The organism is Phyllobacterium sp. YR531, assembly GCF_000282595.1.
Taxonomy (GTDB): Bacteria; Pseudomonadota; Alphaproteobacteria; order Rhizobiales; family Rhizobiaceae; genus Phyllobacterium.
In genome coordinates this window covers 1-57671 of record NZ_AKIZ01000004.1, presented here as the reverse complement: position 1 = coordinate 57671, position 57671 = coordinate 1, and the positions used below count along the sequence as shown (strand labels likewise).

Annotated in this window: 57 protein-coding genes (1 of these 57 running past the window's edge); 37 read left to right on the top strand and 20 right to left on the bottom strand. The window is 53.6% G+C overall.

Going from position 1 to position 57671, the window contains the following annotated elements; all coding sequences use genetic code 11:
- Positions 1-197, bottom strand: partial view of a trans-aconitate 2-methyltransferase gene (gene tam, locus PMI41_RS02510; protein WP_008121435.1) — the 5' end (the start) only. Its footprint begins 640 nt before the window's first position; only the first 197 of its 837 coding nucleotides appear in the window; the start codon lies at positions 195-197; its stop codon lies off the left edge, out of view.
- 36 nt (positions 198-233) lie between these two features.
- On the opposite strand from tam, the gene PMI41_RS02505 reads away from it, so the two are divergent.
- The 4 genes from PMI41_RS02505 (at position 234) to PMI41_RS02490 (ending at position 2876) form a co-directional block, all read left to right on the top strand.
- Complete coding sequence (locus tag PMI41_RS02505) at positions 234-608, top strand: YciI family protein (protein ID WP_008121434.1); 375 nt, start codon at positions 234-236, stop codon at positions 606-608.
- Positions 605-1846, top strand: coding sequence for an RNA polymerase sigma factor (locus PMI41_RS02500; protein WP_008121432.1), 1242 nt, complete (start codon positions 605-607; stop codon positions 1844-1846). The genes PMI41_RS02505 and PMI41_RS02500 overlap by 4 nt, the downstream gene beginning before the upstream one ends.
- A gap of 84 nt (positions 1847-1930) precedes the next feature.
- A complete protein-coding gene (locus PMI41_RS02495) occupies positions 1931-2401 on the top strand; it encodes an SRPBCC family protein (protein WP_008121431.1) in 471 nt (156 codons plus the stop codon).
- A gap of 43 nt (positions 2402-2444) precedes the next feature.
- Positions 2445-2876, top strand: a complete 432-nt coding sequence (locus PMI41_RS02490) for a nuclear transport factor 2 family protein (RefSeq protein ID WP_008121429.1) — start codon at positions 2445-2447, stop codon at positions 2874-2876.
- A 3-nt stretch (positions 2877-2879) separates the two neighbouring features.
- On the opposite strand, the gene PMI41_RS02485 is transcribed toward PMI41_RS02490, so the two are convergent.
- A complete protein-coding gene (locus tag PMI41_RS02485; protein ID WP_040853495.1) occupies positions 2880-4508 on the bottom strand; it encodes an MFS transporter in 1629 nt (542 codons plus the stop codon).
- Positions 4509-4610: 102 nt separating this feature from the next.
- On the opposite strand from PMI41_RS02485, the gene PMI41_RS24920 reads away from it, so the two are divergent.
- Positions 4611-4865 (top strand): hypothetical protein, encoded by a 255-nt coding sequence (locus tag PMI41_RS24920; RefSeq protein ID WP_157179284.1) that lies wholly within the window; start codon positions 4611-4613, stop codon positions 4863-4865.
- On the opposite strand, the gene PMI41_RS02480 is transcribed toward PMI41_RS24920, so the two are convergent.
- The 3 genes from PMI41_RS02480 to PMI41_RS02470 form a co-directional block, all read right to left on the bottom strand.
- Entirely contained in the window at positions 4858-5394 is a 537-nt protein-coding gene (locus PMI41_RS02480; protein WP_008121426.1) for a GNAT family N-acetyltransferase, read from the bottom strand. The genes PMI41_RS24920 and PMI41_RS02480 overlap by 8 nt on opposite strands.
- A gap of 17 nt (positions 5395-5411) precedes the next feature.
- Positions 5412-5792: a 4a-hydroxytetrahydrobiopterin dehydratase gene (locus tag PMI41_RS02475; protein WP_008121423.1), complete on the bottom strand. Its 381-nt coding sequence runs from the start codon at positions 5790-5792 to the stop codon at positions 5412-5414.
- 288 nt (positions 5793-6080) lie between these two features.
- Positions 6081-7181, bottom strand: coding sequence for a (5-formylfuran-3-yl)methyl phosphate synthase (locus PMI41_RS02470; protein ID WP_008121418.1), 1101 nt, complete (start codon positions 7179-7181; stop codon positions 6081-6083).
- 225 nt (positions 7182-7406) lie between these two features.
- Between PMI41_RS02470 and PMI41_RS02465 the strand changes: the two genes are divergently transcribed.
- From PMI41_RS02465 to PMI41_RS02455, 3 genes are all read left to right on the top strand, one after another.
- Complete coding sequence (locus PMI41_RS02465) at positions 7407-7760, top strand: DUF1428 family protein (protein ID WP_008121413.1); 354 nt, start codon at positions 7407-7409, stop codon at positions 7758-7760.
- A gap of 129 nt (positions 7761-7889) precedes the next feature.
- Positions 7890-8222, top strand: a complete 333-nt coding sequence (locus PMI41_RS02460; protein ID WP_040853527.1) for a metalloregulator ArsR/SmtB family transcription factor — start codon at positions 7890-7892, stop codon at positions 8220-8222.
- Positions 8215-8640, top strand: coding sequence for an SRPBCC domain-containing protein (locus PMI41_RS02455; protein WP_008121409.1), 426 nt, complete (start codon positions 8215-8217; stop codon positions 8638-8640). The genes PMI41_RS02460 and PMI41_RS02455 overlap by 8 nt, the downstream gene beginning before the upstream one ends.
- 336 nt (positions 8641-8976) lie before the next feature.
- Here PMI41_RS02455 and PMI41_RS02450 read toward each other — a convergent pair whose 3' ends face one another.
- Positions 8977-9570 carry a transglycosylase SLT domain-containing protein gene (locus PMI41_RS02450; protein WP_081497092.1) on the bottom strand — a complete coding sequence of 198 codons (594 nt, stop codon included), beginning with the start codon at positions 9568-9570 and terminating at the stop codon, positions 8977-8979.
- A 517-nt stretch (positions 9571-10087) separates the two neighbouring features.
- Here PMI41_RS02450 and PMI41_RS02445 point away from each other — a divergent pair.
- Entirely contained in the window at positions 10088-10642 is a 555-nt protein-coding gene (locus PMI41_RS02445) for a winged helix DNA-binding protein (protein WP_008121404.1), read from the top strand.
- A gap of 3 nt (positions 10643-10645) precedes the next feature.
- Here PMI41_RS02445 and PMI41_RS02440 read toward each other — a convergent pair whose 3' ends face one another.
- The 4 genes from PMI41_RS02440 to PMI41_RS02425 form a co-directional block, all read right to left on the bottom strand.
- A complete protein-coding gene (locus PMI41_RS02440; RefSeq protein ID WP_008121401.1) occupies positions 10646-11101 on the bottom strand; it encodes a GFA family protein in 456 nt (151 codons plus the stop codon).
- Positions 11102-11213: 112 nt separating this feature from the next.
- Positions 11214-11930, bottom strand: a complete 717-nt coding sequence (locus PMI41_RS02435) for a Bax inhibitor-1/YccA family protein (RefSeq protein ID WP_008121400.1) — start codon at positions 11928-11930, stop codon at positions 11214-11216.
- 24 nt (positions 11931-11954) lie between these two features.
- Complete coding sequence (locus tag PMI41_RS02430; protein WP_008121398.1) at positions 11955-12728, bottom strand: anti-sigma factor; 774 nt, start codon at positions 12726-12728, stop codon at positions 11955-11957.
- The gene (locus PMI41_RS02425; RefSeq protein ID WP_008121396.1) at positions 12721-13254 is read right to left on the bottom strand and encodes a sigma-70 family RNA polymerase sigma factor; all 534 of its coding nucleotides are present in this window, start codon (positions 13252-13254) and stop codon (positions 12721-12723) included. Before PMI41_RS02425 ends, PMI41_RS02430 begins: the two co-directional genes overlap by 8 nt.
- A 151-nt stretch (positions 13255-13405) precedes the next feature.
- On the opposite strand from PMI41_RS02425, the gene PMI41_RS02420 reads away from it, so the two are divergent.
- From PMI41_RS02420 to PMI41_RS02410, 3 genes are read left to right on the top strand one after another with little or no spacing between them, the layout of a single operon-like run.
- A complete protein-coding gene (locus tag PMI41_RS02420; protein WP_008121393.1) occupies positions 13406-14119 on the top strand; it encodes a TetR/AcrR family transcriptional regulator in 714 nt (237 codons plus the stop codon).
- Positions 14120-14140: 21 nt separating this feature from the next.
- Positions 14141-15358, top strand: coding sequence for an efflux RND transporter periplasmic adaptor subunit (locus tag PMI41_RS02415; protein ID WP_008121391.1), 1218 nt, complete (start codon positions 14141-14143; stop codon positions 15356-15358).
- Positions 15355-18504: an efflux RND transporter permease subunit gene (locus tag PMI41_RS02410; protein ID WP_008121389.1), complete on the top strand. Its 3150-nt coding sequence runs from the start codon at positions 15355-15357 to the stop codon at positions 18502-18504. The genes PMI41_RS02415 and PMI41_RS02410 overlap by 4 nt, the downstream gene beginning before the upstream one ends.
- 50 nt (positions 18505-18554) lie before the next feature.
- On the opposite strand, the gene PMI41_RS02405 is transcribed toward PMI41_RS02410, so the two are convergent.
- Complete coding sequence (locus PMI41_RS02405) at positions 18555-19151, bottom strand: general stress protein (RefSeq protein WP_008121388.1); 597 nt, start codon at positions 19149-19151, stop codon at positions 18555-18557.
- Between the two features lie 30 nt (positions 19152-19181).
- On the bottom strand, positions 19182-19502 hold the full coding sequence (locus PMI41_RS02400) for a hypothetical protein (protein WP_008121386.1): 321 nt from the start codon (positions 19500-19502) through the stop codon (positions 19182-19184).
- A gap of 235 nt (positions 19503-19737) precedes the next feature.
- Here PMI41_RS02400 and PMI41_RS02395 point away from each other — a divergent pair, with 235 nt between their 5' ends.
- Genes PMI41_RS02395 through PMI41_RS02365 form a run of 7 tightly spaced genes read left to right on the top strand, consistent with a single transcriptional unit; the run spans position 19738 to position 26599 of the window.
- Positions 19738-20217 carry a GNAT family N-acetyltransferase gene (locus PMI41_RS02395; protein ID WP_008121384.1) on the top strand — a complete coding sequence of 160 codons (480 nt, stop codon included), beginning with the start codon at positions 19738-19740 and terminating at the stop codon, positions 20215-20217.
- 35 nt (positions 20218-20252) lie between these two features.
- Positions 20253-21278: a glycoside hydrolase family 3 N-terminal domain-containing protein gene (locus tag PMI41_RS02390; RefSeq protein ID WP_008121382.1), complete on the top strand. Its 1026-nt coding sequence runs from the start codon at positions 20253-20255 to the stop codon at positions 21276-21278.
- 22 nt (positions 21279-21300) lie between these two features.
- Positions 21301-22953 (top strand): ABC transporter substrate-binding protein, encoded by a 1653-nt coding sequence (locus tag PMI41_RS02385; protein ID WP_008121380.1) that lies wholly within the window; start codon positions 21301-21303, stop codon positions 22951-22953.
- A gap of 52 nt (positions 22954-23005) precedes the next feature.
- Positions 23006-23986, top strand: a complete 981-nt coding sequence (locus PMI41_RS02380) for an ABC transporter permease (protein ID WP_008121378.1) — start codon at positions 23006-23008, stop codon at positions 23984-23986.
- Positions 23983-24876 carry an ABC transporter permease gene (locus PMI41_RS02375; protein ID WP_008121377.1) on the top strand — a complete coding sequence of 298 codons (894 nt, stop codon included), beginning with the start codon at positions 23983-23985 and terminating at the stop codon, positions 24874-24876. The genes PMI41_RS02380 and PMI41_RS02375 overlap by 4 nt, the downstream gene beginning before the upstream one ends.
- Positions 24873-25688 carry an ABC transporter ATP-binding protein gene (locus tag PMI41_RS02370; RefSeq protein WP_008121376.1) on the top strand — a complete coding sequence of 272 codons (816 nt, stop codon included), beginning with the start codon at positions 24873-24875 and terminating at the stop codon, positions 25686-25688. The genes PMI41_RS02375 and PMI41_RS02370 overlap by 4 nt, the downstream gene beginning before the upstream one ends.
- A complete protein-coding gene (locus tag PMI41_RS02365) occupies positions 25685-26599 on the top strand; it encodes an ATP-binding cassette domain-containing protein (protein WP_008121375.1) in 915 nt (304 codons plus the stop codon). Before PMI41_RS02370 ends, PMI41_RS02365 begins: the two co-directional genes overlap by 4 nt.
- 3 nt (positions 26600-26602) lie before the next feature.
- On the opposite strand, the gene PMI41_RS02360 is transcribed toward PMI41_RS02365, so the two are convergent.
- Entirely contained in the window at positions 26603-27379 is a 777-nt protein-coding gene (locus PMI41_RS02360; RefSeq protein WP_008121374.1) for a hypothetical protein, read from the bottom strand.
- 256 nt (positions 27380-27635) lie between these two features.
- Here PMI41_RS02360 and PMI41_RS02355 point away from each other — a divergent pair, with 256 nt between their 5' ends.
- The gene (locus PMI41_RS02355) at positions 27636-28733 is read left to right on the top strand and encodes an HPP family protein (protein ID WP_008121373.1); all 1098 of its coding nucleotides are present in this window, start codon (positions 27636-27638) and stop codon (positions 28731-28733) included.
- A gap of 116 nt (positions 28734-28849) precedes the next feature.
- Positions 28850-29200 carry a DMT family protein gene (locus tag PMI41_RS02350; protein WP_008121372.1) on the top strand — a complete coding sequence of 117 codons (351 nt, stop codon included), beginning with the start codon at positions 28850-28852 and terminating at the stop codon, positions 29198-29200.
- 208 nt (positions 29201-29408) lie between these two features.
- Here the strand turns inward: PMI41_RS02350 and PMI41_RS24915 are convergent, their stop codons facing one another.
- A complete protein-coding gene (locus PMI41_RS24915) occupies positions 29409-29579 on the bottom strand; it encodes a hypothetical protein (protein WP_008121370.1) in 171 nt (56 codons plus the stop codon).
- A gap of 253 nt (positions 29580-29832) precedes the next feature.
- Here PMI41_RS24915 and PMI41_RS02345 point away from each other — a divergent pair, with 253 nt between their 5' ends.
- The 11 genes from PMI41_RS02345 (at position 29833) to PMI41_RS02295 (ending at position 42623) form a co-directional block, all read left to right on the top strand.
- Positions 29833-30105 (top strand): hypothetical protein, encoded by a 273-nt coding sequence (locus tag PMI41_RS02345; RefSeq protein WP_008121368.1) that lies wholly within the window; start codon positions 29833-29835, stop codon positions 30103-30105.
- Positions 30106-30569: 464 nt separating this feature from the next.
- The gene (locus PMI41_RS02340) at positions 30570-31559 is read left to right on the top strand and encodes a helix-turn-helix transcriptional regulator (protein WP_008121366.1); all 990 of its coding nucleotides are present in this window, start codon (positions 30570-30572) and stop codon (positions 31557-31559) included.
- A 60-nt stretch (positions 31560-31619) separates the two neighbouring features.
- Entirely contained in the window at positions 31620-32792 is a 1173-nt protein-coding gene (locus PMI41_RS02335) for a polysaccharide biosynthesis/export family protein (RefSeq protein ID WP_052025815.1), read from the top strand.
- Between the two features lie 43 nt (positions 32793-32835).
- Positions 32836-33702, top strand: coding sequence for an FkbM family methyltransferase (locus tag PMI41_RS02330; RefSeq protein ID WP_008121361.1), 867 nt, complete (start codon positions 32836-32838; stop codon positions 33700-33702).
- Between the two features lie 40 nt (positions 33703-33742).
- Positions 33743-35065 (top strand): glycosyltransferase family 1 protein, encoded by a 1323-nt coding sequence (locus PMI41_RS02325; protein WP_008121359.1) that lies wholly within the window; start codon positions 33743-33745, stop codon positions 35063-35065.
- A 15-nt stretch (positions 35066-35080) separates the two neighbouring features.
- The gene (locus tag PMI41_RS02320) at positions 35081-36250 is read left to right on the top strand and encodes a hypothetical protein (RefSeq protein ID WP_008121356.1); all 1170 of its coding nucleotides are present in this window, start codon (positions 35081-35083) and stop codon (positions 36248-36250) included.
- Positions 36251-36395: 145 nt separating this feature from the next.
- Positions 36396-37097 (top strand): outer membrane protein, encoded by a 702-nt coding sequence (locus tag PMI41_RS02315; protein WP_008121355.1) that lies wholly within the window; start codon positions 36396-36398, stop codon positions 37095-37097.
- Positions 37098-37150: 53 nt separating this feature from the next.
- Positions 37151-38332 (top strand): Hint domain-containing protein, encoded by a 1182-nt coding sequence (locus PMI41_RS02310; RefSeq protein WP_008121354.1) that lies wholly within the window; start codon positions 37151-37153, stop codon positions 38330-38332.
- 154 nt (positions 38333-38486) lie between these two features.
- Positions 38487-40805: a glycosyltransferase gene (locus tag PMI41_RS02305; RefSeq protein ID WP_008121353.1), complete on the top strand. Its 2319-nt coding sequence runs from the start codon at positions 38487-38489 to the stop codon at positions 40803-40805.
- Positions 40783-41781 (top strand): hypothetical protein, encoded by a 999-nt coding sequence (locus PMI41_RS02300; RefSeq protein WP_008121352.1) that lies wholly within the window; start codon positions 40783-40785, stop codon positions 41779-41781. Before PMI41_RS02305 ends, PMI41_RS02300 begins: the two co-directional genes overlap by 23 nt.
- A complete protein-coding gene (locus PMI41_RS02295; protein WP_008121351.1) occupies positions 41778-42623 on the top strand; it encodes a tetratricopeptide repeat protein in 846 nt (281 codons plus the stop codon). The genes PMI41_RS02300 and PMI41_RS02295 overlap by 4 nt, the downstream gene beginning before the upstream one ends.
- Positions 42624-42632: 9 nt before the next feature.
- Here the strand turns inward: PMI41_RS02295 and PMI41_RS02290 are convergent, their stop codons facing one another.
- Positions 42633-43793, bottom strand: coding sequence for a capsule biosynthesis protein (locus PMI41_RS02290; RefSeq protein ID WP_157179281.1), 1161 nt, complete (start codon positions 43791-43793; stop codon positions 42633-42635).
- A 168-nt stretch (positions 43794-43961) separates the two neighbouring features.
- Between PMI41_RS02290 and PMI41_RS02285 the strand changes: the two genes are divergently transcribed.
- Entirely contained in the window at positions 43962-44771 is an 810-nt protein-coding gene (locus tag PMI41_RS02285; protein ID WP_008121349.1) for an ABC transporter permease, read from the top strand.
- Between the two features lie 45 nt (positions 44772-44816).
- Here the strand turns inward: PMI41_RS02285 and PMI41_RS02280 are convergent, their stop codons facing one another.
- Positions 44817-45551: an ABC transporter ATP-binding protein gene (locus PMI41_RS02280; protein WP_008121348.1), complete on the bottom strand. Its 735-nt coding sequence runs from the start codon at positions 45549-45551 to the stop codon at positions 44817-44819.
- The gene (locus tag PMI41_RS02275) at positions 45548-46747 is read right to left on the bottom strand and encodes a capsule polysaccharide transporter (RefSeq protein ID WP_008121347.1); all 1200 of its coding nucleotides are present in this window, start codon (positions 46745-46747) and stop codon (positions 45548-45550) included. Before PMI41_RS02275 ends, PMI41_RS02280 begins: the two co-directional genes overlap by 4 nt.
- 371 nt (positions 46748-47118) lie before the next feature.
- Here PMI41_RS02275 and PMI41_RS02270 point away from each other — a divergent pair, with 371 nt between their 5' ends.
- From PMI41_RS02270 to PMI41_RS02255, 4 genes are read left to right on the top strand one after another with little or no spacing between them, the layout of a single operon-like run.
- Positions 47119-48555, top strand: coding sequence for a capsular biosynthesis protein (locus PMI41_RS02270; protein WP_008121346.1), 1437 nt, complete (start codon positions 47119-47121; stop codon positions 48553-48555).
- 4 nt (positions 48556-48559) lie between these two features.
- Complete coding sequence (locus tag PMI41_RS02265) at positions 48560-50674, top strand: capsular polysaccharide biosynthesis protein (RefSeq protein WP_008121345.1); 2115 nt, start codon at positions 48560-48562, stop codon at positions 50672-50674.
- Complete coding sequence (locus PMI41_RS02260) at positions 50671-51969, top strand: glycosyltransferase family 1 protein (protein WP_008121344.1); 1299 nt, start codon at positions 50671-50673, stop codon at positions 51967-51969. The genes PMI41_RS02265 and PMI41_RS02260 overlap by 4 nt, the downstream gene beginning before the upstream one ends.
- A 17-nt stretch (positions 51970-51986) precedes the next feature.
- Positions 51987-52994, top strand: a complete 1008-nt coding sequence (locus PMI41_RS02255; protein ID WP_008121342.1) for an FkbM family methyltransferase — start codon at positions 51987-51989, stop codon at positions 52992-52994.
- 48 nt (positions 52995-53042) lie between these two features.
- On the opposite strand, the gene PMI41_RS02250 is transcribed toward PMI41_RS02255, so the two are convergent.
- The 3 genes from PMI41_RS02250 to PMI41_RS02240 all read right to left on the bottom strand — a co-directional run.
- On the bottom strand, positions 53043-56576 hold the full coding sequence (locus PMI41_RS02250; protein ID WP_008121341.1) for a hypothetical protein: 3534 nt from the start codon (positions 56574-56576) through the stop codon (positions 53043-53045).
- A 53-nt stretch (positions 56577-56629) separates the two neighbouring features.
- Positions 56630-57448 (bottom strand): hypothetical protein, encoded by an 819-nt coding sequence (locus PMI41_RS02245; RefSeq protein WP_008121339.1) that lies wholly within the window; start codon positions 57446-57448, stop codon positions 56630-56632.
- Positions 57449-57460: 12 nt separating this feature from the next.
- The coding region (locus PMI41_RS02240; protein WP_008121337.1) for a L,D-transpeptidase at positions 57461-57671 on the bottom strand (211 nt) is incomplete at its 5' end.

Genomic DNA, 57671 nt, shown 5'->3' with positions numbered 1-57671 from the left:
TTTCCCGGTCCGCACCCCAGATCTACTGCAAATTCTACTTGGTTTGTTGGCACGGCGGCCAAAAGGTCGTTTGCCGGGCGCGTACGTTCATCCTCGAACTTCAGATATTGCTCTGGTGACCAGCCTGTTTTTCTCACAATGACGCCTTTCAAATACCGAATCGCAATATATTTTGACCGGTTGTCGGGATTAGTCATACTGGTTCGTCATCCTATCAAGAAGAGGAAATTGAAATGCTCTACGCCATTCTTTGCTACAATGATGAAGACGTTGTCGGCGCTTGGACAAAAGAAGAAGATGACGAGGTAATGACACGGCTGGCAGCCGTTCAGGAAAAGCTCACCAAGCAGGGCCGTCTTGGACCCGTTGCGCGCCTTATGCCGACAACGGCGGCAACCACATTGCGCAAGAGCGGCAATGAGCCAATCGTAATCGATGGTCCCTTCGCTGAGACCAAGGAACAGTTCCTCGGGTTCTATGTCGTCGATTGCGCTTCTCTTGATGAAGCGCTTGATATTTCCCGTGAACTGTCAATCGCAAACCCCGGTACGGGCTCATATGAGATCCGGCCAATTTCAATATTCAGACCTGGACAAACCACATCATGACAGATGCTAATTGGATCGACGCGGCATTGACAGCAGCCCGCCCACAAGCAGTGGGTGCTCTTCTTCGCTATTTTCGCAACCTTGATGTAGCGGAAGAGGCCTTTCAGGAGGCGTGCGTAAAGGCGCTGAAAAATTGGACCAAAAATGGCCCGCCGCGCGATCCTACAGCATGGCTGATTTTTGTCGGCCGCAACAGCGCAATAGACGTGGTTCGCCGTCAGGCAAAGCAACAGCCCCTGCCGCCGGAAGAAGTCCTGTCTGATCTGGAGGACAATGAAACGGCAATCGCCGAAAAAATTGACGGTGCCGATTATCGTGACGATATCCTGCGGCTCTTGTTCATTTGCTGCCACCCGGACCTTCCGGCAACGCAACAGATTCCACTCGCACTGAGAATCGTTTCAGGCCTTTCAGTCAAGCAGATTGCCAAAGCGTTTCTGGTTGGCGAAAGCGCCATGGAACAGCGGATAACCCGTGCGAAAGGCCGCATTGCAGCGGGCGAAATTCCTTTTGAAACGCCTGATCCAATAGAGCGTGCGGAACGGCTGGCGGCTGTGGCAGCCATGGTTTATCTGATTTTCAACGAGGGTTATTCCGCAGCGGCCAACGAACAGCAGGCCCGTATTCCACTGTGCGAGGAAGCGATCCGCCTGATACGGCTCTTGCTGCGAATGTACCCGACGGAACCTGAAATAATGGGCCTTGCCGCACTGCTATTGCTGCAAAATGCACGTTCAGCTGCACGCTTTGATGCAAAGGGCGAAGTCGTGCTCCTTGAGGATCAGGACCGCAAGCTCTGGAATCGCGAAATGATCAATGAGGGCCTCGCCCTGATTGATAAGGCAATGCGCCACAGGCAGCCGGGCCCCTACCAAATTCAGTCGGCAATTGCTGCACTTCATGCCCGGGCCCAAACAGCCGATGCCACTGACTGGATCGAAATAGATTTGCTCTATGGCGCGCTGGAACGCATGATGCCATCGCCAGTTATTACGCTCAATCGCGCGGTTGCCGTTGCCAAGGTGCGTGGCCCCGCGGCGGCGCTAACGCTCATAGAGCCGCTGGAAGAGCGCCTCTCCGGTTACTTTCATTATTTCGGCGTCAAGGGTGGCCTGTTGATGAAAATCGGACGGAATGGCGAAGCACGCGAAGCGTTCAACCGCGCCATCGCCCTTGCCAATACAGCCGCGGAAGCTGCTCACATCCGCATGCATCTCGACAGTCTCTCCAAAAAATAAATTTCATTTTTTTTAAGGGCCGTTGTCGGATTGACTATTGGCCATTCGTCCTTGGTTCAGAACACCGAAACAAGGAGAACTGTAATGAACACACCAGCAACTACTGATCGCGATCTCGTTCTGACACGTCTCATCAATGCGCCACGGGAAAAGGTTTACAGAGCCTGGACCGATGCGGAAGTGCTGAAGCAATGGTTTGCACCCCTGCCCTATACGACACCTCATGCCGAACTGGATGTCCGCGTCGGCGGCTCAAACTACATCACCATGCGGGGGCCTGACGGCAATGAATTTCCGAACAGGGGCGTCTATCTGGAGGTCGTCAAAAACGAGCGCATTGTTGTAACAGATGCTTACACAACTGCTTGGGTACCCTCAGAAAAACCTTTCATGACAATCATTCTTACTTTCGAAGAGCAGGACGGGAAAACGAAATACACAGCCCTCGTCCGGCATTGGTCAGTAGCTGATCGCGAAGCACATGAGAAGATGGGATTCCACGAAGGTTGGGGTCAATGCACCGATCAACTTGAAGCGTTAGTCGCTAAACTTTGAACGATGTAATGCACCCTGAAAGAATATTCGGAAGGAAGTAACCGTGGTAAATATTAGTGAAGACGCTGCAATAGAAGCCGTTATCAATGATTGGTCACAAGCTATTACCAGCAAAGATGCGCGGCGCACCCTTTCCTGCCTGACTGATGACATTGTCGAGTTTAGCCTCGCCCCGCCTTTGCAATATAGCGGCAAGGATGCTGACGGCATTCAAGGCTGGTTCGATACATGGATTGGAAATATTGGCAATGAAGCGCGTGACGTACATATCACTTCAAGCGGCGATGTGGCCTTCGTGCGATGCCTGGTACGAATGACAGGCACGAAGACCAGTGGCGAAAAAGCCGATCTCTGGTTTCGACAAACATTAGGTCTGATCAAGCGGGACGATATCTGGAAAATTGCTCATACCCACGCCTCCGTACCATTCTATATGGATGGAAGTTTCAAGGCTGCCATTGATCTAACACCCTGATAATCAAGACATATCTATCGGCATTTTGTGAGCGGCAATATCGTGCGGCAGGGTCGTCTGCCGCTCGATCATGCGGTGCACACGCGGCTCGGCATCCCCTTTGTGCAGGGCTCTAATTCTTGTTCCGACGATAGCATCAGCCTTGGTGCGCCGCTGATTATGCCTGACATATTCCACCCAGGTCGGCGTATGGTAGCTTTCCGTCCAGACTTCGGGATTTTCCAGATCGCGCATCAATGCCCAATGTCCCGCTCCATCGCGAATCCGGATGCGCCGCCGGGTTGCCATCACCTGAAGAAACTCATTCATGTCTTCTTCTTTGATAATGTAATCAATCATGATGACAATGGGGCCGCTGCGCGGCTTCAGATCAAGCGCCAGTAGCGGTTCGCTGAAAAGATTAAGTGGATCGAGATTGAGTGTCTTGAACTCAGGCAAAGCATAACGAAGTCCAATAGCGCCACCAATAAGCATTACCACACTCGACGCAAGCAACGCCATTTCAGCACCGTTTTCCGCCGCTGCCTGACCCCATATCCAGCTTCCCCCGGCAATGCCGCCAAAGGTGGTCGTCTGATAGAGAGAGAGCGCACGACCCACAACCCAGCGTGGTGTCGACAGCTGTACGGTAACGTTGAAGAGCGATAATGCCAGAACCCAGCACGCGCCGGAAACGAGCAATGCGGCGCTGGTCAACCATGTATTGGTGCTGACGGCGGTCAAAATAGCACTAAGCGCAAAGCCGATAAAAGCTGACTTTACAATGGCTTCACTCGACATGAACTCTCGCAGACGCGCGCTCAGCAGCGCTCCTCCTATTGCCCCGATGCCAAAGGCACCGAGAAGAACACCGTAAACCAGCGGCCCTCCGCCAACGAGATCGCGTGCAACCAGCGGAAGCAATGCCAGGACGGCACTCGCAGAAAGGCCGAACACAAAGCTGCGGAAGATGACTTTTGCAATGTTCGGAGACATCGCAACATAGCGCAGACCAGCAGAAATTGCCCGACCCATAGTTTCGCGAGGCAATGGATTAGTGTCGTATTTTGGCTGCCAGCGAAACAACGCCAAAATCAAAGGCAAGTAACTTAATGTATTAACAGCAAATGCTGCCGCAGCACCCGCAAAAGCGACTATCGCACCACCAATTGCCGGGCCCACGCTGCGGGTAATATTAAAACCCATACTATTGAGAGCTACAGCACCGGGAAGATCATCACGCGGAACCATATCACCAACAGATGCCTGCCAGGAGGGATTATTCAGCGCTGTTCCGCAACCAAGCATGAAAGTAAAAGTAAGAAGCAACCAAGGTGTAATGAGCCCGAAATAAGCAAAAGCAGACAGGGAAACCGAGACCGCCAGCATGAAACTTTGGGCGACAAGCATGACTCTGCGGCGATTGAAATTATCGGCCAACGCACCAGAAACCAATGAAAACAACATGATAGGTAGCGCTGTAGACGCCTGAACCAAGGCAACCATCCCCACGGAATTCGATATTGTCGTCATCATCCAGGCCGCACCAACAGACTGGATCAACGATCCAAAATTTGAGGATAGACTTGCAATCCAGATGTTGCGGAAAGTATCGTTTTTGAACGGCGCCAAGGGCGATTTTCGGTCTGTCACCGCGTCAACTTTCTTGTTCGGGCAAGGTCGCTTCGGGTCTTATATATTACAGGCAATAATTCCCGTAGCGCCAGTCATGGACTGGAATAAGGCTCATGAAATTTGCGCTTAGCACAACTTTGGACAACTAAATTTCGCCTGTTGGTTGCTATTTTGCTCCCAAATTCGGCGATTTTGCTCCCCCAAATGACGAATTTCCTCGCAGATCAGAGCCATTTTGCCGCAACGCTGCTCGAAACCTCGTTTTTCATGGCAAAACAGGTCGATTCGGCCTGTTTTGCCAAAAAAGTTAATCGAACGGTCGTTTCTTTAATCTCGAATCGCCACTTCCAGTTTTTTTCCGGAGCGATTATTTGACCTTGGAATACATGAGACAGTCGCGCGGAGCATCCGAAACATTCGGATGACGGGTCCAGCGTCGTAATACGCCTTCATAGGTCATGCCGACTTTTTCCATGACCCGGGCAGAGCTGATATTCTCGACATCGCAATAGGCCTCTGCCCGCCAGATATCCGGCTGGGCCAAAGCAAGATCAATCAATGTGGAAAGCGCTTCCGGCACATAACCCTTACCCCAATAATTTCGGCCCATGGCATAACCAAAGGTTGCACGCTCATCTCTAACCCGCATCATCACCATTCCGATCAGCGGCGAATCCTTTTCCAGGCAAATGGCATAGGTGTAGCTTTTGCCCTGATCCCAGTCTTCCTTGACCTGACGAAGATAATCACGCGTATCTTTGATCGATTGATGCGAATGCCATGACAGATAGCGGATCACTTCAGCATCATGTCCGTAACCATCAAAAATAGCTGATGCATCGCGCAGCTGTGCACGCCGGAGAAACAGCCTGCTACTTTCAATCTTGGCTGGTGGAAACGACACTTGCGCAACCCTACCGTTTAGACATCATATTTGAGATAGGCATAACGAGGATCGTCCTGTGGCGTTCCCTCTAGTGCACCATCTTCCTTGCCCGGCTGCCACTGCACGACTTTTTCAATCATTGCCGCGAGCGTGAAATCCTTGTCGCTGATGCCTTTGGCCTCATGATCGGAAAGCGTAATCTTTACGGACGAATAGGAGAGATTGAGATCCGGATGATGCCACGCGGCCTCTGCAAGATGGGCAATCGCACCGGCAACCATCAATGTCGATTTCCAGCCATGGGTTTTGTAAGTGCGGCAGATCAAACCGTCTTCATATGTCCAATGTGGTAGCTCGCTTTTCAGGCGAGTTACGATCTCGGACTCCGAATAGGTTTTCGATTTCGGTCGGCTCATCGTGCTCTCTCCCATTGTCCGGACAATTATCCCGCGACAACAAGGCGATTATTTAGCACACGGTCAAACTATCCCGAGCAGACCCTGAATAAATTTGCAAGAACTTGGTAAATATAGACAATTTTAATTATGGTTGTTTTGGTCGTGGTTCGACTAGCTCACCATGAGGAAGGTTGTAGGTTTCAGGGCGTCATAACTTTCAAAGCTGGCATTATTCAAGTTCAAGACTTTCTTCATGGTGAGCTTGTCGAACCACGCACTGCGAAGAAACATTCCACCAATCACGCCTCAGTGAAAACCGCCCCAACCGGTTTCACCGCGGCGGCGCTCAATCTCAACTCCCACGCCACCGGGTCCCAGTTCCAGTTTTTCTGCACGGACCACAACTCTCAGCACGCGGGGATTTTCAAGAATGAAAGCCGCAATCTGTTCGGCCAGCGTTTCCGATAGTTCAACATGGCCTCTGGCGATAATGGCTCTGATGCCATCCATAATCAGATCGTAGGAAACGACGTGCCGCAACTGTTCTGCATTGCGGGCAACACGCACCACATCGGCAGTGACATCGAAGCGCATTTTCTGTGTCTTGCCATGCTCGAAACTATAAGCACCGATCTGAACCGGCAGCACAAAATCACGCACGAAAATCTTGTCGGTGCCAAGACCAGTCTCCTGATGCTCGGTTGGGGTCGGCGCGGCCCGTATCACACCGCGCGGAATGAGGCCCCTTATCTTGGCTGCCGCTGGCGCATCTATCGGCGCAGCCCAATAAAGATCCGTCCGCAATGCAGCGCAGAAGCCGAGAAAATCCGGCTTGTAGGAAAGCAGTCGGGGAATATCGGGGGCTTCCAGCGAACCCGCAGCGCCGGTCAACAACCCCTTGGACTGAACCAGTTTGAAAAACTGCCCGATCTGGTCAGGCGTCATGTGATTGAGCAGCCGTTCGCCAAGCGTACTTTCCGTATCGATCATCACACCATGAAAACCGGCCTCGACGAGATCATCGAGAAACGACTGCGGATACTGGCTTTGCTCTTCAGCAAACATGACCGCAAGCAGTTTCACCTTCGAGGCAAAGGTCCTGGTGATCTCGATGACAGCTTGCAGCTCCGCGCTTGGACGAAGGCCGATCCGGATATACTCCACACCGGCAGCGACAAACTCGCCAACCTTGCGTTGTGCCAGTTCCGGTTGCATTGGCAGGTGGCTGGCATCCGCACAGACGGGTCTGCGCCCGGCAACGAAGTTGATGATTTCCGGCAAGGGACCCGATTCGACTGAGCCTGCCATGCCGATCGCCTCACCGCCCACATCGATAATATCCGCGCCATTATCAAAGACGGTTTCCGCCTCATGCAGGTTCTGTACGCTGGCTAGCAGTTTTGTCATTCCTGAGCGGACCCATGTTGGATGAAGCAGCAAATGCGGATGGTATAGCTCCGAACAATCCGTTGCCCAACACCCTCGCACAGATATTCCGATATTTCTGCTCAGCCGGCGACACGCATGAGCAGATATCCCCGCGGCACGTTGCTGAAAAAAACACAATGACAATGTAGCAACCCGCGCACCTCAAACGTTCCTCTGGTGTCGAAACAATGAGAGGAAACGAAAATGACCTATGTTGACGGCTTTGTACTCGCAGTTCCGAAAGACAAGATCGACGCCTACAAGGCTCTCGCTCAACTGGCGGGCGAGGTCTGGATGGAACACGGTGCCCTTTCCTACGTGGAGTGTACCGGCGATGATGTGCCCTACGGCGAACTAACGTCATTTCCTCGCGCCGTGCAGGCAAAGGACGATGAAGTCGTCATTTTTTCATGGATCACCTACGAATCGCGCGAGCAGCGCGACAAGATCAATGAGAAGGTCATGGCCGATACCCGCATCGAAAAACAGATGAGCGAAATGCCGTTTGACGGCAAACGCATGATTTATGGCGGGTTCAACCTGCTTTTGCAGATGTAGCCCACCAATGACCTGTGCCTCCCCGGTTTTCTGTGTGAAACCGGTCTTCGCGATTGCATGAAAATAATATTCACCCATATGGTTGACTATCAAGCGCAGATGCGATATTCAACCACTTGGGTGAATGAAATGAATGAAGATGCACTGTCACGAATTCTGAAAGCTGCCGGCGATACAACCCGGCGACAGATTCTGACGCTCCTGGTTCAGGAGGGTTCAATGAGGGTGACATCGCTGGCTTCGCATTTCGACATGTCCCTGAATTCCGTTTCCAAGCATATCAAGGTGCTGGAGGAAGCAGGACTTGTCACTCGCCAGACTTCAGGCCGCGAGCACTATATCGCTGCCGAACTTGAGCCGCTGAGGTTGACCGAAGATTGGTTCGTGCAACTGAAGTCCATTTGGGAATTGCGCCTTACAGCGCTGGAAAACATACTTTTAGAGGATGAAGAAAATGAGTGAGCTTGAACTGACCATAAACCGCACAATCTCCGCATCCCGTGAGAAAGTGTTCAACGCCTGGATCAATCCTGCCGCAATGGCAAAATTCATGCGCCCGCCAACAATCGATACGGAATCCCGCGTGAAGAACGATCCCGTGAAAGGCGGAAAATTCGAGATCATCATGATCACACCTGATCGCGAAGTACCGCATTACGGAACCTATCTCGAGATAGATCCCCATGCCCGGCTTTCCTTCACTTGGAGTTCGCCGCATTCCATTGATGACAGCGTGGTTACCATCGATTTCGTTGAAGTCGATCCCGGTAAAACCAATGTCACCTTGCGGCATGTGAAATTCCGCGACGAAAGCTCGCGTGATGGCCACAAGGGCGGCTGGACCGCAATTATCTCAAATCTTGAAGATATTATTGCCTGAACCTGCATTGGACCGGAATGGGGGTTGCCCATTTCGGTCCAATTGATGCACAAGCGATCATCTGTTTTCGCAGCGCCTTCGAATGTTGAGCTTATGTCTGCCCTTGGCAATACCTATTGTGCGTGGTTCGACGGGGCTCACCATGAGGAATGTCGGGGCTTGCAACGACAATCTCCATCGTTTTCGCGTTCTGGCTTTCTGCCAAACTCCACCTTCCTCATGGTGAGCCCCGTCGAACCACGCACATGATCAGTGCAATTCTCTCAGCAGAAAGAATTTGGAGTCGGCAGTGACAGCACTCTGCAGAAGGGCGCAATTGCCACAACGGTCTTCAATCTACTGATTGCAGTTGCGCAGCTGCGCAGCATAGTCCTGCGCCATTTTCGTTGTATCACGGGCTACTTTCTGCATGCTGGCATTGCTTTTCCAGTCACCACGCGAAAAGGCAGTGTGGCCAAAATAGTAGGCGAGATAGAGATGATATGCGTCATTCAACTCGATGCCATTTATCTTGTTGCTCGTTGAGTGATACCAGCCGACAAAATTAACCGCGTCACTGAACTTGTTGCGACTTGCACCATAATGTCCAGTCTCGCGCTTGTATCGCTGCCATGTTCCATCCAGGGCCTGCGAAAAGCCGTAAGCTGAGGAAGGCCGCTTCCACGGAATGAAGCCGAGGAGCTTTGTACGTGGAGGCCTGACGCGCGGGCTGAAACCCGATTCCTTGCGGATCGTTGCCATAAGGACCGGAACAGGCACACCATATTCGCGCTCCGTTGCCTTGGCAGCGGAATACCAATTGTCGAACCAGCCATCGCGCTGCTCGAAAACAGCGCAGACATTGTTAATCCGGCTTGGGGCGGACGCACATCCTGCCAAAGCCAGCACGACAGCGACTGCTGCCATTTTCAGGGACAATTTTCGTAACATTGTTCCTGATATAGACAGGAAAAGTTAACACTTTTTTGCCACGCGATTCGTGGATTCTCAACAATTGTTGCGGAGAGTCATAAGTACGCGCTTACGACTTTATGTGCGCTGCTGCATTTGCATGATTCAATAACTTCAAAGAAGAGACGACTAAGTTCAAAAAATCTTAAGCTACCTCTTTATTCGATGCCGGTGAAATCAAGACAGTTTGTCCAAGGATGGAACATGCCTAATCTTTACCCATCATCAGGTATGCGCTTACGCATTGTGCGCATCATCTGGTATTTATGCCTCAGATATCAGAATTTGGCGCAATATGGCGGAAACTGGCCAGACAGATTGCTTGCCATTCACCGCACTAAAAAAGCGCCGGGAACATAAATGAACGCTTTTATCTAATACTTTATGATTATATACCCTTACAGCTTCTAATTGACTGACCCATTGTGCAGTGCAACAATACTCACTGGCAGGGTTTTCACGCAACTGGCGGTACGGCACCGTTACGGAGATTTCGATGGTACCGAACTATCTGCAACATATTGCCGACGCGACATCGAATGATGTCCGCGAAGTGCCTAGCGCTCGCAAGCCAGCCAATCTGCCTGCGCCGAATATCACGCATTTTGAGCTTGCCCGTACGCTGGAGCGGGTAAACCGCCGCTTTTCAGCTTTCATGCAATCTGAAATGACCCGGCGCGGCGTAGAGGAGATAGGCCCGGCGCACCTGATGCTGCTTCTGGCAATTGGTGATGATGAGATTTCTGTCAGCCAGTTGATGGAACGAGGCCCCTATGCGGGCACTAATCTGTCCTACTATTTGAAGCAGTTGGGTGAATCCGGTTATATCGAGCGCAATGCCCTGCAGCGTGACCGCCGTGCGGCTCGGATCAAGCTTTCCGAAAAGGGTCAGGAGCTTTGCGCGGATATGACGGCTGTTGCCGCAAGCTGCCACAGCATCGTTGCTGACGGGCCTGATAATATCCGCAATCTCGAAATCACTTTCCGCACACTCGACCGTATCGAACAAACTTGGGCGAGCGCAGCAATTTTCGGGCCACGCGGCGAATAGGCATCAGCGTTCACCGCTGATGCGTTCTGCAGGTGTCCCGATGGCAGGATCGCGTTGCCGCGTATAGGTGTCGGCTTTTTCCAATCCATCGGCAAATTCCACCCATGGCAGGCGCATGCTCCAATAGCCATGCACTGTCGGCTTGAACCGCTCCGGGTAATCGAAAAAGCCAATCGTGAGATAAAGTTCATCTGCTATTCCGTCATCCTTATAGCCGATGGAAGTACCGCATCGGCCACAAAAACTGCGTGTAACGCCCTTGGTTCGCGAAAAGGTTTTCGGCAGCCCTGACAACAGGTGCATTTGCGACGGCCTATAGCCCACCCATACAGTCAGCGGACTACCGATTGCCTTGCGGCAATCATCATCATGGTCATAGTTGATCCAGAACGGCTCACCACGAAGCTCGGCTGTAATGTCACCGCAAAAACACGAACAGGTTTCAATACGTGTGGTCATTGGTTCCTCCAATCAGTTGAACGCTTTCGCATCTGATTGGATGCGGTGGACGGAACCAAATATGGAAAAAGGCCGGGGAAACCCGGCCTTTCTTATCGTCGATACGCAGTTGTTATTCGCGTTCGCCTGTAAGGTTCAGCAGAAGCTGGAAAATATTGATGAAGTTGAGATAGAGCGAGAAGGCTCCGAATACAGCCATTTTCTGCTGGGTTTCCGAGTCGAGGTTTTCGGCATACTGTTCCTTGATTGTCTGTGTGTCCCATGCCGTCAGGCCGACAAAGACCAGAACACCGGCAACGGAAACCACAAACTGGATCATTGTCGAACCAAGGAAGATGTTGACGACGCTGGCGACGACGACACCGATCAGACCCATGATCAGGAATGAGCCGAACTGCGAAAGATCACGCTTGGTCGTATAGCCATAAAGACTGGTCGCGCCGAACATTGTTGCGGCAATGAAGAATGTCCGCGCAATGCTGTTGCCCGTGAAGACCAGGAAGATCGATGCCATGGAGAGGCCCATGATCGCGCAGAATGCCCAGAACATGAGCTGAGCGGAAGCTGCCGACATTGTCTGCATCTTGAAAGAGAAGAACATGACGAAAGCGAGCGGTGCCAGCATGACAACCCATTTGAGCGGTGTCGAGAAAATCGGCACGTAAAGCGCAGGCGTCGACGCAACGACGAAAGCGATGACGCCTGTGAGCACAAGGCCGAGGCCCATATAATTGTAGATGCGCAGCATATGCTGGCGCAGGCCCTCGTCGAACGCAGCGGCTGACTGGCCGCCTGCCCGGTCGATGCCATAACGAAGTGGTGTATTCATCAGAACATTCCTTCTGTTTGTTGATCAGTAAAGTGTGTTGGCAAGTTGGTTGGCCGCCTTGTCGAGTTCTGTTGAACCCGCATTGGCAACCAGCGCATAGGCGACTTCGCCAATCTGGAAATAGGCGGCTGACATATCCCCCACCCCGACAATGCGAGGTTTGACGACATCAAACGAGCCGGGCCGGACTGCGAACAGCGAGAGCGCACCATCCCTGTCCGAACCGATTTCCAGTTCGATGCTCGGCCCGAATGTGGATGGGAAGAGTTGAACATCCTTCACCTTCCATTCCGATGGCAGCTTGGGCATGACAATTGCCGTAGCGGCGCGTATCTCGGCCGGATCGTAATGCTTTGTGCCGGGCTGTGAGGGCATCGCTGCACGCATCAAAGAGGTGCGATGCGCCATGACAGCATCTTCGACATAGGCCGGAGCAGGCTGCGAAGCGACGACCTCTGACACAACCAGCGGACCGAATCCCGCATGGGCCATCCAGCCAAGGCCAACCAGCAATGCCACAGCTGCAACGCGCTGCAGGCGATTGAAAATCTGCCTGCGACCAAGACTGCGCTGCAGGCGTTCTGCGGCCTGCGCCGAAGCAAGCCCGGAAACGGAAGAAGGCGCAGAAAGGGCAAGGCGCAACTCATCCCGAACGCGCAAGTCAGCCATGACCCGCGCAGCAACTTCCGGATGTTCCGAAAGGTAACCTGCAACTTCGATACGGCGCGCAGCATCAAGCTGATCATCAACATAGGCATCGAAATCAGCCTGCACGATCGGGTCTTTTGTCTTAATCATTGCGACCTCCGACAATTCGCAAGTTGGCAGCTCGGGAAGACTCTTCGCCTTCACTGGCGCGCATGGAAGCCCGGGCACGGCTTATCCTCGACATCAATGTGCCGATGGGTATGCCAAGAATTCCGGCGGCTTCCTCATAGGAAAGCCCCTCAATAGCTACCAGATGCAGGGCGCTACGCTGTTCCTCCGGCAGGGTGTCAAATATCTGGCGGATCTGCTCCAGCCGCACCGCATGTTCCTGTGATGGCTGCTGCACTGTTTCAGCAATTTCTGCCGCCTGAGCAATTCTGCGTGCCTCAGCCTGACGTGAGCGAAAGCCATCAATGAACGTGTTGTGCAATACGGAAAACAGCCATGTCCGCAGATTGCCGCTCGGCCTGAAACTCGCCTGCTTCTCATAGGCACGCACCAGCGCGTCATGCACGAGATCTTCGGCATCCTGCTCGTTGCGGGCAAGCGAACGCGCATAACGGCGCAGCGATCCAAGCTGGCCTATGACGTCGAAGCGGGTTTTCTGGTTGCTCATGGCCTGTATACGTAGCCTATCGCAGGTTTATTCCCATGCATTTCAGATTTCTTTGCCATTAATAAAACAAGAATGATCATTCTCATATTGACGAGCGGCTCTCCTGCGTGTAAATGAGAGAGAACGTTCTCTCTTTTTTAATTGGTGACTGATGGTCGATCATACAATGCCGCGACAGCCTGCTGTTGTATCCAGCGATGATGCTGAGGATACACGTTGCTTTGTGACGAGGCTTTTCGGCAAACGTGCACTTAATCGCGAAGCCCAGGTTGAGCGCATTCTCAGTGCGGCCACCGCCTGCTTTATCCGCGCGGGTTTCCGCGGCGCATCCATGAACGATATCTGTTCCGAAGCCGGCATGAGCCCAGGTGCGCTTTATCGTTATTTCCCCTCCAAAGAAGCCATTATCGAGCACATTTCCGCACAACATCGGCGCGAAAGCGCTGAAATCCTTGATCGTATGGCCAGCACGAATGATATTATCGAGGCTGTCGTCAAAGTGGGCATTGAACACGTTCGCCACATGTCCATGAACACCGCTGGCGACGGCCCTGCCGATGCCCATGCGCGCCTTTTCATGGAAGTGCGCGCAGAAGCCACGCGAAATGACACTGTGGCCGCAATCTGCGACCTGCATGAAGGCATGATGCGCGAAAAGCTGCTTGCAGCCTTCACTGCCGCCAAACAGGCGGGGCTTATCGATCCGGTTGTCGATCTTGAACTCGCTGTCGCCACGCTCGCAGCCATGGGCGAAGGCATTATTCTACGTAATTTCCCCGCACAAGGCGTGCCGCTTGAAGCACTGGAACCGGTTTTCCGTGCACTGGCCACCGCTGTCCTGCGACCCGCAAACAAGCAAATATAGCTCCCAACCCCAGGCTCCAAGATGAACCGCCACCCTCACCGCAATTTCAGAAAAGCTCTCTTCTCCTCCGTTGTGGCGATCAGCTTCGCCATGTCTTTGCCCATCACCGCCATGGCCGAGGATGCACCTGCTGCGGCGGTGGAAACCAAAGCCCCATCGATCAATGTGGTCGCCGCCAGCAAGAACGAAATGGTGGCGACGCTCACCGTTACCGGGACCATCGTTCCACGACAGGAAGTTGCTGTAGGAACAGACGTTGCGGGTCTGCTGGTGCTTGAACTCAATGCCGATCAAGGCGATGTGGTCAAGGAAGGCGATATTCTAGCAAAGCTCGACAAGTCTTCGCTGGAAATCCAGCTTGCGCAGATCGAAGCGCAAAGCGCACAGGCTGCGGCCTCCATTGCCCAGTCGGAAGCGCAGATTGTCGACGCTGAAATTGCCGTGCGGCAAGCGCTGGAAGCGCTGGACCGTTCGCGCTCGCTCAGCGCCAAGGGCTTTACCTCCAAGGCCGAATTTGACAATGCGACCAACGCCCATGACAGCGCCAATGCCAAGCTGAACACGTCCCGTCACGCGCTGGTAGCAACGCAAACGCAATTGCAACTTGTCGCCGCGCAAAAGCGCGATGTCATGCTGCGGCTGGAAAAGGCCGATGTTCGTGCGCCTGCTAGCGGCGTGATCCTCAGCCGCGATGCCTTGCTCGGTGCCATTGTTTCGTCCAATGCAGGACCGCTTTTTCGAATTGCCCGCGACAATGATTTTGAACTCGCCGGCAACATCCCTGAAGTTGACCTGCCGCTGCTGAAGCCCGGCATGCCTGTTGCTGTGCGTGTTTCCGGCATGGAAGAGCCGGTTTCGGGAAGTATCCGCCTGATTTCGCCTGAAATTTCCGCCACCTCACGTCTTGGTGCCGTGAAAATCTCGCTGGAGAAAAACCCTTCCATCCGCCCGGGCAACTTTGCCCGCGCAGTGATTGAACTTGCACGCCGTGACAGCATCAGCGTGCCGCTTTCATCCATCGTCTATAACGGACCATCTACTCTCATCCAGGTCGTCAACAATGGCATAATCGAAAGCCGCAAGGTGAAGATCGGTATCCGCAACGGCCATTCCGCCGAAGTACTCGAAGGATTGGCCGAAGGCGAGGAAATCGTTGCGCGTGCCGGAACCTTCGTAGCCGATGGCGACCATGTTACCCCGGTTCGCGTTTCGGCTGAACAGACGGGGGCGGTCAAATGAACTGGAATATTTCCGCATGGTCCATTCGCAACCCGGTTCCGGCGATCCTGCTTTTCGTCGTCTTGACCGTGCTCGGGCTGATGGCCTTTTCCAAACTGCCGATTACACGGTTTCCCAATATCGACGTGCCGTTGATTTCCGTCTCGATCACCGATCCGGGTGTTGCGCCGACAGAGCTTGAAACCCAGATCGCCAAGCGGGTCGAGGATTCGGTTGCCAATATTACCGGCGTCAAGAATGTCATCAGCAACCTGACCGAAGGCAACTCGACCACGCTGGTGGAATTCCGTCTTGAGGTGGACACGCAAAAGGCGCTCAATGATGTCAAGGACGCTGTTTCGCGTATCCGTGACGATCTGCCAGCGACCATCAAGGAACCTCTGATCAACTCGGTAGATGTCGAAGGTTCGGCAATTCTGACCTATGGCATTTCGGCTCCTGCCATGACCTCCGAGCAGCTTTCCTGGTTTGTCGATGATACGATCATTCGTGACATTCAGGGCCTCAAAGGCGTTGGCAAGGTGGAGCGGTATGGTGGCGTCAAACGCGAAATCCGCGTCTCGCTCGATCCTGATCGCCTTACCGCACTTGGTGTCACTGCTGCTGATGTCAATCGCGCCCTGAAATCCATGAGCGCTGATCTGACGGGCGGGCGTGGTGATCTTGGCGATACCCAGCAGACCATCCGCACGCTTGGCGGCTCGCGTTCGCTTGAAGATTTGCGTGCAGTGGAAATCCCGTTGGCCGGTGGTCGCTCGGTGCGACTTGATGCAATCGGCACTGTCAGCGACGCTTTCGAAGAGCCTAAATCCTTTGCGCGCGTTGATAACCAGACCGTCGTTTCCCTTGGTGTCTTCCGCGCAAAAGGTGCCAGCGATACGGAAGTCTATGCAGCTGTTCAGGCACGTATCGACCAACTGCAGCAGAAATATCCTGACACGCGTTTCAGCATGATCGATAACTCGGTCAACTACACTTATGGCAATTATGAATCCGCCATGAGTTCTTTGATCGAAGGCGCCGTTCTGTCGATCATCGTGGTGTTCCTGTTCCTGCGTAACATGCGGGCAACTTTGATCGCGGCAGTAGCCCTGCCCCTGTCTGCCATCCCCACTTTCTGGGCCATCGACATGCTGGGCTTCTCGCTCAACCTGATCAGCCTTCTCGGTATTACGCTGGTGACGGGTATTCTCGTGGACGATGCGATCGTCGAGATCGAGAACATTGTCCGGCATATGCGATCCGGCAAATCGCCCTATCGAGCGTCGTTGGAAGCTGCCGACGAAATCGGCCTTGCGGTTATCGCCATCTCGGCAACGATCATTGCGGTGTTCGCGCCCGTCAGCTTCATGAGCGGTATTGCGGGACAATACTTCAAGCAGTTCGGTTTGACGGTGGCCGTCGCAGTGTTCTTCTCGCTGCTGGTAGCGCGTCTCATCACGCCGATGATGACAGCCTATCTGTTGCGCGATGGCAAAAGCCTGCATCACGGCTCGGAAGAAACCGGCTGGATCAAAGCCTATACCCGCTTTCTGACTATCACCCTGCGATTCCGCTGGCTGACGCTGGGTAGCGGCGTGGCACTGTTCGCTGTTGCCATCTGGGCCATGGGCTTCCTGCCAGCGGGCTTCGTACCACCGCAGGACGAAGCACGCGTTGCAGTGAGCCTTGAACTTCCACCCGGTGCGCCTATCGAAGAAACCCGCAGGGTTACAGATCAGGCAGCGTCGCTTGTGCGCCAGATACCGGAAGTGAAGCAGACTTATGTAACCGGTGGTGCGTCTCCGACAGGTTCGCTGGACACAAGACGTGCGACAATGATCGTGAAGCTGAGCCACAAGTCCGAGCGTGATCGTACACAGAAACAGGTAGAGACCGACATTTTCAACAAGCTGTCGGAAGTCTCTGATCTGCGCGCCAACTTCGTCAATGATCGCGGCGAACGGGAATTTGCTGTCGGCGTTATCGGCAATGATGGCGAGAAGGTCACGCAGCAGGCACGCCAACTACAAAGCGCCATGACTGCTACGGGGAATTTCCAGGCCGTGTCATCGACGGCTGCGCTGGATCGCCCGGAAATCATTGTTACTCCGCGCATGGACAAGCTGGCTGAACTTGGTCTTTCGACTTCCGCATTGTCAGAAGCTTTGCGCGTGGCAACACTCGGCGATCTTGATGCAAATCTGGCAAAGTATACCGTCGATGGAAGGCAGGTTCCTATCCGTGTTCAATTGACTGAAGATTCACGCCGCGATCTCTCGGTGCTTCAGACGCTCACCGTAACAACGCCATCCGGTGTGGTGGTACCGCTGGAATCAATTGCCCAGATCAGCTTTGGACAAGGCCCATCCTCCATTGAACGCTTCAACCGCGAGCGGCGGGTGGTGGTCGGCGCAAACATGGCGCATGGCAAGGAGATTGGCGAAGGGCTTTCCATCGTTCAGAACCTGCCGCAGGCAAAGTCGATGCCAGCTGGCGTACGTATTCAGGAAACCGGCGACGCCGAGGTCATGGGTGAAGTGTTCGCAGGCTTCCGCGATGCCATGATCATGGGCCTGATGCTGGTGTTCGTGGTGCTGATCCTGCTCTTTGGCAGCGTGTTCCACGCATTCACCATCCTCATGTCACTGCCGTTGTCGATTGCCGGTGTTGCCGTGGCGCTGCTTTTGACCAATAATTCCGTCTCAATGGCCGTGGTCATCGGTATTCTGATGCTGATGGGTATCGTCACCAAGAATGCCATCATGCTTGTCGATTTCGCGATCGAAGAGGTGAAGCACGGAATACCCCGCAATGAGGCGATTATCGATGCGGGCCGCAAGCGTATCCGGCCAATCGTGATGACGACAATTGCCATGTCGGCAGGCATGCTTCCCGCAGCTATGGCATTCGGTGACGGCGGTGAATTCCGTGCACCGATGGCGATTGCGGTGATCGGCGGACTTCTGGTTTCGACTGTCCTGTCGCTGGTCTTCGTCCCTTCGTTCTATACGATCATGGATGACCTCAGTCACTGGATGGGCAGAGCATTCCATTGGTCGATGCGGCCGAACAAACCTGATGAGCCACATGTGGAACATGTCTATGCCAGCAGCCCGGTGCCACTTATTCACCCGGCCCGGATCATCACCGAAGCTGCGGAATAAAAAAGAGCGCCCTACGGGGCGCTCTTTCCTTATATCGTCTGATAGTATGATTACAGCGGGCGGTAATCACGAACCCTGTCGCGTTCCCGCGCAAGTTCTTCTTCGGTAAAGTCCGGGCTCTTCTCATCGAAACGATCCCAACCTTCTTCGCGGTACATGGAGCGGCGCGCTTCCAAATCTACTGGCGCATTATCGTTGATAATGGAGCGGGCCACGTCCGCCTGTTCGTCTTCAACCCGAGCCGAAACGACAGTACTGCCCCGGCGGACACCTTCCGCATAGACATGCGCGTCATCTTCATCAACGCCGGAACTGGTGAGCGAACCGATCAGCCCGCCAGCGGCACCACCGGCCACAGCGCCGGCAGCCGCACCCGCAGCCGTTGCCGCAAGCCAACCTGCCGCAACGACTGGACCGACGCCCGGAATTGCCAGCATACCAAGACCGGCAAGCAGACCGCCTGTACCGCCAACGACCGCGCCGACCCCGGCTCCAGCAGTCGCGCCTTCGCCTGCATAGGTCTCGCCGCCTTCATCTCCGCGTCCGGCGATGCTGATGTCGGAGGACGAAATTCCTGCATCCTCAAGTTGCTCAACCACAGCTTTCGCATCGTGATGATTGTCATATAGTCCTGTTACAGTTTGCATACCTGATCTCCCTGAATTCTTGTTGATTGATTATTTTGCGGCTTCAGTGATGTTGCCCTGATAGTCGAGCTTGACCTCGAATGGCTTACCATCCTTTGAGCCGGTGCCTGTCCATATGCCGTCCTCGCCTTTGACGAGCCCCGTCACGGATGTGTAGCCTTTGGCTTCGATGCGCTCCTTGGCCTGTGTTTCGGTGAAGCTGTTTTCACCTGCAACGGGCGCAGCGGGATTGGTTTTATCCGGCGTGGCAACTGCTGGAGTTTCGGCGTCCATTGCAGGCTTGGGGGCTTCCTGAGCATAGGCCAGTGAAGCAATCGAGAGAGCGCCAAGCGCGAGTGCAATACGTTTCATGTGAACCTCCATATTTCGCGACCGTGTTGTCAGCCGTCTGAAAGGCTAACCCGCAGGTGGAGGTGAGGTTCCTGATTTTCCGGATTACCCGGGCAGGTTTATTTTTTCAATTTCGCGGAACCCAGCAAAATGCGATGCCAACAAAACAATTGACAAGAGCGGTCAAAAATCCAAATGTATTACATTAAAAGGGTATATATTCCATAATACTGGAAACTTCGAAGAGGAGCGATGTTTGCCTGACCTGCTGGTAAGTCTTTATAATGACAGATTGTCCGATCTGGAAAACAAGACGCGTTCCGTCAATGCAATTATCCGCCCCGTGCTCGCTCCCGAGATGCAACTGGTTGTAGATTGGGTAAGCGAAAACTTCAGTGCCAATTGGGCAAGTGAGGCATCTGTTGCGATCACCCGCCAGCCATCTGCCTGTCTTATCGCAGTCGTTGATGGCAGGCTTGTAGGCTTTGCCTGCTATGACACCACGGCTCGCGGCTTTTTTGGCCCGACCGGCGTCGACACCGACATGCGCGGCAAGGGTATCGGAGCTGCTCTCCTTTCAGCCTCCCTGCAGGCCATGAAATCCACCGGTTATGCCTATGCGATCATCGGCGACGCAGGACCGGTCGATTTTTATGCCGACGCGGTCGGGGCCATAACGATCCCCGCGCCCGATAAGGGCATCTATGAAGGCATGTTACGCGCCAAGCGAAACTGAACTAATCACACGATTTCCCAACCGGAGTAAAAGACTTGTCCACATCCACGCCTCTCGCCCTTTTCGTCGGAATTCCCAACACGACGCTTTCGGCAGATGAGATCGCCCTGTTTCGCGAAACCAACCCCTACGGTCTTTTCGTTGGACGCCGCAACCAGAAGGAACCGGCGCAGGTCAAAGCCCTGATCGAAAGCTTCCGTGAAGCGGTCGGCCGCGACGATGCTCCGGTTTTCACCGATCAGGAAGGTGGGCGCGTGCAGCATCTCGACGCCGGACCTTGGCCATCTTTCCGCAGCTTTGGAGAATTTGCTGAGCTGGCACATCGCGATCTTGAGCTTGCCAAGAAGGCGCTGCGTCTTTCCTCCCGCGCCATGGGCACGATGATGAGCGAACTGGGGCTGACCAGTGGCTGCTCACCCGTGCTTGATCTGGTGTTCGCAACGACAAGCAGCGTCATCGGCGCGCGCTCCTTCGGTGCTGACCCTGAACTGGTGGCCGCGCTTGGCCGCGAAGTTGTCTATGGCCTGCTTGAAACCGGCAATATGCCGATCATCAAGCACATTCCCGGTCATGGCCGCGCAACGCTCGATTCTCACAAAGAGCGCCCTGTCGTCGATGCCAGCAAGGAACTGCTGCGCGCCACCGATTTCAAGCCATTCGTTGACCTTAAGGATACGCCTTGGGCAATGGTGGCGCATGTCGTCTATTCCGCCTTCGATAAGAAACTTCCAGCATCGGTTTCGCCGACCATGCTCGATGTTATCCGCAATGAACTTGGCTATGACGGCGTGCTGATTTCCGACTGCATTTTCATGAATGCGCTGGAGGGCACCATGCCGGAGCGCGTCAAGCAGGTTCTGGATGCAGGTTATGATATTGCCCTGCACAGCCACGGCGACCTTGCCGACAGCGAGGCAGCCGCGAAGGCTTCGCGGCCTCTAACTGAAGAAGCAATCCGCCGGATCGATGCCGGTAAGGCGCGTGTCGGCTCACAGAAAGTCAATGTCACCGAGGCTCACGCCGAAGTGGAAGAAATGTTCGCAAGCGTACTTGTCAGCTAAAGCCAATAATAAGGGGAACATAATGTTCAAGAACACTTTGCTTAGCGCCGTATCCGCACTTGTCCTGCTCTCCGGCCCGGCCGCAGCGCAGACTGTGCTGACGGCAAATATCGAGCCTGCAACTACTTGGGTTCGCAACTTCAACCCGTTCAACCAGACATCGGCACGCCAAAGCACGCTCGACTTCATCTATGAGCCGCTCGTCATCTTCAACCGCTTCGACAATAACAAGCCGAACTATCGTCTGGCGGAAAGTTACAAGCTTGCCGACGATCTGAAGAGCATCGAGTTCAAGCTGCGTCCCGACTTGAAATGGTCGGACGGCAAGCCGCTCACCTCTGCCGATGTCAAATTCACCTATGACTATCTGAAGAAGTTTCCGGCGCTCGATTTCGTCAGTATCTGGAAGTTCATCGATGGTGTTGAGGCGGTAGACGCCCAAACCATCAAGTTCACGCTGGTCAATCCAAGCTCACTTGCGGCCGAACAATTAATACAGGTTCCAATCGTTCCCGAGCATGTCTGGAAGGATATTGCCGAGCCAGTGACATATGCCAATGAAACGCCTGTTGGCAGCGGCCCGCTGACAGAAATTCCGCGCTTTACCGGCCAGACTTATGACCAGTGCCGCAACCCGAATTACTGGGATGCCGCGACATTGAAAATCGATTGCATGCGTCTGCCGCAGCTTGCCGACAACAACCAGATTCTCACGGCAACCGCCAGCGGTACGCTGGATTGGGGCGTCTCCTTCATCCCCGACGTGGAAAACACCTATGTTGCCAAGGACAAAGAACATTTCCACTTCTGGTACACGCCGAGCAGCATGGTCGCTTTCCTGTTCAATCTCGAAACAGCCAATGAAGCCAACCGCAAGGCATTCAATGACATCAAATTCCGTCAGGCGGTCAGCATGTCGCTCGACCGCAAGGCGATGGTGGATGTCGCAGGTTATGGCTATCCGACACTGAATGAAGACCCTTCCGGATTGGGCGAACTCTACAAGAGCTGGTCGGACCCGAAGGTCATTGAAGAATTTGGAAAGTTTGGTCAGCACGATGCTGATGCTGCCACTGCTCTGCTCGATGAGGCAGGCTATGTGGACAAGGATGGTGACGGCTTCCGTGACAATCCGGATGGTAGCAAAATCTCGTTCACGGTCATCGTGCCAAGCGCATGGACCGACTGGATCGATACGGTGCAGATTGCCATAGAAGGCCTGCAGGCATCCGGCCTCGACGTGAAGGTCGCTACACCGGAAGAAGCCGTGTGGACGGCAAACCTTATCGGCGGCAAGTTCGACATGGCAATCAACAGCCTCCCGGCAGCGGCATCGCCTTACTATCCTTATCAGCGTGCCTACAACCCGACAGACAAGGGCAAGACCCGCTTTACCGCGCAGCGCTGGTTCAACACCGATCTCGACAAGGCGCTCGTTGACTTTACCAAAACTGCTGATCCCGCAGCGCAGAAAGAAGCAATGAACAAGGCCCAGCGCATTGTTGCTGAAAACCTCCCGATGCTTCCTGTTTATAACAATCCCAATTGGTATCAGTATAATACGAAGCGCTTTACAGGCTGGTCGACTGCGGAAAACCCTTTCGTGAACCCGACCATCAGCCGCACCAATCCGGCGCGTCTGCTTCACCTGCTCGCATTGAAGCCAGTTAATTAAAAAGACCAGCAGGAGCGGCCGCAACGCCGCTCCTGCATTTTTGGAGAAGCATATGGCTTTCCTGATCCGCCGTTTTGGATTCTATCTGGCAGCCTTCATTGCGGCTGCCACAATCAATTTCTTCCTGCCGCGTCTCATGCCGGGTGATCCCATCCAGATCATGTTTTCGAGCGCAGGGGCGGAGCTTTCCCCGGAAAACCTGGACGCGCTGAAGCTGACCTTCGGCTTTGTCGACGGCCCGCTATGGCAGCAATATCTGACCTATCTGCAAAGCATATTCACTGGCGATCTTGGCCGCTCGATCAAATATTTCCCCCTCCCCGTTACCTCGGTTCTCGGCAATGCGCTGATCTGGACAGTTGGCCTGATGGGAACAGCAACCATTGTCAGCTTTACGCTTGGCACCTTTCTTGGCGTGCTGGCAGCGTGGCGGCGCGGTAGTGTTTTCGACATCGTAGTGTCGGTCGGCGCGATCTTCGCGACCTCCGTGCCTGCAGTCGTGACATCGCTGATCGTCCTGTTCTTCTTCGGCTTTACGCTTGGCTGGTTTCCGACCGGCTATGCGGCTGATCCATCGCTCGATCCGAGCTTTTCGCTGACCTATATCGGCAGCCTTCTCTATCACGGCATCCTGCCAATGCTGACGCTGTGCACTGTACTGACCGGCGGCTTTGCAGTGACCATGCGCAACAACATGATCAATCTTCTCGGCGAGGATTATATCGTCATGGGACGCGCCAAGGGCCTTTCCGACAGCCGCGTCATGCTCTGGTATGCCGCCAGAAACGCGCTGCTGCCGACAGTCAGCAGCCTTGCCATTGCCATTGGTACAGTGCTCGGCGGCTCGCTGGTGACGGAGGTGGTGTTCAACTATCCGGGTCTTGGCAATATTCTTTATCAGGCGATCCTCGCCCGTGACTATCCCGTGATTCAGGGCCAGCTTCTCATTATGACCGTTGCCATGCTGATTGCGAATTTCATCGTTGACGTCAGCTATGTCCTGCTTGATCCACGCCTGCGGGGTACGTCATGATCAAGGTGCTTTTCACCGGCCTGACACGTAACCGTAAAGCGCTGATCGGCATGATCATCATTGCCTTCATCGTTGTCGTGGCATTGGCCGCGCCCTTGCTGACCGAGTATAATCCGGCTTCGCGCGTTGGCAGACCGCATCAGCCACCGTCAGCCGATCATTGGCTGGGAACAACGCGTATCGGGCAGGATGTGTTCTCCCGGCTTATCCACGGCGCACAAACTTCGCTGGCCGTTGGTTTTGGTGCTGGCCTGCTTATTACGGTGCTTGGCACGGCGCTTGGTATCATCGCCGGTTATCGCGGCGGCAAGACGGATGAGGTGATCAGCTTTTTCACCAACATGGTGCTCGTCGTACCCAACCTGCCATTGCTGCTTGTGCTTGCTTCTTTCATAGGACAGGCAAGCCCGCTGGTGATTGCCATTATTCTTGGCTTTACGTCATGGGCGTGGGGCGCACGCGTTACCCGTGCTGAGACGCTTTCGATCAAGCACAAGGACTTCATCAAGTCCGCAGAGATGATGGGCGAGCCGCGCTGGCGCATCATGATGTTCGAGATATTCCCCAACCTGATCTCCATTGTTGGCATCAATTTCATCGGTAGTGTCATCTTCGCGATCATTACCGAAGCGACGCTGGAGTTCCTCGGGCTTGGCGATCCCAAGACCGTTTCCTGGGGCATGATGCTTTATAATGCACAGAAAGCATCCGCGCTTTCCGTCGGTGCGTGGTGGGACATCCTGACGCCTTGCTTTGCCCTGGCACTGCTCGGGATAGGCCTGTCACTCCTGAACTTCGCTGTCGACGAAATCGCCAATCCGCGACTTCGTAGCGGAAACCGGCTTAATCGCTGGACCGCATTGATCCGTTCGGGAGATGGCCGCCTGTGACCCAACCCCTCCTATCGATAAAGAATCTCACCATCGACTATATCGGCGAGAATACCGATTTTCGCGCGGTCGATAATGTCAGCTTCGACGTTGCTGCCGGTGAGATTTTCGGGCTTGCCGGTGAGTCCGGTTGCGGCAAGAGCACGATTGCCTTCGCCATCAGCCGTCTGCACAAGCCCCCGGCACTGATCCGCAGCGGGCAAATATTGCTTGAGGGTCGCGATGTGCTCGATCTCGACATTCAGGCGTTGCGCAGCTTCCGCTGGCGCGAAGTGGCGATGGTGTTCCAGAGTGCGATGAACTCGCTCAATCCTGTTCTGCGCGTTGAAGCACAGTTCTATGACGTGCTTCGCACCCATCAGGGCATGAACCGCAAGCAGGCGCGTGAACGCACGGCGGAAATGCTGCGGCTGGTGGATATCCAGCCTGATCGCATGAGCGACTATCCGCACCAGTTTTCCGGCGGCATGCGCCAGCGCATCGTCATCGCCATATGTTTGGCGCTCAACCCGAAAATCGTGGTAATGGATGAACCGACCACTGCCCTCGACGTGGTGGTACAACGGGAAATTCTTCAGCGCGTCAATGAATTGCGAAAGAAGCTCGGCTTCTCTGTTCTGTTCATCACCCATGATCTTGGCTTGATGGTACAGGTCTGCGACCGCATCGGGATCATGCTGGAAGGCAAGCTTGTCGAGCAGAATACCGCGCAGGAAATTTACGCATCACCGCAGCACGATTACACGAAGAAATTATGGGCTTCGTTCCCCTCGCTGCATGGATCGAAGACCGCGGAGGCTTTCGCATCATGAGCGCAGGCAGCGAACCAATTCTCAAACTCGACCGTGTCTCCAAGACTTTCGGTAGCGTGCCATATCTGGTCAAGGCAGCACAGGCGGTTTCATTCGAACTTCATCCCGGCCGCACTTTGGCGCTTGTCGGGGAATCCGGAAGTGGCAAGACAACCTGCGCGCGTCTGGTGATGCGGGAGTATGAACCCAATGAGGGCGAGCTGATCTTCAAAGGCAAACCTGTGCAGACCGGCAATGCCAAGGCGTTGGCTGATTACCGGCGCTCGGTGCAGATGATCTTCCAGGACCCGTTCTCATCGCTCAACCCTGCACACACCATCGCCTATCATTTGCGCCGCCCGCTGCAACTGCATCAGCGCGATCTGAAGGGCAAAGACATTGATGCAAAGGTCAACGAATTGTTGGAGCGGGTGAAGCTCGATCCGGCGCTTGTTGCTCCCAAACACCCGCACGAGCTTTCGGGCGGGCAGCGCCAGCGGGTCAACATTGCCCGCACGCTGGCAGTCGGTGCCGAGGTGATCGTGGCGGATGAGCCGACTTCCATGCTGGATGTGTCGGTGCGGCTTGGCGTGCTCAACCTTCTCAACGAGATGAAGCGCGATCTCAAGCTGGCGTTGCTTTACATCACGCATGATATCGCCACGGCGCGCTATGTCGCTGAGGATATCATCGTCATGTATGCTGGACAGATTGTCGAATGGGGCAATATCAACAAGGTTATCGACAACCCGCAGCACCCCTATACAAAACTGCTGCTTTCGGCTGTACCGGACCCGGAAATCCGGTTCGATGACCCCAGGGCGCATCTGCAGACTTCCGATGTGGATGAGGTACGACGCATCTCCGCTGTTCCGGATGCACGTTCAATCTGCATCGACAAGGATCATTTCATCCGTCAGGTAGGCGCTTAGGTTCTACTGGGCACCGACGGCACGGGGCGGATAGGCCGCCTGCTCCTGCACTGGCTTGGCAGCGCCGGAAATCGACCCTGTTGTCATGCGTGATATGCGGGAGCGCTGTTTTCCCGGGATAAGCATATCCTCGTGCACCCACCCGATCATGCCTGTCGTCGGCACGGCTATGTGATGCCACTTGCCGGACTTGCTGTAGGAACGCATTTCACGCCCTTTCTCGACGGAACCTGTCGATGCGGCACCTACCGATGCACTACGCCGCAGAACCAGCTTGTCTCGTGCATAAACCACCGATGGTGCCATGCCAGGCACATTGACGCCACGAGGAGGTTCAGCAACCGCTTTGCCTGTAGCGAAAACAGAGTTCTGCTGGCGTTGAACAGGCTGCAAGGATGCCTGCTGCACGGGCTTTGCTACGGCGGGGTTCGGTTGCGGTACGCCCACAGCTACAGTGGGGCGTGGTACTGGCGAGGGCAGAACATCCGAGCGACCATTTTCCTGACGGGCAGCTGTTGTTTTCACAGTCTGCTTCACTTCTTTCTCTGGTCTTGCCACCGCCATGGGGGATTTCGGCACAGTTGCACTTGCCACAGATCTGGAGCTTGTCGCAGGCGTTTTGTTCGCCTGTTCCTTTGTCCAGAAAGCTAAAACGCCAACGCCGCCCATAACCGCCACAGCAAGCAACAGGCCGACTGGCGACCAGTTTTGCGAGGATCTTGATGAGGATCGCTTCGGTGAACGGGATTTTGAGCGAGTGCGACGCTTTTTCTGGGCCATTCAGTCCTGCCGTTTTTCAGCCCTTGATGGGACCGGGTAAAGTCGGAATATCGAATCGCGATATGTCCTAACCTGACAGGGCTTTCTTGGTATTTGGTTACCAGACCCGCCACGATGATCAGATAGTTGTCGGATGCGTTGCAACCTGGAAATCTTTTTGCGTGTATTCCACCATTGCGGGTATGAAATCCCTTTTCATCGGGTTCCAGACGCCGTAAACGCGGGTATCAGCCTGAGAGCCGCCGGAATTTTCCCAATGCGCCAGTTTTTCTTTTCCAAAGGTCCGGACGGGACAGAGCGTTTTCGCCTGTTCGTACCGATCCTTGCAGGCGCAACTTTGCGCGAGAGAATTATTGGGTGCATCGGTGCATTGATCGGCATCGGCCTGACGGGGTGGATCTGCGGTGCTCTTTTCGGCAGCGGGCCTGCCGTACCGCTGATCGTTGCGCCGGTTGGGGCTTCCGCCGTGCTATTGTTTGCTGTGCCTGCCAGCCCCTTGGCACAACCTTGGCCAATCATTGGCGGCAATACGATTTCCGCACTGGTCGGCGTTACGGTTGCTCATTTCGTACATCAGCCGGAATTGGCAATCGCGCTTGCCGTTGCTCTGGCAATTGCTGTCATGTCGGTAACGCGTTCCCTGCATCCGCCGGGTGGCGCAGCGGCCTTGACCGCAATTATTGGCGGACCCGCGGTCCTTTCATCAGGATTTCTCTTCCCATTCGTGCCAGTTGCGCTCAACTCCGTGCTGCTTGTGGCTCTGGGTGTCGTGTTCCATAGACTGGCCGGCCGCTCCTATCCGCATAAGGCCGCCGCTCCCGCTACCAATACCCATGGGACACAGGACCCGCCAGCCCCGTTGCGCTCAGGATTTCAAAGTGAAGATGTCGACAATGCCCTGCAGGCGCTGGACGAGACGTTCGACATAGAGCGAAGCGACCTTGATGTGCTGCTGCGGGAAGTTCAGGTTCAGGCCGCCGTGCGGCGCCATCGTGCATTGCTGTGTGGGGATATCATGTCACGCGACGTGATAAAGGTGTCCGAGGATACGAGTGCGGACGAAGCACGAAACCTGCTGCTTGCACATAATATTCGTGCGCTACCCGTTCTTGATCATTCAGGGCGGCTGCTCGGCACAGTTGGCCTGCGTGAGCTGGCAAGCGCAGACACATCAATCAGGGAGTCGCTCAGCCCCGCGGTGACTGCCAAGGTTGACGATCATGCCATGAAGCTCTTGCCCATGCTGACAGACGGCACGACCCACGCGGTCATCATTGTCGATGAATCCCGGCTGGTATTGGGATTGATAACGCAGACTGACCTGCTTGGTGTCGCGTTCAACTCCTATCTTTGATCCGTTGCCAAAGCGCTGCACTGCCTGAAAATGCGAAAGCGTTTAGTATTGCCCATCGTTTGGCAGCGTTGACTCTGGTATCACCATGAAATCCAAGCCAACCCATAGAGGTTTTCATGCCGTCTTTCGATTATATCCGTCCCATCCTGCTGCTGCTCGGGTCAAACGTATTCATGACATTTGCATGGTACGGGCATCTCAAATTCGGCAATAAATCACTGATGCTGGTCATCCTGGTCAGCTGGCTGATTGCTTTCTTCGAATATTGCCTTGCAGTGCCGGCCAATCGTTACGGACATGAGGTCTATTCGGCTGCCCAGTTGAAAACCATACAGGAAGTCATAACGCTTGTGGTCTTCGCAGGCTTCTCAGTGGCCTATCTTGGCGAGAAGATAACAATCAACCATGCGGTGGGATTCGCGATGATTTGCGGCGGCGCATTCTTCGTATTCAAAGGGCCACTGTGATTGAATTGCGGAATTTGTCTGGGATTGTCGCAAAACTGCGACAATCCCAGCGCCTTTTTTTCGAGCCGGGGATGACAGGCCGCAAAAATGCAGGCTAACAATATATATTGTTGCTCTGCGACCAGAAGTTGCAAGCAGCGATCAAGTAAAAACAAGGGGGGAGAGCTTTCGTTACAAATCGCCGCCAAGCTCGAGACATGCTGCGGGACTATGCCTTCTTCATGGCCAGTTCGTTGCTTGTAACAACATCGCCCCACAGACACATGAACGCACCGCATTCAGCACAATGCACCGGCGCATCGCTTTCATCCTCATCCGGGACCGTCGTATGACTGGTTTTGCACTCGTGGCATATGATCTCTCGATCAAGGTTTTGCATAATTACACTCCACGCGGAGCTCGACTGAAATGAATAAAGCATGTCAGGATCGTTACTTATTGAACTGCCCGCAAAGAGACAATTCAATACAACTGCTAGTAACCATAACACATCTTAATTAGCAAAGACATGCTTGCAGACATTGCAATAAACAAACGAATCCCCCTGTAATTAATGACTTCTGGACTGAATTTATCTGGAGGAAGACTGTCACGCTGGCGGAGGCAGTCCAAAAAATGACGAGAATAAGCTGATGACGGAACACGAAAAACTGATCGAAGCGGTGGCAAAAGCCATTCATGCCTACCGCAGTACGGGCACCCAGGAATGGGAAAAGATACCCGACTTTATTCGTCAGACTTATCGTGATTATGCCAATGTCGCGCTCCCCGTCGTCTATGATGTGCTTCGTGATCCGACGAACGAAATGATCGATGCCGCCAACCGCGCCCGCCCCTCCGTTACCTCGCGGACCATCCAGGCAGCCATCGAAGCATCGCCTCTCAATCCCGAGAATCGAGACTGAGGACGTAAATCGGCAATCTCCTACAATCCGCACCAACAGTACAAATTGCGTCGGACGTAAAGCGTCCAGACGATATGCGTTGCGATTCTTTCAGCCAAAATCCGCCCGAAGTTTCGAACTTGAATAGTATATTCATATATCTGTTCGATTTTTTGGGTTAAGCAAACATACATATTACGACAAGAAAGTATTATAAGCGTCAAAAAGTAATTTCTCGTCAAACATCTTCGGTTAAAATCGCTTTGTCTGCGTATTATTCAAAAAAATTTATTGCCATATGTAAGGCGATGAAGCAGTCTCTAGGTGAGAAAGTTGTAAATCGGATTGTTTACGAATTTTGAATACAGCTATTCTTAATGAACTGTACAATATTGATAAAATTGCAAATAAATCCCTTTGGTTCAAGAACTGATCATTAGTTTCGTATGAAACTGGTTAACACGGTTTAGGTAATTGGAGGAAGTATGTACGACAATTCTCTAGGTAGATCTGATTACAAGTCTTTGACTGTAGCGGACGATACTGATCGGGATGCAGAAGCTCCGGATGAGAAATGGCGTTGGTCCTCTTATAGCGATGACAAAGGCAATATTGGATACAGTCGTAATCTTTATAAACTGCACCAGACCACAATTATCTACGGCGAAACTCATGGCCGGCTGGAGATGATCTCCAAAGGAGCTTCATCGACTCTTAGTTTTCTCTTTGTGATCAAGGGAACTATTGACCTTGTCGACATGAAGAAGCGGAAAATACAAACATTGGTAGCCGGCAATGCAACAAGCATCATCGACCGGCCAGATGTGAAGGCTAAAATCCATCCCGGATGCTCCTGGGTTGCCTATCGGGTTCCGATCACAACACTGAGGGAATATTTCGAACGCTTGATGCACAGACCCTATTTCCAGGAGCAGGCTTTTGCACCGCTCCATGATTTCCGCTCAGGTGGTGCCGCAGCTCTGTATCAGACACTTTGTTACGTGAGTGAGGATCTGGCCAACGCGACCAACTCGACACGAGACGTTCTGACCAACGTCTACGAACGCCTACTACTTGCGAAACTGTTCATGACGAAACCTGACAACGTTAATACCCTCAACAATTTGGCAGGTCGCCGGATATCGCCACGCTATTTGCAGCGTGCCGAAGCCTTCATGCGCGAAAACATCCACAATGCGGTGACTCTCGACAATATTGCCGATGCGGCAGGTTGTAGTGCGCGCGCGCTACAGAGAATGTTCAAGGAATATCGCGACACAAGTCCAATGCACGTATTGTGCGAGTACAGACTATCTGCAGCGCATGAAGCAATCCTGAGTGGCAGTGCACGCAATGTCACCGATCTCGCCATACACCTGCAGTTCTCCAATCCCGGACGCTTTTCGTCACTTTACCGCAATGCCTATGGAATGAGCCCATCGGCTATGATGCGCTTTCATGAAAAGAATACCTGACACATGCCGCGAATGCTGTTTTGTACCTTGCGTAGCCTGCCTTCTTCAAAACCACTCACCATGGCTCGATTGACTGTTTTGCCACTTCTGGTGGCAATGGCAGTTTCTGTTTCGGGCTGCATTCCCCGGTCGGGACCAACCACGGGTGACATTCTCAACCAGCGGAAGACATCAACAAACCTGAACTATGCGCTCGTCGACATTGGCAAGGACATACTGAGCTATGCGGGAACCCGCCCGCGGGAGAGTCTCGCTGCCAAGTTCGGCGCTGGACCACGTTCTAGCGATCTGCGAATTGCGGTAGGCGACGTTGTCGGGGTAAACATCTGGGAAGCACCTCCCGGCAGCCTCTTCGGCGGCAATATTACAATGGCGGGGTTCCAGCAACCTTCCGGCAGTTCCACGACAATTCCTGCTCAAACCGTCTCCGGTAATGGTACGATAGCCGTACCCTATGCAGGCCGCATCAAAGTTATCGGCAACACGCCAACGCAGGTTGAACAACAGATAACCAAGGCACTGGAGGGCAAGGCTGTTCAGCCACAGGCCTTGGTGACCATTCAGCGCAGCACCGCCAATGCGGTAACCGTGACGGGCGAAGTCGCCGCCGGCGCAAGAATATCGCTTACAGGTGCCGGCGAAAGGGTTCTCGATGCTATTGCAACCGCAGGTGGCATTCGCGCAGCAGCAAGCGACAGCATGGTCGGGCTAACCCGCAATGGTGTTGTTGCCCGTGTTCCCTTCGATGTGATGCTGGAAAATCCGGAAGAAAACGTCCGCTTGCGCTCCGGTGATCTGATCACAGTGGTTCGCGAACCCCGTACGTTTCTCGTGTTCGGCGCTGCGGGCCGCAATGCGGAAGTTCCGTTTGACGCTTCCCGTATTACCATGGCCGATGCTTTGGCAAAATCTGCCGGCCTGAACGATCAGCGTGCGGATGCGAGTGGCGTATTCGTCCTGCGGTACGAATTGGCATCCATCGCAAGACGTTTCATCCCGGAAGGCAACCCGATCCTCAGCAAGGGCGAATACATACCCGTGGTCTATCGCTTTAACATGCGTGATACCAACGTGATGCTTTCCATGCAGCGTTTCGAAATCCAGCCGCGCGATGTGATTTATATTGCCAATGCCGCTGGCGCAGATGTGCAGAAAATCATGGCTATCTTCCAGGGCGTAAGTTCTCCTGCAATCAATGCAACGTCATTCGGCATAACTGCGAGTCGTCTCTGAAAACTGTTCTTGTCTATTACCGCGTACTGGAATGAGAGAGCGCATGCCGTCATTGCTTCACCTGCACGAGATAGCAAACCTGAAACGCCTCGATCTCGAGGCGGCAATACTGGGACTTGCAAACAACGCTTATCTCGGAGATCACACTGCCATAGCTCGCGTGCTAGGCCGCTACAAACTCTATATTGACACGAGGGATCGTGGCTTCGGATCGCATATCCTGCTCGACGGTTACTGGGAGATTTGGCTGACACAGTTTTGCGCCCGCAACGTGCGTGCAGGCATGACCGCCATCGATGTCGGAGCCAATTTTGGCTATTATTCAGTGCTGCTCGCAGAACTTGTTGGTGAAGCAGGGAAGCTTATCGCGGTAGAGCCCAATCCGCATGCGGCTGACTTCCTGAAAAGAAGCCTCGACCTGAACGGCTTTACTCCCCGTAGCCAGGTTATCGAAATGGTGCTCGGCGGTGCCGGATCCAGTAGTGCAAATCTTTTCATAAGGGATCATGAGCCGAAAAACGCGACAGTTGTGTCTCCGGCTTTCAACACTGAAAATGCCAGCCAGCAAGGTGGCTACCTTATCGAAATTCCGGCCGTGACCATGGATGCACTGTGCACGCCGCTCGACCGGGTTGATTTCATCAAGATCGATGCAGAAGGCGCAGAAGAGAGTATTTTTTCTGCCATGGACGAAACAATAATGCGTCACCGGCCAATGATTGTAGTGGAGTTCAATGCAGCGCGTTCCGCTAATAGCGCGCAGTTCATCGAAAGGCTGACAAACATCTACGGAAAAGTACGGCGTCTCGATTTCAAAGGCTATGCCCAACCGGTTACAGCTCATGAATTGATGACGCAGAATTATGGCCAGGATTGGCTGCTCGTGCTTTCGGACAACGAACCTGCATGAGGCCATTGGCCTTGAATACCGCTGAAAGGATGCCGCCTTGGTGAAAACCATCCTCTATGATGGACTTAATCTATCCCTGCAGAAGGGTACAGGCGTGGCTACCTATACACGTGGCCTGATTCAAACTGTGCGCAGTCTGGGACACCAGACGGGTATCGTGCACAGTGTCCAGAGCAAACTGCCCCGCAATCCGGCTCTACGTGAAGTCGTGCTTTTTGACGATAACTCAAACAGGAAACTCGGCCCTGTCGCACTTGGCAAACGCTGGGCACGCCGCCGGATAGGTGCGCCTTTTGGAGTCACGCCAACACATGTTGAACTGACGGGAACCGTCATTCTCAAATCTCTGCAGGGCAATGTACTGGACTCCGAATATCTTTATGCGAATAACGACCTGTTTGCTACGGCGCGGCAGCACTTCAAGAATTACGGGAAAAGCCTGCCGCTTTCATTCGCTCACAGACCGGATCTTCTCCATTGCACCTATCCGATACCGATGCGGGCGAGAAAAGCGCTGAACATTTGTACGATCCATGATCTGGTGCCGTTGCGCCTGCCCTATCTTACCGAAGATAACAAACGATACCACTACAAGATGCTGACTCATCTTGTGAAATCCGTCGATCATATCGTCACGGTTTCGGAAACATCGCGTCAGGATATCATCCGTTTTCTCGGTGTTGAGGAAAGCCGGGTAACCAACACCTATCAGGCTGTGCATGTTCCGCTGGAGCTGCGTGAAAAGCCGCAGGATGTGGCTGCTGACGAAATTGCCGGAATATTCAATCTGGACTGGAAAAAATACTTTCTGTTCTTTGGCGCATTCGAGCCGAAGAAGAACCTCTCACGTCTCGTCGAAGCCTACCTTTCGGCCAAGGTCGATTATCCTTTGATCATTGTAGGTGCGCCGGGCTGGAAAGGCGATCAGACACAACTGTTGATTGAAGATGACCGTTTCCGTTTCTTCCTTCAGCAGGATAACCGCATAACGCCCGGCAGACGTATTCACCGTTTCGATTTTGTTTCTTACAATCTGCTCGTCAGCCTGATCCGCGGCGCGCGGTCTGTCCTCTTCCCTTCTCTATATGAGGGGTTCGGACTTCCCGTTCTGGAATCAATGCAGCTAGGCACACCGGTGCTGACTTCCACAGAAGGCTCGGTTCCCGAAATAGCAGGCGATGCCGCGCTCCTGATCGATCCCTATAATACGGAGTCCCTTCGCAATGCCGTACGTGCACTTGCCAATGATCAGGACCTTTGCGACCATCTTGCAGAGCTTGGCCCCAAACAAGCCGCTCAGTTTTCACCCGAACGCTACCAGCAGTCGATAGCCACGCTTTATGATAATCTATTAGGGAGCTAGGGAGGCCGAAGTAATATGACACTTTTCGTCGCCTTCGGGCTGCCAGGAACCATGTTCTCTTGGGGTACTACTGCACTCAGCGCCATCGCCCATGAAGTTTTCGGCGACTGCAATACCGTTAAAGTAGAGACACTGGCCGAACTGCAGGAGGCATGGCGAAACCGCACCAGCGAAGCGATGATCATCACATCGCATTATCCGGACAAGGAGCTTTGCGACTTCCTGATGCGGTCAAGAGCGCCATACCTCGTCTTCACAGAAGACGTAATGGACTCGATGAACTGGTTATCACAGACAACCGGAACGACCGATATACCGCTGGTACGCGCCATGTCCGCAAGTATTGCCTGTATCTCCCAAATCCGTTCACACCCGTTGATAGTCGCGGTCCAGCGCCAGAAAATGGGACCGGTACAAATACACCGTATACTTGGTCACTTCTGCCGGACTCTAGGGATCAATCTCTCCAAAGATGGCATAGTTCGCTGCCTTGAAAAACTTGGCGCTGATTTCTCCGGGCCTGCACCTGATCTTTCGCGTATTCCAACATTTGAAGTATCGGCAAAGAAACTGGACGCCAACTATATGCCTCCCGGTGCCGAGTATGAGGCGATATCGCCGGACATCCGCGCTATTGCGCTTGATGTGCTCAAGCCACTCGATGGCTCGATCATGCGAACACCGATCAAGCAGATGATCTGGCCCCTTCAAACCTTCCTGCTAGCCGATAAGGAGGGTGCAAGTATTGTCAGCGAAATCGAACTTGTTGGACGTGCTCGCTGTGTCGTCTACGGTCCATACTTCCATCTGCCGCCCGGCGAATGGACTGCCCGTTTCTCGTTGCGCATCGATACTGAAATCTATGGCCAGATATTCACCATCGAGATCCATAACTCGGAGCTGCTGAGCAGGATTCGCATTCGCCCTTCTCAAACCGGGTCATTCATTGCCGAGGCACAGTTCCTTGTTGAACGCGCCAAGGAGCCAATAGAAATCAGATTGTTTACAGAAAGCGGATCCATCGAAGGTTCGATTGCGCATTGGTCGGTTGAGTTGATTCCGGAAGAACAGCCAAAGCGGGAGAACCGTCCGGAAAGGCCCTCTATACTTCCCAAGAATGATCAGGAATTTACCACAACTGACGCTGTGGAATCAAAAGAAGAAACGTCTGCGAGTGCTCCATAACCAATCACCATTACGTTCAATACAGATTACGTCAATTAAGCACATTTAACGAATATCTTTAGCATTATCGAGCTAACTATATTGTATTCACAGTATTTATTCTGTGCAAGTATAAGTTGAAGTTGCACATTCAAAGGTGAATCTCATGCGGAATTTCAACGTTATCGGTCTATTCTTGTCAGCATTGGTTGTTTCGGGGGGCGCGCATGCCGCCGATGCTGTCATTGAAACTGCTCCCGAAGCTGTCTTGGCTGATCCGGGCTTTGTCTGGACAGGTTTTTATGCAGGTTTGAATGCCGGCTACGGCTTCGGTGGTGATGACCGCGTCGGAATTCGTAGTGGCGGTGATTTCATCGGCAATATCGGCACGATTGAGCAAAGCGGTTTCGTCGGTGGTGCACAGATTGGTTATAACTATCAGATCAATAACTTCGTTCTCGGTATTGAAACCGACTTCCAAGGCGCTGGTCTGGACGACACAACCTCTGGTGAACTGGTAGGCGTCGACATTCATGCCAAGTCGAGCATCGACTGGTACGGCACACTCCGTCCCCGCGTAGGTTACGCTTGGGATCGCACCCTGATCTACGGTACAGGTGGTCTCGCCTATGGCCGCGTCAATTACAAGATGTCTGCTGATGGCGATCAGTTTATGAATGAAAAGAAGACACGCGCAGGCTGGGTTGCCGGTGCAGGTATCGAACATGCTTTCACAGACCATGTGACTGCAAAGCTTGAATACCAGTACATCAACTTTGGCGACTACACTGTCGAAAGCGAAGGCGTATCGACACGGGCGTCACCTGACTTTCATAGCATTCGCATCGGTCTGAACTACAAGTTCTAACCTACAAACACAGTTCGGTAATGAATTAACTCTTAACAGGAGAGGGAATTACTATGCCTCTAATTGACATTGATCTAATCAACAATGGTACGCAGACAATCGACTCAAACAATGGCGCAGATGGTGATACACTTGAGCTCGGGCTCGTCTCCAACGGCACTTTGATTGTCAACGGCGTTGATATCACGCTGAACAGCCTTGTTGGCGCCGGCGTCATCACCTCCACAACAATCATCCTGCAGAATGGTGCTGACCTTACAGTCGACACATCTGTCCTGAGTGTTGCGGCCGGTACAACGTTCAACTACCAGATCGGTGCGGGCACCAGTCTGACGATGAACGCGGCGGCAATTGCTGCAGACTTGCTCAGCGGCACCACCATCGACTTTATCAATGCTGCGGGTACGGGTCACTTCACCTATAGCCCCGGCTTGCTAAACCTCAGCCTCAGCAGCCCACCGGACATCGTGGGTGTAAACAACGGCGATCGCGTCACTGTTGTGGGCGCAAACAGCGTGAGCCAGGTTGGCAACACCATCACGTTCTTTGGCGGTCCTTTGGGCATCCTTCCAATTGCCTCCTACGACATCCCGGCTGGTGCCACATACAGCTTCAACAACGTCAATGACACTGTCACCTTCCTGACACCCTGCTTCGTTCGCGGTACTCTTATCACGACACCAACAGGTGAAATCGAAGTCGAGAATCTCAAGGCAGGCGACGTGATTTCCAGCCTGAATAACGGCGCTGTTGCCGTCAAGTGGGTTGGCAATCGTGCCATTGACCCAAAGACACTGGACAAGCCGCGCAATGATCTGCCGGTTCGCATTCTGGCCGGTGCCATTGCTGAAAATATGCCATCGGATGACCTCTTTGTCTCGCCAGACCATTGCATGTTCGTCAATGGATCGCTGGTTCCGGCAAAGCTGCTGATCAACGGGACTACCGTCAGTCAGCCGATTACACTCAGCCCGGTCGAATACTATCACATCGAACTCGAGCAACATGATGTGATCTGGGCAAATGGTGCCATGGCAGAAACCTATCTCGACCTTGGCAACCGTCACGTATTCCTCGAGCCAGGTGTCCTTCAGTTCACTTCGCTGAAGGCATATGACGCCAAGGCCTGCTATCCACTGGCCTACTCCGGTCCGGCTGTGGATGCTGCCCGCGCAATCATCACCGAGCGTGAAGCAGCACTTGGCTACGACACAGACGAAGCCAAGGTATCCTGATACATCGTGGGGCGCGTTTTACTCCAGTCAACGCACCCCACGTACTTTCTTAACCTTGAATCGACCTCTACCGTGCAAGGTAGGGGTCGATTTACGCATTAGAAGCTATTCACATTCAGTATGACTGATCTACAGATGTTCTGGAGAAAAGTGTATGCGCACTGCGCCAACCGTTTCGCCTTATACTATTGATCTTGATGAGAAAAATCTGAAGCTCGCGCGTGAGGCATTTTCCGGCAAGCGTGTCTTTTTTGACGGTGTATTCAAAGGCGATTACAGCCTGGCAATCGTCAACCGGCTTCTTGCTAAAGCCCTCGTAGAGGCTGGCGTCGACCTTCACTGCTACACGCCCGAAGCCGATTGGCAGAGTGATGCAAGGCTCAATGCCGCTCCCGAGGTCAAACGCCTTTTATTACCCGGCTACCCATCCGAAAAATATGACATTCACCTTCGCAATACATGGCCCCCTACTACCCATGACATGATTGGGCGTTTCAACGCCTATGTGAATTTTGCCTGGGAAGAACTGGAGGTTCCTCAATACCTTATCGAGCGTTTCAACCGCGACCTTGATCTGGTCATGGTGACGGCGAACTTTGTTAAACAGGCATTTGTGCAGTCAGGCCTGACCATTCCTCTCGAGGTCGTTGGCAATGGCACCGATCATGTCGCCCTTGATGCGGGGCTTGGCACTGCCTCACCTGTGCCTTCGACCGGGCGAAAGCGTATCCTGCACGTCTCTTCCTGTTTTCCGCGTAAGGGAATTGATGCGCTGGTCGATGCGTTTACGCAAACATTCAAGCAAGACGAACAGGTTGAACTTGTCATCAAGACATTCCCCAACCCGGATAATATTCTCTCCTCCGTCATGGACAAATTCAGCGAGCGCTTGCCGGGTGCAGCGCCGATCACGATTATCAACGACCTTTATACTTCAGAGCAGATGCTGGCGCTCTACCGCACAGCCTCCCTCGTTGCTGCACCAAGCAGAGGCGAAGGTTTTGGCCTGCCTTTGGCGGAGGCAATGCGGCTTGATATCCCGGTGGTGACGACTGCCTATAGCGGACAGGTGGATTTCTGTACCCCTGAGACCGCATGGATGGTGAACTACCGCATGGCTCCCTCACAGACCCATGTTTCCGGCTCCCTAAGTCTATGGGCGGAACCATCGATCGAACATCTTGGCGTTCAGATGCGTGCGGCCCTTGCGGACCGGGACGAGGCCCGTTCGCGAAGCAAAAACGCGCAGAAACTTCTGGCCGACCATATGAGCTGGAGTTCTGTCGCACGGCGGGTGCTTGCATCCATTGCCAAGACCAAAAAGACTGCGGCGGCTGCACGCAAGCCATGGAGCCTCGATCTTGTTTCGTCATGGCATCAGCAGTGCGGAATCGCCACTTACTCCGAACATCTCTACTCCACCCCGGCGTTTGCCGGCAGATTTTCACACATCTATGCAAGGCGCCTGCTCAACGACGAGTTGCCGGCAACTGCGCAGGCCAAACTTGCCCATATACCGGATCTGGTTTCCCGCTCGTGGGGCTATGACCTGACATCCCTGACGAGATTCATTTCCGAAATCGAAAGTGCCCGCGGCGATGTTCTGTGGATACAGCACCATCCCGGACATTTCTCCACGCCGGACATGGAGCTTGTAAACAACACGCTTGCCAAGACCCGGCACAAACTACGCGTCATTACCATGCACAGCGTGAAGGAAATCCTTCGGCACGGTCATCTCGAATGGACCAAGCTTTTTGACATAGTGTTCGTGCATTCCGCCGAGGATGCGGGCTTGCTGGCAAAAGCCGGGCACCCCAACCCTGTGGTCATGCCGCATGGGGTAATTCCAACATCGGAAGACAGCATCCGGCCCGATCCATCAGTCTTTACCATAGGGTCATTCGGATTTCTCACACGGCATAAGAACATCGACCTGCTGGTACAGGCTTTTGCGCGGGCACGGGTATTCGAGCCGCGTCTGCGTCTCAAGCTTTTGAACTGCATGCTACCCAATGATGAATCGCAGGAGGTCCGGGTTGTTATCGAAAACCTCTTCTCCCATTTCGATCTGCACGATGTAGCTTCCGCACGGTTCGACTTTGTTGAGCAGGAAGAACTCGTGAATGAGCTGGCACAGTCCGATCTTCTCGCTTTTCTCTACGGCCCGTCAAACGAAACGGCGACAGGCGCAGCCCGTATCGCCATGAGCGCGGACCGCCCATTGCTGTGCTCACGCTCGCCGGTGCTACGTGACATGTGGCCGATAAGCCATGTGGTCCGTTCCGTGGACATTGACTGTGTTGCCGAAGCCCTGATCAGCCTTGCGCAAAATCCCGTCCTGCTCGGGTTGCGCGATCCTGACCGTCGCCAGGCAGTACAGTGGAACTCCTATCCGCGCGTGGCGGCAAGACATGCTGCGCTGATCGAACAGATGCTGGACCAGAAACATGACAATCGCAGAGCTGCATAAAATCCCGCTTCAGTCAGTACCAAAGGATGTCTTTTCCCTTCCTGGAGAAGCTTTCGTGGATGCATGGGCAAGTGCTTTCAACTTGTCTCCAGCGGAACTGAGCGACGAAGAAAGGCAAAATCTCGTGAAAGCCATTCGCAACGGTACAAACCGCCTGAAGGTCGTTGATGCACTACGTGCAGCTTCATCTGAGGGTGAAAAACAATCGGTCGATTATGAAGCACAGGTGCTGAGGCGTACGCCCGACCAGTTTGCCATTATCGAGAATTTTACACGCTTTGCACCGGATAATGATGTGGCTTTCCTGCGCTATACATTTGACAAGATTTGCGGTCGCGACCCAACGGACAAGGAACGCCTGACGATGGAATTTGATCTGAGGCGCAATGTGACCACCCGCGAGGATATCGTCAAACGGGTCGTTTCAATCGCGCGCCGCGATGGTCAAATTTCGCTCTGGGACACGATGGAACAGCCAGCTACCCAAGACCCAGGCAACAAGCCACCCGACCCCAGCTCCGCACGTACCCTGCCAGCAGGTCTGTCCTATGATATGGACGGCAACCAGACGTTGATATTCGTTCGCGAGGTGGCAGGAGAAGGCTGGATGATAGGCCCTGACCTGCTCCATCAGCCTGTTAATGTTGTCGATGGCGGCTGGAGTGTTTCGCCCGGCTGGCTGATTACCGGCCCGAAGCGCAGTCTGGAAGCAGGCACTTGGATGGTCCGGCTCGATCTTGTACAGGACCCCGCGGCACGAATTGCCGTACAGGTCAGCGCCAATTCAGGACTGGACACCTTGCAGGAGCTTATAATCGCCGGTTCATTCATCGGAAATCTGTGCGTGGATATTCGCAATGAGCACAGGTTTGTTGAGCTCCGGCTAAAAATACTCGAAACGCCTGATACAAAGCCTTGGATCAAGCTGCGTGATGTCTCCATGATCCGCAGCAAGCAGTCCGTGGTGAACACATGATCAAGCTGCCTTTCTCCGAGCGGACACGGCGCATGGCGGTGCAACTGGCGGCTGTAACCGACAACGCGAACAGCCCAAGAAGCATCTCCCTGCAGGCTGATGCGGCCCGCGATAAGGGCAACTGGGCCGATGCTGCAGAGCTATATACAAAAGCGATTGCCGCCGACCCGGCACGTACAGGATTGCTTGTCCAATTGGGCCATGCCGAAAAGGAACTCGGCAATTACGATCGTGCCGAAACTGCCTACCGGAAATTCGTTGGCATGAACCCACAAAATGCAGACGTTCATCTGCAACTCGGGCATCTCTTCAGCCGGATGGGCGACTCCCAGAAAGCCCGTGAATGGTACGAAAAGGGTCTCAAACTGGCACCAACGGATGTGGAGCTGATCCGTCACGCAAACATGGCCCGCAACAGATCGGGTAAACCGGGCGTGGAACAAAAACGCCGCGAAGCAATGAAATTTGTAGACGCACAGGATTGGTCGCGTGCACGGCATCTTCTGCGCGAACTCGTTACCGAGGACAATGAGCGCGACATGATCGCCGTCTACGCAAACATTACCAAAGAAGACGGCGATTTTGACGAAGCGAAGAAACTTTATGGTGAGTATCGCGAATATGCGGAAGCCTTTGATCAGAACAGTCTGGAAGACGTAGAGCTTCAGCTAGGGCATTTGCATAAACTGGCCGGCGATTACAAAACAGCGCTGTCGCATTACATTCTGGCTCGCAATGTGAAAGCGCAACGATCCGGATATATCGATCAGACAGGCGCGATAGAGAACGAAATTCAGGCATGCGTCAGCGAGATTTATACCTGCTTTGCACCGCCTTCCTGAATAACAGGCTCAGCTTCCATGATCGCGGATTGCGGTCAGCAGCAGCCAGCCAAGCAAATATCCGATCGAGGTGACGAACAGCACAATCGCGATGTTTTTCATAGCAAGCGGCAATTCGGCCTGGTCCGGCAGGTTGGGTGCAACAACCACTTCCAAATAAAGCTGCTGACGGCGAGCGTCAGCGCGAGCGGTTTTCAATGAATCGAGCGCTGAAATGAGTGCTTTGTTGGAAAACTCCCTCTGCAGCATCAATGCTTCATAATCTGCAATTCGTGGAGCAATCGAACCATCCGATCCCGCCACCTTGCTCCGTTCCGTCGCCAGCTGCTTTTCCAGCGCATCAATGCGGCTGGTCATATAGGGGATCGAACTTGAGTCCGGCGCGGTCGATCTGGTTTCTGCAAGATTGGCTCGGGAAACGGCAAGCTCCGAGCTGATCCGGCTCATGAGTTCCACCATGGACACGGAGTTCAGCTTGGGATCAATCATGAGCTCCTTGTTGCGGAAGAGAGTTATGTTCTTTTGAGCCTCGATCATCCTGTGCTCAGCACCTTCAACTTCCGCAGTCGCAAAGCGCACCGCATCGCCCCTCGCCCGCTCGTTCATCTTGATCAGTCGCGCATTGCCGATATCCAGAAGCTCTTTGTTAAGGGCAAGCGCATCCTGTGGCAGGAATGCCGAAGTTCGCAGCACCGTTATACCAGTGGTGTCGTTGTGTACTATCTGCACGCGTTTGCTGTAGTAGCGGAAAAGCTCTTCGAAAAGACCGCTTTCCCACGGGGCCGGAAACCGCGCCAGAACATCCCCGTGAGTGCTATCGTAGTAGCGTCGCAACGGCAGCGAATCCTGCACGACAGCCAAGGCATCGCGAGAGCGGATATATTCCTGCACCGAGAAAGTATCGTCCTGCGACCGCGTAATACCGCTATTTTGCAGCATAGATCCGAAGCTCGACGACGATGGCGGCGCAGCCATGCGCACGACAAAAGCCGACTCCGATACAAACATCGGGGAAGCTATGAAAATATAGTAGATGCTCACCAGCAAGGTAGGCACACCAATGAATAGTGCAGCGAGCAACCGCTGCAAAAACTTTGGCCGCGAGTATAGGGGCCGAGGGGCAGTTGCTGGCGTGAACAGACCTGGCGCAAGACTATTGATGACAATCACCCCTTCGTTCTAGTTCTGAAGTACGGTACTAGCATCTCAACTATTACTGCACAATTTAACTATACCTATAGTTAATAGATAAAGTTTTCATTTCTATTTCTATTGTATAATACTTTATTCCGTATATAGTCGTCAATGAACTCCTCTAGTTGATATCAAGGAGACTGAATGGAAGCTGCATCGGCGAAACCCGCTTTGAAGACGACGCTCATGACCGGCATACGTGGTCAGCTGCGCGTTCTTGGTGCACTGATCATGCGCGAGATGATTACGCGCTATGGCCGGGAAAATGTCGGCTTTCTGTGGCTGATCCTTGAACCCATGATCCTGACCATCGGCGTCATGACAATGTGGACGCTGATGAAACATGAGTCGCATGGCCTCGGCATCATTGCGTTCGTTTTGAGCGGTTACATGCCATTGACGCTGTGGCGGCATGTCTCGTCCCAGCTCGTTTCCTGCCTGAAGCACAACCTGCCCTTGATGTATCACCGTCAAATCCGGATGGCTGATACCCTCATGGCCCGCGCCCTGCTGGAAGTGGGCGGCACAACACTCGCTTTGGTCATTGTTTATACCGGAACACGCTTTGCCGATCTCATGGATCCCTATCAGGATCTCGGGCTGGTAATGGCAGGCTGGTTCTTCATGGCATGGTTTGCATTTGGTGTTGGTCTGATCCTCGCCGCACTGGCCGAATTCTTTGAATTCGTGGAGAAGCTTATTGCGCCCTTGCAATATTTGACCCTGCCTATTTCCGGCATGTTCTTCATGGTTTCGTGGCTGCCTTCCGACATACAGAAACTGGCTCTTTACGTTCCGCTTGTGCATTGCTTCGAAATGTTTCGTGCCGGCACATTTGGCGATACGATCGTCGCTCATTACGACATTCAATACGTGTTCGCCTGCTGCCTGATCACCACAGCCATCGGCCTTTATCTGATCGAGCGGGTGCGCGATCATATCAAGTTCGAGTAAGGTGTTTGCCTTGTACTGCTGCGCTGTGAGCTGCATCTGCATCTCCTACAGCGACGCGTAAATATCAAAGGCGAATTTGACATCGCTGAAAACCTTGCCCCGTCCATTCTTGAGCACGAGCGCGGACGAACAATGTTCGGCGATGATATCCAGACTGTGACCGACGATAATCATGGCCCTGTCCCGTCGTTTTACAAACAATTCTTCGAAGGACTTGCGCTGGAACCGCTGATCGCCCACGGCAACAACCTCATCGATCAGATAGCAGTCAAAATCAATTGCCAATGACAGTCCGAATGCCAGACGCGCGCGCATACCTGAAGAATAGGTTTTGATCGGCATGCGCAGATATTTGCCCAAGTCGCTGAACGTTTCGACGCAATCGCGGATTTCATCGACTGGCCTGTTATAAACGCGTGACAGAAACCGCATGCAGTCTATGCCTGTCATCGAGCCGCCAAATCCGCCACTTAGAGCGATAGGCCATGACAAGGACATGGTTCTGGTGATTTCACCGGAGGTGGGAGGCTCCATCCCTGCAATAAGCCTGACAAGTGTTGACTTGCCAGCACCATTGTGGCCGAGGACGGCAATTTTTTCTCCCGCCTTCACTTCAAAACTTATGTCATCAAGCACGCGGCGTGTGCCGCCATTCATCGGATATTCCTTGATGACATTGCGTACGGAAACAGCACCAGACTTTACAGGCTTGCTACTCACCCACGAGCCCGGCAAACCGTCTTTTCCATCCTGAAATGTGATCGTGCCGTCTATGGTCATGTCTCTGAATGATCGTAAATCTGGTTACGGAAAAAGCGGGCAATCCAGAATGCGGCAAAACACAAAGCCAGAACCAACAGGATTGATTTTATCCGCTTCGGATACATCGCGTAGTCGGGGCGGTTTGGATTGACGATACGCTCCAGATAGAGCTGCTGCCTCTGCGCCTCCAACTTGGCATTTTCAAGCGATGTCGCCGACGATTCCAGCATCCGCATGCCAAGCTCGCGCTGCAGCAGTAACTGCTCGTACTCAGCGATCAGGGGGGCCATGGAAGCATCATCACCAACGATCCTTGCACGCTCCTGAATGATTTGCTGTTCCTTGGCATCAATGGAACTGCGCATTGATTGTATCTGGGGACTTTGCGGTGTCTGTTCTATCAGCGAGGCCAACTGTGCCTTGCTTTGAGCAACGTCATCGGACAATTTTGCAATCATCTCGAACATGGCAGTGGACTGTTTGCTTGGATCTACCATCGCGACTTTGTTGCGGAAAGCCGTGAGGGATTTTTGCAAATCGCTCAACCGCTTTTCGCTGTCTGCCATCTCCACGCGGGCGAAGCGCACCGCGTCCTGACGCGCACGATCATTGAGCCGGTTAATCAGAGATTCGGCACGATCAAGGAGTGCTTGTGCCAGCGCTTGCGCATCTTCTGGACGGAAAGCCCGTACACGCAAGGTCGTTACACCGCCACCGGAATCGGTCTCAATCGTCACGAAATCGAGATAATGCTGATAGAGCGCTTCTCCGGTTGGCTCGCCCCAAGGCGATGGGAAGCGGGCAAGAAAATCAGCTTCCGGGCGCGAGAGTATTTCCCGCAATCCGCTGTGCTCCGCCATATCGCTTGCGGCGGAACGAGATTCAATAAATTCCATGACAACATAACTGTCATCCTGAGCCCGCACAAAACCGGTGCTTTGAAGAAATCCGCTGAGCAAGCCCGCTGCATTCCTGTTGGGACTGCGCACAACGAACCTGGTTTCGGAAACATACTGATCCGATGCGATTGCTCCATAGTATATGGTTGCAACGCCAGTCGGCAGCGCCACCATAAGCAGAACGAGAATGTGGTTTCGAGCCCAGGAAAGCGCGCGCCTGATAGCCGACTTTTTCTCAGGTAGCATCGTACCTGCATGAATATCGACCAAGGTCAGATAGTCGGTAAACTCGTCATTTGTACTAACGCGCGTCATGTTGCCTGATACCGCCGTCCAGAGCAAAACCCGCTACTATAGAGCCAACTGCAAGCCAAATTGCACTCCAATACATGCACTAAAAAGTGCGCTATCGGTACTAAACCCAAGTGCAGCATATAATGAAAATACATTGGTCGCAATTATAAACCACTGTAAATATTGATATAAACATTATTCAGTAAATAAATTTCAGAATAGAAACCATAATAGATAATTTTAATGGGTAATTGGCGTTTTTTTACTTGTTCTGGCGCAATTAGTATGGCGAACGATGTTCCCCGATGAAATAACTATCTGAAAATACATTAGTTTTATGCTCTGAGTAGAGTTTTGACCAGAGTATGCGTTGTAAAGGGGCTTGAGGACCTGTGGGGCATAAAATCGGACGCCATGAATCCGACCATTTGGGTACAATCGTTTCATTTCCGGAACGGCCAGACCACATACAGCCTGCACAAAAACCTCTCATTCTTCTCTTGCAGGGCCCTGTTGGCCCGTTCTTTCGTGTTCTTGCCGCAGAGCTCGAAAACGAGGGCTATGACGTCCTGAAGGTAAACTTCAACGGTGGTGACTGGTCATATTTTCGTGGCACGCAAACGCTGCATTTTTCCGGCACGACCGACGCCTGGAGCGATTGGCTCAGTGCGTTTATCCGGGGACGGCAACCGGAAGCGATTGTCCTGTTCGGCGACAGCCGCCCCTATCATCGTCAGGCGATCAAGGTGGCTCAGCAGGCAGGCATTCCTGTGGCGTCTTTCGAGGAAGGATATGTCCGCCCGAATTTCGTTACGCTCGAATGGGGTGGCAATAATGCCATGTCACCCTTGCGCACGCACAAGCCGCGTCTTCACGCAAAGGGACCCGCCCTGCCGCCCGAACCGGTCAAGGGCAATCTTTTCCGGGCAATGACTTTTTTTGCCATCCGCTACTATCTGGCAAAGACAGCCGGGGCCATGTTCTTCCGGGGTAATGCCCACCACCGCAGCCGCGGCATAATTTCAGAATCCGTATTATGGACACGAAATTTCTATCGGAAACTCCGTTATTATCCGGCAAACAACGAGTTGATGCTCAACCTCATCGAGAACCTTGAGGATCAGTATTTCGTCGTTGCGCTTCAGGTTCATGATGATCAGCAGCTCCTTCGCCACGGCCGGGGCTGGACCATGGAGAAACTGATTACCGAGAGCCTGCGCTCTTTCGAACAACATGCGGCAAAGAACCATCATCTCGTCATCAAAATCCATCCCATGGACCGCGGCCACAAGAGCTACCGCCACTTTGCCATGGCTCTCGCCCGGATCGCCGGCTGCGAAGACCGCGTGCATATTGTCGATGATGGATCGATAGGCTTGCTCATCCGGCACTCGCTAGGACTTGTGACTGTCAACAGCACGTCGGGCCTGCTGGCCCTGAACCACGGCAAGCCGCTGCTGACGCTGGGAGATGCCGTCTATAGCGGACAAGGCCTTTCATCCGTACAGGAGCCGCAACAGGGTGCCGCAGCCCGCAGTCTGGATGCCTTCTGGGCATCGCCGAAAGCGCCCGACAAGACAGCCGTCAAAGCATTCAATGCCAGAATGCATGATGAAAGTCTCGTCAATGGCAGTTTCTATCTTCGGCCCCTGCTTGAGGCGACAGCCAGAAGGGTTGTGAAACGTATCCAGCTGGAATTGAAGATCGTCCCCATTGACGAAGCATCCGTGCTGGTAACGAACCTCCCACCAGCGGAGCAAGAGAAAAAGCCAAAGAAGTCCGGAACCACGCAGATAAGCGCTTCGCTATCAGTGGATACGGTGAATTGATGCCATGAGTGTGATCCCGGCGCCTCCAATTGCAAATTCTGCTCCGGTGGTTCTGGATGACTTTCCAATATCGGGAGCGTCGCGAGGATGGCTGCCGCAGAAGAATGCGCGACTATTGGCTTTCACGCCAACCCTGCTACGTTTTCCATTGATCGGCGCTGCCCTGGAAACATCGCATATGCGCGGTGCCGAGCTGCCAGCACGACCGGCTGACGGCATTGTCGGCTGGGGTGAAAAACCCTTGGCACGCATGGCAAGGCGACTGGCCAAATTACGTGGACTGCCCTACTGGGCCCTTGAAGACGGATTCCTGCGATCTGTCGGGCTTGGCAAAGCCGGAGCCCCTGGGGTCTCGATCATTGCCGATGATGTCGGCATATACTTCAATGCGGCAAAACCTTCCCGACTGGAGCGTCTCGTCGAAGCGCCTGTTACAGATCAGGATCTGTGCAGAAGCAGGTCAATCCAGCAGCAGATCGTTGAACAGAGACTGACCAAATATAATCATCTGCCGGATTACCCATTTTCCCTCGCACCCACCACCGGACGCAGCATTCTTTTGATTGATCAGGTTGCATCTGATTACTCTATCGCTGGTGCCGGCGCAGATGAGCTCACTTTCCGCCAAATGCTGCATGAGGCATTGGCTGTTCCGGGCGCGACAGTGATGGTCAAAAGCCATCCCGACATTGTTGCGGGTTTCGCCAGAGGGTATCTTACGCAGCTGGCCGGTGAGGCAAACGTTCATGTCATCACCGAGAATATTTCGCCTCATGCCCTGCTGGATGTCGTGGATGAGGTCTGGACAGTATCCAGCCAATTTGGCTTCGATGCCCTGATCCGGTCCGTTCCTGTCAAGACATTTGGCGTTCCATTTTATGCCGGATGGGGGCTTACGACCGACTGGGCAGACGGGCCGATCGCAAGAGCGGCATTCTCGCGCCGGACCAGCCGCCCGACCCTCGATCGATTTGTTGCAGCGGCTTTGCTGCATTACTCGCGTTATGTCGACCCGGTTACCCGGAAGGCAACGACAGCCGAGAAGGCCATCGACCGTCTTATCGCCTGGCGGCATCACGCCTTGGCGAGACGCGGCAACTATCTGTGCGTCGGCTTTTCCAAACATAAGCACCGCAGCGTCAAACGCTTTCTCTCCGGGCCATGGTCCACCGTCCGGTTCACGGGATCAAAACCCGATGCCAGGGAGCTTGCACGGGCAGATTATGTCGTACGATGGGGTCAACACGATGAGCCTCCAGTTGCCGGCGAACTCGCCCGCTCTGTGCCCATGCTCCGGATGGAAGACGGTTTCATCCGCTCGGTGGGACTTGGCTCGCATCTGATCCCCGCTTCGTCGCTCTGCCTTGATCGAGACGGCATTTACTTCGACGCCACACGGGAGAGTGGGCTTGAGCGATTGCTGCTCAACACTGACTTCACGCCTGCCTTGCTCGCCCGTGCCCGCCGCCTGCGTCAAAGCATCGTGGAGTACAACGTCACCAAATATAACCTTGAAGGCACTCCCGCACCCGACTACCGCAGGCTGGCAGGTGACAAACCCATTGTGCTTGTTGCGGGACAAGTACCCGGCGACGCGTCACTTCGTTTTGGCCTGACGAACAATATCTCCAATATCGATTTGCTCAAGGTGGTGCGTGCCCAGCGGCCGCAGGCATTCATCATGTTCAAAGAGCACCCGGACATGCTGGCGGGAAGGCGTGGCACGGCCACGGATACTGGCCAGCTCGCACAATATTCCGATCTGGTCATCGGCAATGTATCGGCAGGCAATTTGCTTTCCGCTTGTGACGAAGTTCATGTTGCCACCTCGCTGATAGGATTTGAGGCACTCATGCGCGGACGCCAGGTATGGTGTCACGGACTGCCATTCTATGCGGGTTGGGGCCTGACGCATGATTGCGTAACACCTTTGCGTCCGCGCAAATACCTGACGCTGGACGCTTTGGTCGCCGCCACCCTCATTCTCTACCCGCTCTATTTTTCCACACGTACCAACCTGCTTTGCGAGGTTGAGGACGTGATTGACGAACTGTATGGCGAAACGCCAACGGAGCCGTCCCGGTTGAAGACTGCTCTGCGCATGATGGGATGGTCATGATGAATGCAATTGCGATGGATATCTCCCGGTTGATCGACAGATCGCACTTTTCAACGCCGACCGGCATTGACCGTTTTGAGCTTCAATATGCAAACTGGGCCAAAGCACGCAGTTCCTATTTCATCGAGATGGGGAGAACGAAACCCATCGAAATCAACAGGGGACGTGCAAATGGCCTCATCACTGAATTGGAGCAACGATGGTCGACGGCCGCATTGAGCCAGTCACAATCCACTGAACTCGAGCAGATCTATGCTGCAATCGACGGGCGTCTGTCCTGGTCACAGTTGAAATGCATCTCATCCCCTAAAAATAAATCCAAGCTGCATCAATGGGGCATGAATGCAGGCAAGGTGATGCGCACAATATTGCCGATGAGCCGCATGGCCACCAGTGCACCCTTTGTGCATGTTTCACACACCAACCTGCATCGCCCTGCCGCCTTTTCGTGGCTGGATGCCCAACGCAGCAACGGCATATTTTATGTTCACGACCTTATCCCGCTGACCCATCCGGAATTCGTACGCAAGAATGAGCCACAGAGGCACCTTCAACGTATGGAAACTGTTCTGAAACATGCAGGACTGGTTCTTTGCAATTCGCAAACCACTGCCCGTTCGTTTGAGGCTTTTGCCGAAGAGAGGGGCCATGCGGTTCCCCCGATTTCCATTCTCCCACCCGGTGTAGAGCATAGCTTCAACGTAGCCAGCAGAGCTGCACCGCGCTCGAAGCGACCCTATTTCCTTATGGTCGGTACTCTTGAGCCGCGTAAGAACCATGCGATGATACTGCAACTTTGGCGCGCATTGGTTGACAAGCATGGCAAGGACACTCCGCGGCTGGTCATCGCCGGAAAACGCGGTTGGGAAAACGCGCAGGTTTTCGCCACGCTCGACCGCTGCCCTCAATTGCGCGACATCGTCATTGAGGCTCCCGACCTTGGAGATGCCGCTCTTGCCGATTTGATGGCCGGTGCAACAGCCCTGCTCGCTCCATCCTTCGTCGAAGGTTATGGGATGCCTTTGGCTGAGGCCATGGCGACGGGCACAACCATTATTGCTTCCAATATACCATCACATAAGGAAATAGCCGGCGAACACGCAATATTCCTTGACCCGCTGGATGGTCTCGGATGGCGCGAGGCAATCGAAACCCATGCTGCAGAGCATCGCCGCAGAACCCCGCTGACATTGCAAAAGTGGGAAAAACATTTTGACCAACTTGATGAACTGCTGGACGCGGCAGCCAGCCGGAAGAGCAAGTCAACCGACCAAACCAGTGCAATTCATGCGTAGGGACGAGTGAAAGCGTAATGACCAGCTATAACGATATCCTCAATTCGTATAAGTACATCCTCGGGCGTGACGTGAATGTCGAGGAAACTCGCGTTATTTCCGAGAACCTTTTCAGCATTTCTGAGCTGCCGCTGACCGAACACCGAAGACGGTTCATGAGTTCCGTCGAATTTCATCAGCGGCACGCCGAACTCCTGTTCAATAACTTTGTGCCGAAGAGCATCGAAGTTTTGTACGAGACCAAGGATGGATTTAAGATCTATCTCGATCTGCGCCAGTACCATATGACATTCGGTATTTTCAGCGGCAGTTACGAGAAGTTCGACATTGATATCATCAAGGCGATAACGCCGGACGCAGGTACGTTTTTTGATGTAGGCGGAAACGTTGGCTATTACTCGCTTTCAGTCGCCACAAAGCCGGATTTTACCGGCAAGGTGGTGGCGTTTGAACCTCTGCCGCATCTGTGGACGCTTTTCAGCAAATCAATCAAGGAAAACAAGCTTTCAAAGACCATCACGGTGCATCAGATTGCCTTGGCAGATGTCCCGGGTACAATGGAGCTAAACAGGGCAGATGAAACCGTGAATGCGGGTGCAACCAGCCTCGTAGCAGGTTCCCGCAACCGGAATTCTGATCGCAGTGTCAGGGTTGAGACTCTCGATGCAATCGCCAAACGTATCAAGCCAGATACGATCAAGGTCGACATCGAAGGCGCGGAAGGCATGTTCTTCACCGGCGCTGCCAAAACAATCCAATCTTCTCACCCGACCATGCTGGTGGAGATTAACCGCGACGTACTCTGGAACCTGTCGAGAGTGACCCCAGGCAAAATCTGCGATGTCCTCACGGAATGGGGATACGGAATATGGGAAGTGGATATCGATTCCATCGCACCATTCAAGAATGCCTCTGAAGTTGATGCCGCTTTCCCTTCAGGCAGAGTGGCCAATATCCTTGCGGTTCATCCCGATCGCAAAAAGGATGTACAGAAGCGATTGAAAACTCTGGGCCTTTCGCTCTAAGGCAAGAAAAAAGCCGGCACTGATGCCGGCTTTTTTGTCAGCCGCAGATCAATCAATATAACCCTTGTTCCTCAACCACACTTTGAACCCTTCCTTGCTGTCAGGTTTCACCTGACTTGAGAATCCATCATTGCGCATTAACTGACCTCTCGCAGGGTCATACCATAATGTATGGAATGTCATTGGCGCATTGGGATCAACTTTCTTTGGAGGAGCCCACCACTTGCTGCCATCCCAATACATGGAAGTGTTTGAGTCTTCGAAGCGTTTCGTTTCATTATTGTAGCGAACAGTCGGATATTTGCTGATATCCACCTTCCCCGGGTCCAGAGGAAGCTGCAGATATTTCAAGTCATCCTGTGTGTCCTTCAACTCATGTTTGTCATTGGTCGTCATGTTCCGGACGGTCTCTGACACTTCTTTCGCCTGATCAGGCGTCCAGCTGTTGAAAAGCTGCCCAAGGCGAGCACGATTGTAATCGAGATCCCCATAGGTGTCTGTCAGGACATTGTTTGCGCTGCGAGTGCCCTCGTCGCCACCCATCAGATGTTTATCGCCCGGGAATACTGTCTGGAGAATGCCCATAAGCCCTTCGTCAAGAAGGTCATTATGTTCCGCCAGCATTTCAGCTGTCTTGCGATCCTTGACGCCGTAGAGAACCTGAATGGCATCAGCATCGGCCTTGTCGTAGGTATGGGCTGCATTGTAAGCGCCACGCCCGCCGACAATGCCCGCACCTGCAACCTGCAACACAGCAGCGATCCCCGAAACTTTGAGCGGCCCAAGCTTCACAAGTAGCCTTGACAGCCCTGTTTCGCTTCTACTCAGCAGCGCTGCGTCGGCTCCACGGGCACTGACCGTGGCAAACAACGCGTCGCTGATTGTCGCGGTACCATAGCCGAACGCCTTGACACCATCCTGCTTGGTTCCGAACAGTCCAAAGCCGTTCATGACAGCGTTGCTCAGATCTGCGGCAACATAGGCTGAATCAATGCCGCCGCCACGGACACCATCAAGGACGTTAAGGCTGTTTGTCCATTTCTTCTTCTGGGCATCCGTGAGGTTCGGGTTCGCGTCCACTTTCTTTTGAAGGTCCTCAATCTTCATGCGTGCCGGAGTGTCATGTTCAGCACCCTTGTTCAGGAATATCTGTCCTGACTTCGGCAGCAGAGCCGTTTGTGCTGCTCCCAGCATCATCAAAGTGTGCGGTACGTAATAAACGAGATCCGCGGGCGAGCTATCAAGAGAGTTTATATTGCGCCCGAAGAGGACAGCACTGCCACCGCCTGAAATACGATTGACGGCATTCAAGCCAAAGCGAAGACCGCCAAGATTGGAAAGCTGTTTTCTTTCCGCGTCGGTGGGTGCAGACTTGCCATCAACAATATCGTTAAACCTTGCCTCGCCAAGCGCAGCTTTCGCATTGCGAACATACGCATCCGCATTGGGACTCAAGGTCTTGGCGTCCTTCATCGCCTTGCGTTCTTCATTGGTGGCAATCGTCCCATCATTCAGGATGGACTGGTAGCGCTGTTCACCAAGAGCGACATTGATATCCTTGACGCCGCCCTTGAGCGATTCGGTCACAGCCATGGTAGCAAGGCCACGCGTTGCTCTCTGGACCCAGATTGTACCAGCAGTTTTTGGCTGACCGTTTTTGTCAACGTCCATATAAGGGTCTTCGGTCTGCTTCGGACGCTCTGGCAAATCTGCCATCGCTTCTTTCACAGACTTGGATTTGGTCATCATGATGCCCGTACCAAACAACATTGGTATGGGTGCTTCGCTATCGTACCCCCCGACCTTCTTGTTGTCGTTGCTGTACATGTTAACGCCAAGCTCAATGCTTTCCTGCAGTTCCCACTGCTTCTGCTTGTCGTTACCCAGCTTGACCAGATCCTCGGACTTCTTCTTGTTCTCCGGCGACATATTGTCGATGGCTTCCATATCCCGGGCAAGCTGAGCTTCCGGAGGAATGCCCGTATCGGCTTTGACGTTAGCGCCCCAGCCTTCGAGCCCGTGATAAAGCTCGTTGTACTTGACGTTCATGTCCTCATCGAGAGCCTTGGAGGCCGAACCGAAATTCTCGATACTACGGCGTGTTGCCCACTGCGCATTGGAATTTAAGGCGCTGTAACTATCGTCGTCCGTATTGATCGTGCCTTTCTGCTTGTCCGCTTCAACAGCAGTATGTGCCGAGATCGCCGAAAGCAGCGACGTACCACCACCCTTGACATCTTCACGGCTGGCAATGCTGAAAAACTTTTGTTGATGGAACACATTCATTGGGCCGCCGGGCAAATCCGTACGCATCTTGTCGACGACGTATTTTGCAACGTGGTCGACAACTTCCTTGCCTTTGCCAGGCTTATCGCCATCATTGTAAAGAATGTTCTGGCTGGCCACGCTCAGATCAACAACCGCCTGGGTTTTCTGTTTCATGTCCCCGTCGCGCGGACCTGCCCCGGCAATCGCATCGATAGACTTATCGAGCATCGACATGACACGGGGATCAGAAGCCAGCAGTGATCCACTGCCGGGAAGCGTATTCTCCGTGCCGGTTTTCTCGCGCAGCTTTGCCATGAATGCCTGGGCACCACCAAGATCACCCTTGCCAAAGGCCTGGCTCAATTCATCGACCTTTCGGTCAACACGTATGTCCTTGATAGCCTGCTCAGCGCCCGCCTGCAGTGCGGCCTGATACTTTTCAGGATCGCCAGCGCTGAAGTTCATATAGATATTGGCGCGGTTGGTCAGCGCCGTCATCTGTTCGCCTTCGGTAGGTCCTGCCTTCAGCGCCAGATCAACGAGCTGTTTCTTGGTTTCACTCGTGACCTTGTCATAGTCCTTGGCATCGCCTGCCTTTGCGATCACACCGATCTGGTCATCGGTGCGGCCTTCCGCCTTCCACTTGGTTTCTTTCAGTTCCTTGGCCTGATTGAAGGCATCAACGAACACAGGATCATTGGGCGCGCGTTCAAGGATTGGCTTGGTGACATCACTGGCCTCGTTGACATCGACCTTCTTGTCGTTGTTCTGGTCAGTACCAAGCTTGGGCGCCCCCTGCCCCACAGTTGCCAGATCAATCTCACCGGCGATGGCAACGATCAGATCGTCCTTTGCCGTATCCCGCTCTGCTTGGGTCTTTGTGCTGTCGCTTGCCGTTGCCAAGGCGGTGCGCTGTGTCTCCAACAGGGAGAGCCGCTCAGGGCTAAGCACGTTAATCTGGTCACATTTCTCCAATGCCTTATCCGCATCCGCAGGCGCAGCGGGCCGGTTACCAAAAGCCTTGGGGTCGAGTTGAGGCGTTGCAACCAGCTGGTCGTGCAACGCCTTATTGTCGTTTGGATCAATGCCCGCCTTGTCATAAATGCGGAACGGCCAAAGCCCCGGTTCGGTGCGGTGCTGGGAAATGCCCGCTGGTGCTTCATTCCATCCGTGCGGCGCGACCGGTGGCTTTGGTGCCGCCGCCGGGACGGGAGCCGCCTTGGCACTTTGCGTGAGCGCACTATCGAACTTGTTGTCGGTATTTACAGGCTGGGGCCGCCAACGCTGAAAAATATTGTTCGCACCAAAAGACATCTCATTTCCTCCCGAAACTGGACGTTTTGCAATCCGCTATCTTGACGAAAGCGCTATTTGTTCCACTTCGTCGGATCGCAATCGATATCGTACTTGTTCTTCGCATGTTCGCCGATGACTTTGTCCATGCTCTGGTCGCTGAATTTTTCAGACACCCAAGTATGTTCCAGCAGACTGTCGAACACTTTTTTCTTGGTATCGTTGTCTTTGTAGGGCTCAACAAGCACATCAAGGATTTCCTGACGCTTTGCTGTCCGCACTTTCTGCTCGCCATAATCCTGGTTTGGATCCAGCAGGTCGATTGCCGCCTTCGTCCGCTCCTCGACACTGCCATTATGCCCGTCGAGATAGGTCGAGATGGCTGTCTTTCTCTGCTCTGCCGTCGCACTCGGATTCTTGAGAGTGTCGATCGCGTTTTGTTTTTTTACGCTGTCAGTCTGGCCCGCAGGCGCTTCTGATCCTTCAACCGGCGCGCCCTTGGTTTCAGGTTTGCCTGCAGGAGCATCGGATCCCAGAATTGGCTCTGGTGCCACCGGAACGGTTACGAAATCCGGCTTGAGGTCTCCCTCATTATAGGTGTGTATCAGGTCGGGATCAGCAAACTGCACATTGCCTTCCACCATAACCTGCGCGCCTTCGACACCGATGCCGAACTGATCCGCGATCTTGTACTGTGAGTCACCGGCATTAGGCACCGTCACGGTAACCTTGCTCAACATCTCGGATGTGTCCTTGAAGCCCTGCTGCTTGGCTTGCTTTTCAAGGGCTACCTGCCACGACTGCTGCTGAGCCGGATTGACATTGTAGGTCTGCGCTCCATCTGCACTTTTCAGGCTGAAGCTTTTTCCATCAAATTTCACGACAAATGCCATTGTATTGTCTCCTTACAAAACGACTACTTTTGTTCCGATTTTTACACGGCGATAGAGATCGACGACGTCTTCGTTGGTCATGCGGAAACACCCTGATGAGGATGACTGACCAACACTTTCAGGCTCATTGGAGCCGTGAATTCTATAAAGGGTATCGCCCAGATAAAGTGCACGGGCACCCAGCGGATTGTCCGGTCCGCCAGCCATATGTTGCGGCAGGGGC

Excerpts from the sequence above, each read along its gene's own strand:
- PMI41_RS02435 (WP_008121400.1), bottom strand. The coding sequence starts at position 11,930 with ATGAATACACCACTTCGTTATGGCATCGACCGGGCAGGCGGCCAGTCA.
- PMI41_RS02470 (WP_008121418.1), bottom strand. The coding sequence starts at position 7,181 with ATGACAAAACTGCTAGCCAGCGTACAGAACCTGCATGAGGCGGAAACC.
- PMI41_RS02255 (WP_008121342.1), top strand. The coding sequence starts at position 51,987 with ATGACCAGCTATAACGATATCCTCAATTCGTATAAGTACATCCTCGGG.
- PMI41_RS02285 (WP_008121349.1), top strand. The coding sequence starts at position 43,962 with ATGGAAGCTGCATCGGCGAAACCCGCTTTGAAGACGACGCTCATGACC.
- PMI41_RS02450 (WP_081497092.1), bottom strand. The coding sequence starts at position 9,570 with ATGTTACGAAAATTGTCCCTGAAAATGGCAGCAGTCGCTGTCGTGCTG.
- PMI41_RS02315 (WP_008121355.1), top strand. The coding sequence starts at position 36,396 with ATGCGGAATTTCAACGTTATCGGTCTATTCTTGTCAGCATTGGTTGTT.
- PMI41_RS02345 (WP_008121368.1), top strand. The coding sequence starts at position 29,833 with ATGACGGAACACGAAAAACTGATCGAAGCGGTGGCAAAAGCCATTCAT.
- PMI41_RS02500 (WP_008121432.1), top strand. The coding sequence starts at position 605 with ATGACAGATGCTAATTGGATCGACGCGGCATTGACAGCAGCCCGCCCA.
- PMI41_RS02420 (WP_008121393.1), top strand. The coding sequence starts at position 13,406 with ATGGTCGATCATACAATGCCGCGACAGCCTGCTGTTGTATCCAGCGAT.
- PMI41_RS02295 (WP_008121351.1), top strand. The coding sequence starts at position 41,778 with ATGATCAAGCTGCCTTTCTCCGAGCGGACACGGCGCATGGCGGTGCAA.
- PMI41_RS02335 (WP_052025815.1), top strand. The coding sequence starts at position 31,620 with ATGGCTCGATTGACTGTTTTGCCACTTCTGGTGGCAATGGCAGTTTCT.
- PMI41_RS02350 (WP_008121372.1), top strand. The coding sequence starts at position 28,850 with ATGCCGTCTTTCGATTATATCCGTCCCATCCTGCTGCTGCTCGGGTCA.
- PMI41_RS02260 (WP_008121344.1), top strand. The coding sequence starts at position 50,671 with ATGATGAATGCAATTGCGATGGATATCTCCCGGTTGATCGACAGATCG.
- PMI41_RS02340 (WP_008121366.1), top strand. The coding sequence starts at position 30,570 with ATGTACGACAATTCTCTAGGTAGATCTGATTACAAGTCTTTGACTGTA.
- PMI41_RS02360 (WP_008121374.1), bottom strand. The coding sequence starts at position 27,379 with ATGGCCCAGAAAAAGCGTCGCACTCGCTCAAAATCCCGTTCACCGAAG.
- PMI41_RS02455 (WP_008121409.1), top strand. The coding sequence starts at position 8,215 with ATGAGTGAGCTTGAACTGACCATAAACCGCACAATCTCCGCATCCCGT.
- PMI41_RS02475 (WP_008121423.1), bottom strand. The coding sequence starts at position 5,792 with ATGAGCCGACCGAAATCGAAAACCTATTCGGAGTCCGAGATCGTAACT.
- PMI41_RS02415 (WP_008121391.1), top strand. The coding sequence starts at position 14,141 with ATGAACCGCCACCCTCACCGCAATTTCAGAAAAGCTCTCTTCTCCTCC.
- PMI41_RS02300 (WP_008121352.1), top strand. The coding sequence starts at position 40,783 with ATGACAATCGCAGAGCTGCATAAAATCCCGCTTCAGTCAGTACCAAAG.
- PMI41_RS02265 (WP_008121345.1), top strand. The coding sequence starts at position 48,560 with ATGAGTGTGATCCCGGCGCCTCCAATTGCAAATTCTGCTCCGGTGGTT.
- PMI41_RS02445 (WP_008121404.1), top strand. The coding sequence starts at position 10,088 with ATGGTACCGAACTATCTGCAACATATTGCCGACGCGACATCGAATGAT.
- PMI41_RS02275 (WP_008121347.1), bottom strand. The coding sequence starts at position 46,747 with ATGACGCGCGTTAGTACAAATGACGAGTTTACCGACTATCTGACCTTG.
- PMI41_RS02460 (WP_040853527.1), top strand. The coding sequence starts at position 7,890 with ATGAATGAAGATGCACTGTCACGAATTCTGAAAGCTGCCGGCGATACA.
- PMI41_RS02505 (WP_008121434.1), top strand. The coding sequence starts at position 234 with ATGCTCTACGCCATTCTTTGCTACAATGATGAAGACGTTGTCGGCGCT.
- PMI41_RS02280 (WP_008121348.1), bottom strand. The coding sequence starts at position 45,551 with ATGACCATAGACGGCACGATCACATTTCAGGATGGAAAAGACGGTTTG.
- PMI41_RS02365 (WP_008121375.1), top strand. The coding sequence starts at position 25,685 with ATGAGCGCAGGCAGCGAACCAATTCTCAAACTCGACCGTGTCTCCAAG.
- PMI41_RS02430 (WP_008121398.1), bottom strand. The coding sequence starts at position 12,728 with ATGATTAAGACAAAAGACCCGATCGTGCAGGCTGATTTCGATGCCTAT.
- PMI41_RS24915 (WP_008121370.1), bottom strand. The coding sequence starts at position 29,579 with ATGCAAAACCTTGATCGAGAGATCATATGCCACGAGTGCAAAACCAGT.
- PMI41_RS02245 (WP_008121339.1), bottom strand. The coding sequence starts at position 57,448 with ATGGCATTTGTCGTGAAATTTGATGGAAAAAGCTTCAGCCTGAAAAGT.
- PMI41_RS02410 (WP_008121389.1), top strand. The coding sequence starts at position 15,355 with ATGAACTGGAATATTTCCGCATGGTCCATTCGCAACCCGGTTCCGGCG.
- PMI41_RS02355 (WP_008121373.1), top strand. The coding sequence starts at position 27,636 with ATGCGCCAGTTTTTCTTTTCCAAAGGTCCGGACGGGACAGAGCGTTTT.
- PMI41_RS02440 (WP_008121401.1), bottom strand. The coding sequence starts at position 11,101 with ATGACCACACGTATTGAAACCTGTTCGTGTTTTTGCGGTGACATTACA.
- PMI41_RS02465 (WP_008121413.1), top strand. The coding sequence starts at position 7,407 with ATGACCTATGTTGACGGCTTTGTACTCGCAGTTCCGAAAGACAAGATC.
- PMI41_RS02425 (WP_008121396.1), bottom strand. The coding sequence starts at position 13,254 with ATGAGCAACCAGAAAACCCGCTTCGACGTCATAGGCCAGCTTGGATCG.
- PMI41_RS02250 (WP_008121341.1), bottom strand. The coding sequence starts at position 56,576 with ATGTCTTTTGGTGCGAACAATATTTTTCAGCGTTGGCGGCCCCAGCCT.
- PMI41_RS02305 (WP_008121353.1), top strand. The coding sequence starts at position 38,487 with ATGCGCACTGCGCCAACCGTTTCGCCTTATACTATTGATCTTGATGAG.
- PMI41_RS02320 (WP_008121356.1), top strand. The coding sequence starts at position 35,081 with ATGACACTTTTCGTCGCCTTCGGGCTGCCAGGAACCATGTTCTCTTGG.
- PMI41_RS02385 (WP_008121380.1), top strand. The coding sequence starts at position 21,301 with ATGTTCAAGAACACTTTGCTTAGCGCCGTATCCGCACTTGTCCTGCTC.
- PMI41_RS02495 (WP_008121431.1), top strand. The coding sequence starts at position 1,931 with ATGAACACACCAGCAACTACTGATCGCGATCTCGTTCTGACACGTCTC.
- PMI41_RS02375 (WP_008121377.1), top strand. The coding sequence starts at position 23,983 with ATGATCAAGGTGCTTTTCACCGGCCTGACACGTAACCGTAAAGCGCTG.
- PMI41_RS02310 (WP_008121354.1), top strand. The coding sequence starts at position 37,151 with ATGCCTCTAATTGACATTGATCTAATCAACAATGGTACGCAGACAATC.
- PMI41_RS02405 (WP_008121388.1), bottom strand. The coding sequence starts at position 19,151 with ATGCAAACTGTAACAGGACTATATGACAATCATCACGATGCGAAAGCT.
- PMI41_RS02400 (WP_008121386.1), bottom strand. The coding sequence starts at position 19,502 with ATGAAACGTATTGCACTCGCGCTTGGCGCTCTCTCGATTGCTTCACTG.
- PMI41_RS02380 (WP_008121378.1), top strand. The coding sequence starts at position 23,006 with ATGGCTTTCCTGATCCGCCGTTTTGGATTCTATCTGGCAGCCTTCATT.
- PMI41_RS02330 (WP_008121361.1), top strand. The coding sequence starts at position 32,836 with ATGCCGTCATTGCTTCACCTGCACGAGATAGCAAACCTGAAACGCCTC.